This is a genomic window from Lautropia dentalis (assembly GCF_003892345.1).
Classification (GTDB): Bacteria; Pseudomonadota; Gammaproteobacteria; order Burkholderiales; family Burkholderiaceae_E; genus Lautropia; species Lautropia dentalis.
Window position 1 is genome coordinate 332351 of the sequence record NZ_RRUE01000001.1, and the last position, 57671, is coordinate 390021.

Below are 57671 nucleotides of genomic sequence, written 5' to 3' on the forward strand. Positions count from 1 at the left end.
CGGGTGGGCTATGGTGGCAAGCCGATGTTCACGACGCACGGTGCACGCCCGATCACGGCAGCACCCAACACCGTCACGCATCCGCTGGGCGGCATGATGGTGCTGTTCGGCACCGGCAAGCTGTTCGAGAAGGGCGACAACATTCTGCCCACGGATGGCAGCACGCTGCCGGTGGATGCCATCTATGGTGTGTGGGACCGCACCCGCGTCATTCAGGAACGGGTTGCCGGCACTACCGAACGGCTGGTCTGGGTGGACGAGAACGAGCGGGCCGCCAACGGCAGCTGGTCGGTGTACAAGGCCGGCAGGCCGGTGACCGCAGCCCAGGTCCGGAAGCGCAAGGTGAATGTGCTGGTCGTGCAGGGGCGCCGTCTGGCCGTGATTCCCACCACGGACAAGGCCAACAGTGCGCTGGACTGGCAGACCGAGCGGGGCTGGCGCATCGACCTGCAGGGGATGATTCCCATCGAGGGGCAGCGCAGCATTCTGGCCCCGCAGCTGCTGTCGGGGATGGCGCTGTTCGAGACGATGAGCCCGCTGGTGAACGAGTCGATTGCTGCCTGCCAGGCCACCATCAACACGCCGGGCTTCTCGCTGCTGGTGGATCCGCTGTCGGGCCGCATGAGCACGAAGTCGGTCATCGACACCAATAAAAACCGGGTGATCGATGGCGACGACGAAAAGGTGGGCGGCTGGGCCGTGGAGAACTGGACGGGCCGCTCGGTGATCCTCTCGGAAAAACCGCAGGCGCCGTGCACCACGAAGGACTGCAAGCCGGTACAGCCCAAGCTGGTCTGCCCGAAGAATTCCCTGGGCAGCAGCCTGCAGAACGTGGGTGAGGCGGAGAATGTCTGTGTGGGCATTCCGGCACCGACCCGCTGGTGGTGGCGCGAGCTGTCCATCCCCGACAACAGCTACAGTGCGGGGGCGGCCGTGACCAGCCCGCTGGAGGGCGGGGGGAACTGACCGGACAGGAAGCCGTTTGGCAACGCACCGCCTGCCGTTCGTCGAATCAGGGCGTGCAGCGGTCCGGTGTCGCTTGTGCGCCACGGCGGCCGGCGTGATAGTGCGGGCAGCAGCGAGGAGGCATGGGCCCGGGCGTGGGTTCGGGCATGTCTCCCTTCGGGAAGACGTTCATGGCAGCCAATGTGATGAAGAACAGCAATCCGGTCGTACAGCAGGGTAGCAATGGGCAGGTGTGCCCGGGCATTCGTCCTGCCGCTGGCCGTGCCGTGCAGCTGGCCCTGGTGGTGATGGCCTGCATGGGCAGCCTGCCGGCCCAGGCGAAGATGGCCCAGAACTCGCTGGTGGTGACCACACCGCCCATCATCGAACCGAACGTGATCTTCACGCTGGATGATTCGGGGTCGATGCTGTACAACTTCCTGCCGGACAATGACGGGCAGCGCAGGCTGCAGGCCTTCCATCCCAGCGAACCGAAGGTGATGGAGAAGGAAGGCTTCGCCTACGGCTACACACTGGATGGTGCCCTGGCCGACCGGACCGACAGTCTGCTGACGGCGCGCCGGCGCTCGCCGGATGTGAACACGCTCTACTACAACCCGGAGGTGCTGTATCTGCCGTGGATGAAGTCGAACGGTACGCGTGAGCCCAATGCAGACCCAAAGGCGGCGTATTACTTTTTCAATCACAATTCGCTGCGGGTGAACCTGGTGGGGCAGGTGGCCATCACGGGCGAGCATGCAAATCACGTCTGCAAGGAATTGCGCAGGGATAACAGCGGCTGCGAATACTATCCACGCAACGACATGCCGGGTACGGTTTATCCGGCTACGTATTTCCGCCTGAAGAGTGCGAACGATCCGAACGGTTCGAAAAAGAAACTGGACCCCACCAGTCCGGCAAACTTCGAGCGTTTCATCATTGCCGAGCGAACCAATGGTGTCGATGTTCGTTCGGATCTGCGAACCGATTGCGCGGAGGTGTCGAAGGGGCTTCGCCACTGCACGCAGGAGCAGGAATACCAGAACTTTGCCAACTGGTACCAGTACCACCGGATGCGCTACCTGCTGGCAGCCGGCGCGGTGAGTGAGGCCTTCTACCGCCAGGTGGGCGGGGATGTGCGCCTGGGCTTTGGCCGGATCAACAAGGGCGAGTCCAATGTCGATGGCCAGCGCACGAGTGTGATCGAGAAGGGCGTACGCCGCTTCGAGGGGATCGACAAGGAGGCCTTCTTCAAGTGGATCCAGAAGGATGTGCGGCCGCACTATGGCACACCGCTGCTCAACGCCACCATGTCGGTGGGCAAGTATTTCGAGCGTACCGATGCGCAGGGGCCATGGGCCGATACGTCGCAGAAGCACGGAACGCGATATCTGAGCTGCCGCCGCTCCTATCACATCCTGATGACGGACGGTGCCTACAACGACGGCAACAAGGACGAGCTGTTCCGGCAAAGACCTGGCGCGGCGAATGCCGACTGGGTGGATGGCCCGCTGATTCCCGCCTCCGGCAGGAACAAGGCCTACCAGTACAAACCGCACGAGGAATCCGATCCGATTCGCAAGCGGTTTGCCAGTGAAACGTCGCAGACACTGGGCGACCTGGCCATGTATTTCTGGAACCGCGACCTGCAGCCCGGCATTCCCAACAATGTGCCCACGGGCACGGGTGATCCGTCGTACTGGCAGAACGTGACCATGTACACGATGAGCTTCGGTGTGGGAGGCACGTTGCCGGCAGGTTCCCCGGAACAGCAGCGGGCAACACTGGAAAAGATCCGCAACGGCCAGCTGAACTGGCCGGCAAGGATTGGGGGGGAGTCTCCCGAGACACTGGACGACCTCTGGCACGCCGCCGTCAACGGCCACGGCCGCTACGTGAACGTCAACAACAGCACGGAGTTTCTGGCCTCGATGCGCCAGATTCTGGCGGAAATCGTCGATCGTACGGGTACCACGGCCGGTGTGGCGGTGAGCAGCCGGGCGCTGCAGACCAGCAACCAGAAGTTCGTGCCGTCGTTCACCACCCGCAGCCGGACCGGCAATCTGGAGGCCTATGCGATCAGTGCCGTGGGCAAGGAGGGGGTACGTCAATGGGGCGCGGCCGAGAAGATGCCGCACTGGAGCTGGCGCAATGTCATCGTGGGGGAATCCGCCGGGCTGACGGCCCAGAAGCTGGAATGGACGCAGCAAAAACCCAACTACCTGACGCAGGATATGAAGGATATGCTGCTGGCGCAGGCAGGGGTGACCTCGGGTACCGAGGCCGAGAAGGCCGCCGAAGGCTGGAAGCTGGTGGCCTATCTGCTGGGTGACAGCAACTACGAGACGGTCAAGTACAACGCGCGTCGTGGTGCGCTGGGGCAGATCATCAATTCGAACCCGGTGTTCATCGGGGCGGCCACCAACCATGGCTACGGGGCGCTGCCCACCAACCTGACGGCTCCGTCCGGTGAAAAGACCGTGCCGCTGGGCACGCTGTACCGTCAGTACATCAGGGACACGAAGGGCCGCAAGGACCGCAAGCGGCTGGTGATGGTGGGCAGCAACGAGGGCATGGTGCATGCCTTCGATGCCCAGACCGGGGCCGAGCGCTTTGCCTATGTGCCCCATGAGGTGGCAAAGGAAATGGCCCGTCTGGCCAACCGGAACGTTTCTGACGAGCGGCTGCTGATGGATGGGCCGCTGGTGGAGACGGATGCGTATTTCGAGGGCAGCTGGAAGAACGTGGTGCTGGGTACCACCGGGGCCGGGCCGGCGGCGGTGTTCGCCCTGAACATGTCGGACACGACCGATGCAGGCCTGGGTACGAAAACGCTGATGTGGGAGCATGACAGGGACAGCCTGAAAGAGCTGGGTCATGTGCTGTCGGCGCCCGAGGTGGGGGTGCTGCGTGACGGCACCTGGGTGGCGGTGTTCGGCAATGGCTACGAGAGCAAGAGCGGGACGGCACGGCTCTTCGTGGTGGATCTGAAGACCGGGCGGCTGCTGCGCGATATGGACACAGGGGTGGGTTCGAAGGAATCTCCCAACGGTCTGGGCGGCGTGAAGCTGCTGCGCGACGGCAACGGGGTGATCACGGCGGCCTATGCGGGTGATTTGCTGGGCAACCTGTGGAAGTTCGACCTGGCATCGCACCGTTCCCCGGAGTGGAAGGTGTCGTTCCGTGGCAAGCCGATGTTCAAATCGGAGAATGGCCGGCCGTTCACGGCGGCACCGGCCACGGTCACGCATCCGCGGGGCGGGGTGATGGTGCTGGCCGCCACGGGCAAGCTGTTCGAGGAGGGCGATGAAAAGCTGCGCGAGCTGCAGTCGGCCTATGGCCTGTGGGACGCCTCGGTGCTGGTGCAGAAGCCGGGCGGTTCGACCAATGCGGGCCCGGGCGCCCTGTCGGGCAGGCAGCTGCAGGAGTGGGTCTGGCAGGAGGGCCAGCCCTTCGATGCCACGAAACTGCTCAAGCGTGAGCAGTCGCTGTCGCAGGGCGGAAGCTTCTCGCAGCAGACCGACCCGACGAAGGTGCTGGACTGGACGCAGCATCGGGGCTGGCAGGTGCCGCTGACGATGATGAAGGACAAGGGCCTGCGCAACATCGTGCAGCCGCAGTTGGTGTCGGGGCAGGTGATGTTCGAGACCATGACGCCGGTGCTGGACGTGGACTATGCGAAGGATCCGTGTGCCGATCTGGTCGATGTGCCGGGCTTTACGCTGTTCCTCGATCCGCTCTCGGGCGGGATGTCGAAGAAGGCGGTGATCGACACCAATCGCGACGGGAAGATCAACGACAAGGACCTGGCGGTGTCGGGCTGGAAGGTGGAGAACTGGACGGGCCGTTCGGTGGTGCTGACCGAGGAGCCGGCCAAGCCCTGCACGACCAACCCGTGCCGGGCGCAGGGTCAGTCCGTGCCCCTGTGCCCGGCACAGACGCTGACCAACATTGCACTGACGGCCAAGGAGGCCACGGTGGTGTGTGTGAATCTGCCCACACCCAACCGCTGGTGGTGGCGCGAGCTGGCCATTCCGGACAACTCGTACAGCGCCGGCAAGGCGGTGGACCCGGATACGCTCAACGGCAGTTCCGGCCAGTGAGGGTTACTTACGGCCGCTGATTGGCAAAGGTGTCGCACTTCTGCACCGAGCCGCTTTCGTAGCCGATGCGGAACCAGGCCAGGCGCTGCTGCGAGCTGCCGTGGGTGAAGCTCTCCTGATTGACGGAGCCGCCGGCCTTGCGCTGGATGGCGTCGTCGCCCACGGCGCTGGCGGCATTCATGGCTTCGGCGATGTCGTTGGCGTCGAACCAGTTGAGGGCCTTCTGTGAATGGTTGGCCCAGATGCCGGCGTAGCAGTCGGCCTGCAGCTCAAGGCGCACGGAGAGGGCGTTGTAGCTGCGTGCGTCCAGCCGCCGGCGGGCCTCTTCCATTTTCTGGAGGGTGCCGGTGAGGTTCTGGATGTGGTGGCCCACCTCGTGGGCGATGACGTAGGCCTGGGCGGTGTCGCCGTCGGCGCCCAACTGGTTCTTCAGGATGCTGTTGAAGGCCAGGTCGATGTAGATCTTGCGGTCACCGGGGCAGTAGAAGGGGCCGGCGCCGGTGACGCCGGTGCCGCAGGCGGTGGCGGTGCGCCCCGTGAACAGCACGAGACCCGGCGGGGTATAGCGCGCGCCACTGGCCTGGAAGATCCGTGACCAGACGTCTTCTGTGCTGCCCAGCACCACGGAGACGAAGCGTTTGGCGGGGTCGCTGCTGCCCTGGGTCTGGCCCTGCTGGCGGCTCTGCTGCTGTGGCGCGTACGACTGCTGCTGTGTGGGGGTGCCCATGTCGGTGCCGCTGAGCAGGCCCAGCAGCGTGAGGGGGTTGATGCCCAGCAGCCAGCCCCCGACGAGGATGACGGCAATGGTGCCCAGGCCCAGCCGGCCGCCCCCCAGAAAGGGCAGGCCACCGCCGCCGCCCAGGCCGCCACCGTTGCCGCGGCGGTCTTCGATGTTGGTGCTCTCGCGTTCGTTTTCCCAGCGCATGAGAAGGTCCGTGAATGGGGTACTGTGTTGGATGGCGGCGACAGGCCGCGGGCAGGCGTCGTTCGTGGGGGACGCACAGGTCAGGGTGCGTCATGGATGGATGCGCCCATGACACGCTTCAGGGTACGATCTGCCCGTGATGATAACTGCGCCGTGCTGTAGCAATTGGTTGCGTAAGTTGCCAAAAATCACGAATTGGTCTGTAATGATGGGCAACATGGGTAGGGAAGTTCTTTCGGCATGACGATTCGCTGTGACCGGATCTGTCTGCGGGACGGGGGCAGGGATGTACTGCGCGCGCTGTCGCTCGACATCCCCTTTGGCGGTCCGCTGACCATCGTGGGGCCGGCCGGGGCGGGCAAGTCTGCGCTGTTCCGGGTGCTGGCCGGGCAGCTCCGTCCCTACGCGGGGCGGCTGCACGTGCATGGCCGCGAGGTGGCGCTGGATGGCGGGCGCAACAGCCAGGTGGCGCTGGTGGACTGTCGCAGCACCAATTACCCGGACTTCTCCGTGTGGGACAACATTGCGGTGCCGCTGCGGCTGGCCCGCAGCAAGCTGCTGGAAGAGCAGGTGATCACGCTGGCGCATGCGGTAGGGTTGGGCGACTGTCTGTCGCTGCGGCCGGACGAGCTGTCGCTGGTGGGCCAGCGGCGGCTGGCGCTGGCGCGGGCCCTGGCGGCACGGCCGGCGCTGCTGCTGCTGGACGATCCCCTGGCGCGGCTGCCCGATGCCGAGGCCGGCCATCTGCTGGAAGACCTGCCGGCCATCTGCCGCACGGCCTGGCAGCAGGGCATGGCGGTGGCGGTGGCCACGCGCAGTTCGCAGGTGGCGCTGGCGCTGGGGGGGGATACGGCGGTGGTGGCGCAGGGGCGGCTGCAGCAGCAGGAGGCCCGGGCCATCGATGTGCTGCTGCGTCCGGTGTCGCTGAATGTGGCGCGGGTTTTCGGCGATCCGCCCATCAACCTGCTGCGGGCCACGCTGGTCAATCATGTGGTGCACATCGAACAGGGGCCCAGCCTGATGCTGATGGCGCCGCTGAACGTGGAAGACCCGGCACTGCTGGCCGGCATCCGGCCCGAAGACCTGCGGCTGCAGGGCAGTGTGGGGGATCTGGCGTTCCCGGCGCGGGTGGAACGGGTGGAATGCAGTGTGCATGGCAGTCGCATCGAGTGCCGCGCGCGGGCGGGCAGCCTGACGGTGATGGCGCCGTCGCTGCTGCGGCCGGCGCTGGGCGAGTCGGTGGTGCTGTATGCGGATCCGGGGGCGGTGTATCTGTTCGATGGGGCCGGGGCGCTGGTGCAGCAGATCGAGCGCGCCACCGAGCGGGTCCGACGGGTGCCCGAGGTGGTGCCGGTAACGGACGACATGCCGGACACGGTGGAAGGCCCCACCATTTTTGCGTTGCGCTGAGGGCGGACTGACGATGGCGTTCTTGCGGGTTTCGTCGCTGGATGTGTCGGGCAGCCGCTGGCCGCGCTGGCTGGGCGGGCGTCGTGGGGACGGGCTGACGGACATCGAGCTGATGCTGGACGAGGGCAGTCTCTGCACGGTGTTCGGCGATGCCGGGTCGGGCAAGTCACTGCTGGTGCAGACGCTGGCCGGGCTGCACCGGCCGGCGCGCGGGCAGGTGGTGCTGGATGGGGTGGATGTGACGCGCCTGCCCCCCGGGCGGCGGCGCACGGCGCTGGTGCCGGCCATGCCGGTGGTGTATCCGGCACTGACGGTGGAAGAGAATCTGGCCTGGCCGCTGCGTCGCCAGCGGCTGGGGGACGAGCAGCTCTCGCGGCAGGTGCAGGAGATGGCCTCGCTGCTGGGCGTGCTGGATGTGCTGCACGTGGCGGCAGGCCAGCTGCCGCCGGCCACGGCGCAGCGGGTGGCCATTGGCCGGGCGCTGATGCGCGACGATCTGGCGCTTTTGCTGCTGGACGATGCGCTGCGCATTCTGGACGCGGAGGGCCGGCGCCGCATGGTGGGCTGCCTGCGGCAGGTGCAGCGCAGCCGCCGGATGTGCATCCTGATCACCACCCGCGGCCAGCCGGACGTGATGGGGCTGGGTGACGAATGGGCCATGCTGGACCACGGGCGCATCCTGCAGCAGGGGCGGCCGGCCGAGTTTCTGCAGTATCCGCGGACGATGGCGGTGGCCAGCCGGCTGGGGGGCAGCTGCCTGAACGTGCTGCCGGCCCGTTCCGAACAGGGCGTGGCGCGCTTTGCCGGCATCGGCCTGCAGCCGCCCTCGCCACCGCAGCTCGATCTCTGGCTGGCCGAACTGCAGGCCCAGTTTCCGCAGGCCAGCATCGAGATGGCGATTCGCGCCGAGAACGTGGTGCTGGGGCGCCCCGGGCAGGAGGGCTGCATCGAGGTGGTGCTGACCGCCATCGAGGACGACGGCACCTGGATGCACATGCACGGTGTGCTGCCGGGCACCGAGGTGACGGTGTGTGCCAAGGTTCTGGTGGATTCTCCGGTCGCCTACGATCTGGCGGCCCTGGCGGGTGGGGCGGTGCAGGGGCGGCGCCAGGCGCTGCAGTTCATCAACCGCCATACCCTTTTCTTCGTGGACGGACGGCTGGTGCAATGAGAGGACGGGCGACATGAGTGCATTGCATCGCGAGCGCTGGTTTCCGGTCTGGCTGGTGCTGCCCGGCTCGGCCACGCTGATGCTGCTGTGGCTGCTGCCGCTGGTGGTGCTGGTCCAGCTGCTGGGGGGCCAGGCGGCGGGGTCGCTGGGGCGTGCCTGGCAGATGATGGTCATGCTGGTGCAGAACCCGGGCGTGCAGCAGGAGCTGCTGTTCAACGCGCTGCGCCTGACGGGCACCATTGCGCTGGAGGCCCTGCTGGGCCTGTTGCTGGCCCGGCTGCTGCCGTTGCGTGGCTGGGCGGCCGGGGCATGGCACACGCTGCTGGGCGTGATGCTGTTCTCGCCGCTGGTGATCTCGGTGATGGGCTGGGGCGGGCTGTTCCAGCCGGGGCTGGGGCTGGATTTTCCGCCGTCCTGTCAGGTCGATCTGCTGTGCGAGAACGCGGCGCGGCTCACCGACGCCGTCCAGGTGCTGGTGCGCGGCCTGTGGCAGTGGGTACCGCTGTTTGCGCTGCTGTGCGTGGCGCGGCTGCGCCGCATTCCCCGGGTCTGCTACCAGACGGTGGCCTTCGATGGCGGCGGACGGTGGACGGCCTTCCGCCTGATGGAGTGGCCGTGGCTGCGGGGGGCACTGGGGCTGGGGGTGCTGTTTCGCCTGATGGCCGGACCGGTGCTGGACGTGAACTTCTTCCGCTTTCTGGCCCGGGCCGATGGCGGGCCGCTGGCGCTGCTGGCCGGTTCGCCGGAGTGGCTGGCCGGGGTGGCGGGCAGCGTGCCCGGGGTGGCGCCGCTGTCGTGGCTGCTGCCGGGGCTGCTCAATGCGGGCGGGCAGACGGGCAATGTGCCGGTCTATGAGCTGACGGCCAGCTTGACCCTGCTGCAGGCACTGCTGATGCTGCCGGCCCTGCTGATGATTCCCTGGCTGCTGCTGCACAGGCCCAGCAACCGCCAGCTGCCCGGCTGTCTGGTGGAGGTTCCGGCCGAAGAACCACTGGGCCGCCGGCGCGGCCTGCTGGGCGGGCTGCTGCGCTGGCTGGTGCTGGCGGCCTGTGCCGTGGCGGGGGTGGCGCCGCTGGTGTGGCTGGCCGTCATGGCCCTGCAGGTGATGACGCCCGAAGGAACCGGCTACGGGCTGGCGCACTTCATGGCGGTGCTGGACGATTCGGTCTGGCGTTCCAGCCTGCTGCGTACCGGTGTGCGGGCACTGCTGACGGCGGCCGTGGCCGTGCTGCTGGCCGTGCCGATGGCCTATGCGTGGTCGCGCCGCCTGCTGGCGGGCGACCGGCTGATGACGGTGCTGCTGCTGTTCAGCCTGTTCATGCCCACCGTGGTGCTGGCGCTGCCGCTGATCCACGTCAACGAGCTGCTGGGCTGGCTGGGTATGCCCTATGCGGTGGGGGTGGCGCACCTGGCCTTTGCCGTGCCGCTGTCGGTGTGGCTGCTGGCGGCGGGCATGGTGCGGGTGCCGGTGGCGCTGGACGAGATGGCCATGCAGGACGGCTTCGGCTTCCTGCGCTTTCTGTGGCAGGTGCTGCTGCCGGCGGTGCGCCCGCATCTGCGCGGGGCACTGCTGGTCTGCTTCATGCTGGGCTGGATGGAATTCCTGTATGCGCGCGTGCTGGGGTCGGTGGTCTGGCCGCCGTCGGTGGTGCTGCTGTCGGAATCGGTGATGGCGCTGCCGCTGGCCGAAGGGGCGGTGCACCGAGCGGAATGGCAGGTGCTGGCCGCGGCAGCCTGGCTGGTGATGCTGCCGGTGATGCTGGCCGTCTGCGCCCTGCGCGAACAGCTGCCCGACATGCTGTCGCTGTTCCGGCTGGTGGGCCCGCGGCCGCGCGGGCGCGCGAAGCAGGGGGCCTGAAAGCGCCGCGCCAGTGAAGGGGCGTTGCCGGGTGAAAGGCCCGCAGCGCCGGAAATGATCCAGCCCTGCGGGCCTTCGGGTGCTGGGTGGGCGGCGCCACCCGGCATGGTCTGGCGGCGTGACGGTCAGGGCTGGACATGCTGCTGCTTGACCGTCAGGCCTGTACCGTTCTGGCGCAGTGCCTGCGCCCCGGTATTTCAGCGTCCCTTGCTGCGGGCCGAGGCGAAGGCCATGGCCAGCGCGCTCTGCGGCTGTTCGGCTGGCCGGCCACCCGGGCGGCCGCCATCGCGGCGCGGGGCACCCCGGTCGCTGCCACGGCCGGCGCCGCCGCTGCGGGGGCGCTCGCCCTCGGAGCGACTGCCGCCGCCGGCACCCCGGCCGGCACCGGGCTCGTCCGACATGCGCATGGTCAGGGCCACGCGCTGGCGGCGCACGTCCACCTCCAGCACCTTGACCTTCACCACGTCACCGGTCTTGACCACTTCGTGCGGATCCTTCACGAAGCGGTCCGACAGGGCCGAGATGTGCACGAGGCCGTCCTGGTGCACGCCGATGTCGACGAAGGCGCCGAAGTTGGCCACGTTGGTCACCACGCCTTCCAGCGTCATGCCGGGACGCAGGTCCTCCAGCCTGTCCACGCCTTCGAGGAAGCTGGCCGTTTTGAACTCGGGGCGCGGATCGCGGCCGGGCTTTTCCAGCTCCTTCAGGATGTCCTGGATGGTGGGCAGGCCGAAGGTCTCGCTGGTGTAGCGGGCCGGATCCAGCTTCTGGATGACGCTGCGCTGGCCCACCACGTCCTTGATGCCGAGCTTGAGGTCATCCAGCATCTTCTGCACCACCGGATAGGCCTCCGGGTGCACGGCCGAGGCATCCAGCGGGTTGTCGCCGCCCTGGACACGCAGAAAGCCCGCGGACTGCTGGAAGGCCTTCGCGCCCAGACGCGTCACGTCCAGCAGTGCCTTGCGGTTGGGGAAGGGGCCGTTCTGGTCGCGGTGACGGACGATGTTCTCGGCCAGCGACGGTCCCAGTCCGGCAATGCGGGTGAGCAGCGGCACACTGGCCGTGTTCAGGTCCACGCCCACGCCGTTGACGCAGTCTTCCACCACGCCGTCCAGCGCCTTTGCCAGCCGGGTCTGGCTGACATCGTGCTGGTACTGGCCCACGCCGATGGCCTTGGGCTCGATCTTGACCAGTTCGGCCAGTGGATCCTGCAGGCGGCGGGCAATCGACACCGCACCGCGCAGGCTCACGTCCAGATCCGGGAACTCCTGGGCGGCCAGTTCCGAGGCCGAATATACCGATGCGCCCGCTTCCGACACGACGGCACGGGTCAGGTGCAGCTGCGGCTGGGCACGCATCAGGTCGCCCACCAGCTTGTCGGTCTCGCGCGAGGCCGTACCGTTGCCGATGGCCACCAGCGCCACCTTGTGCGTGGCGCACAGACGCGCCAGCGTGGCCAGCGAGCCGGTCCAGTCGTTGCGCGGCTGGTGCGGGTAGATGGTGGCCGTTTCCAGCAGCTTGCCGGTGTCATCCACCACGGCCACCTTCACGCCGGTGCGCACGCCGGGGTCCAGCCCCATCGTCACCCGGCGGCCGGCCGGGGCGGCCAGCAGCAGATCCTTCACGTTCAGGCCGAACACGCGGATGGCCTCTTCCTCGGCCTTCTCGCGCAGGATGTTGATCAGCTCGCCCTCGATCTGCCAGCCCAGCTTGATCTGCCAGGTCCAGCGCACCGTCTGCAGCAGCCATGGATCGGCCGGGCGCCCCTGGTCGGCAATGCCCGCGCGGCCGGCAATGGTGCGCTCGCACCAGCCCGGGCCTTCCACGCCCTCGATCTCGTCGGGCAGCTTCAGCGACAGCTGCAGCACTTCCTCGCGGCGGCCGCGCAGCAGCGCCAGCGCGCGGTGCGAGGGGATCTCGGCCAGCGGCTCCTGATAATCGAAGTAATCGGCAAACTTGGCGCCGGCTTCGGTTTTTTCGGGGGCCACCTTCGAGATCAGCACCCCTTTCTCCTGCAGGTGTTCGCGCAGCCGGCCCACCAGGTCGGCATCTTCGGCAAAGCGCTCCATCAGGATCTGGCGGGCGCCGTCCAGGGCGGCCTTCGCATCGGCCACGCCGGGGTTGTCGCCATCGGGGGTGGTGAAGGCCGGCTTCAGGTAGGCGGCTGCCTCGGTTTCGGGCACCAGTGCGGGGTTGGCCAGCAGCGCATCGGCCAGCGGCTCCAGTCCGGCCTCGCGGGCGATCTGGGCCTTGGTGCGGCGCTTGGGCTTGTAGGGGGCGTAGAGATCTTCCAGCCGCTGCTTGCTGTCGGCCTCGTCGATGCGCTTGGCCAGGTCCGGCGTGAGCTTGCCCTGTTCGTCGATCGAATCCAGGATGGCCTGGCGGCGGGCATCCAGCTCGCGCAGGTAGGTGAGGCGTTCGTCCAGGTGACGCAGCTGGGTGTCATCCAGATTGCCGGTGACTTCCTTGCGGTAGCGGGCAATGAAGGGGACGGTGGCGCCTTCGTCCAGCAGGGCGATGGTCGCCAGCACCTGTTGCGGCCTGACCGACAGCTCGGTGGCCAGACGTTGTTCCAGCGGTAATGGCATGGGCAGTGTGATGTGACAGACAGTGACAGGGGGAGGGCGCGCGCCGCGCGCGGGTCCGGACGGCCGCCGGCGGCATCGGCATGTTTCCGGTGGCGGCCTTTCCGAAGGGACGGCAGCATAGCAGGGATGGCCGGCGTTGGCAGAATGCCAACAGGCACGATACTGGTTTGGTGCCCTGTCAGTTCATGGATTCGGAACCATCGAGGGGACGAATGGGATGAAAGGGACGAATGCGCCCATGACACGCCAGAAAGGGTGTGGGCCCGATGCACGCACCCCCATTGACACGCCAGAGAGGCGGTGAGTCCGATGCATGCGCCCTGCACAAAGGGAGGGGGCAGGCCCTGCCGGTGGATATGCCATAATCCCAGCCTGCAGCGCGTCGTGGACCTTCATCCGTCTCCGCGCTCTGGACGGGCAGGGCGACAGCACCTGCCGTCACGGGGGCCGTTAGCTCAGTTGGTCAGAGCAGGGGACTCATAATCCCTTGGTCGCTGGTTCGAGCCCAGCACGGCCTACCATTTTCCTTGTGTTTCAATGGTTTGTCTGGCTCTGGCAGGGTTTGCCGGAATTCCTGCAGATTGGACAATCCAGCCCGAATGGCCAATCCGGCCCGAACCGGGGGCCAGGTCATCCTGGGCGATCCGGTGCGTTGCCATTCGCCGCCATACGCCACCATAACCCTGCTGTTGGCTCCGTTGTCGCCGGAACCTGCCGCGTAGACGCCGCTCCGCCCGTCCTGTCCGCTTTGCCTTGTGCCGCCGCCCGTTCCGTCCGCGCTGCCTTGTGCCGCTTCGTCCGTTCTGCCCGCTCTGCCCTGTGTCGCGCTGCCCGGTGTCGTTCGCTTCGTGGCGGCAGTAAATCCTTTCATCATCGAAACCACAGGGTGCACGCCGTTTTTGCTGCCGGCAGGGCCTTGAGGCCATGGCGGATTCTGCGGCCCTGCCGCTTCGTCCTGCATACCCAAAGGGGGATGCGGGGGCGAATGAGCACATAACCTGTTTCAGGAAGCCTCTGCAAAAGCTGGACAGGCTTTCGTACTTGCGTTGACTCCGGTCGCGTGCTGGCCGAGGGCCGCGCAAAAGCAGGGAAACGCGTCCGCAGTGTGCAGGCATGGGCCAGTTTGGCCCACTTCATTTGGAAGAAGCAACGTCTGCAGTGTGTGGGCATGAGGTGAAAAGCCTTTGTGGAACACACCGATTCATAACACAGAGCGCGGTATTTTCATTTCTTCATCAGGGTATGCACTTGGCTTTTATGCCAAAAGGTTCGCAAATCGGCAAAAATAGCGTATTCTCTGTTGCACCGCACGGTCTGGAGAATCGCGCATCCTGCCGGTTCTCCTGCTCTGGACGGGAGCCATCCGGCTGTTTCCGGGCGCAGGCGGACGCCTGGGCGGATCCGGCTTCTGTCGGGGCAACACTACATTTTCAGGGATATTTACACGATGGCCTCTTTGATCGATCTCAACCGGCAAATCGCCAAACTCCAGAAACAGGCTGACGCCATCAAGAACCGGGAAAGAAAAAGCGTCATTGCCCAGATCCGGCAGGCCATTGCCGATTATGAGCTGACGGCCGAAGACCTCTTCTCTCCCAACGGCACGCCGCGTCGCGGCCGCAAGCCGGCAGCCGACAGCCAGGGCAGCGAGGACGCCGCGCCGCGTCGCCGTGGCCGTCCGGTCGGCTCGGTGTCGCGCAAGCCCGTGCCCATCCGCTACCGCGACGACGAAGGCAACACCTGGACCGGCCGTGGCAAGCAGCCCAACTGGCTGCGCGCCTATCTGGAAGCCGGCCACAGCATCGACGAGTTCCGCGTCGACGAAGAAGGCTGATCACGCGTTGTGATGCGCATGAACGATCGCATTTTTCCATCTGGCTCCGCGGCCCGGGGTCTCCCGGCTGCGGACGCACCTTCGGCCGTTGGGGGTTCCGCGACTGCCGGGGCTTTCCACACTGCCGTGGCTCCCCTGGCCGTTGGGACGGCCCGGGCAATCGGGGCTCACCGGGCTGCCGGCCGTCGCCTGCTGGGGGCGGCCGTGCTCGGGCTGGCCGTTCTGGCGACGGGATGTGCCTCCACCACGCCGGCACAGATCACCACCTTCAACCGGCAGGATGCCAGCGCAGCCGGCTGGGCTGGCCAGCGCTTCGTCATCCAGCCGCTGGCAGGGCAGGGCGACAGCCTCGAATACGCCGACTACGCCCGGCGCGTTCAGTCTGCCCTCGAAAAACACGGGCTGGTACCGGTGCAGGACATCGGCTCGGCCCAGCTGGTGGTGAATTTCGAATACCGCAGCGGCGGTGCGGTCACGTCGTCGCGCAGCTCGTCCAGCAGCTTCTCGGTGGGCGTGGGCGGCGGTTACCACACGGGCTGGGGGCTTGGCCTGGGCATCCCCATCGGTGGGTCTTCCGAAGACACCACCCGCTACCGCCACCAGCTGCAGGTGCAGATGGCGCAGGTCATGCGGGGCGCACAGGGGGGCATACCCGGTCAGCGTGTCTATGAATCCACGCTGGTCACGCAGGGTTCCTCGGCTGCCGTGGCGCCGCTGATGCCCGCCATGATCGATGCGCTGTTCGCTGATTTTCCGGGACAGAACGGCAAGACGGTCAACGTCAGCCTGAAACCCTGATGTGCGACAGCCCCCGCGAGGGGCTGAGCCCGCCACCAGCGAAGCCGGGTGCGTGGCAGGTTGACGCCGGCGCAGGCCGCCAGTCAGGCGCGGTGGACCGGCAGCGGGGATGGTCTTGGGCAGGGCAGGGCAGGACGGTAGCCTTGGCGCCGTTCTCAACTGCTGCCAGGTGCGAGCCTGCCCGAACCGATCATGTCCGAGGTTACGCAAAAGCCCGTCCTGACCGACGAACCGTCCGCCATCGTCGGTTCGCAGTTCACCTTCGAACAGATCTGTGCCTTCGGACTGGCCATGGGCTGGGGCGACCGCCCGCTGTCCTTCGTGGTGAAGAACTGGATGGATTCCCGCCCGCCGTTTGCGCTCGAAGACTACATCACGCTGCCGCGCTGAGGGGCGGCCCGGCCGGCCGTTTCGCTGGTATCGGCCGGCCAGGCAATTTCCTGTCCAGCCGGGCTGGCCGTACCCGTCATCAAGCCATTGCTTCTGTCTGCCTGGTCGGGCCCAGACATGCAGATCCGGGAGCGCAGGGCCTTTTGCAACGTGCTTTGGCACGAAGCGTCCTGACGGATGTCAGGGTAAACACTGATACGTGTTCAGCCCACTCTGCCGTGTCATCCAGCCGACCCGGGGGAAATAACCGCGCTATAGTACGGGTGTTTCGATTTTCAATACACCCGAGGAGATTTCCCATGACGACCGGATCCGTGCGCATGGAGCGCGACACCTTCGGCGAGATCGCCGTTCCCGCCGACCGCCTGTGGGGCGCGCAGACACAGCGTTCGCTGCAGAACTTCAAGATTTCCACCGAAAAGCAGTCGCCCGAATTGATCCGGGCGCTGGCCACCGTCAAGCGTGCGGCCGCCACGGTCAACGCCGGACTGGGGCAACTGGCAGCCGACAAGGCCAAGGCCATCGAGACGGCCGCCGACGAGGTGCTGGCCGGCAAGCATGATGGTGAATTCCCGCTGGCCGTCTGGCAGACCGGTTCGGGGACTCAGACCAACATGAACCTCAACGAGGTTCTGGCCAACCGCGGCAGCGAGCTGATGGGCGGCGAGCGCGGCGAATCGCGCAAGATTCACCCCAATGACGACGTGAACCGGGGCCAGTCCTCCAACGACGTGTTCCCCACGGCCATGAACGTGGCTGCGGCCGTGGCCATCCACAAGAACCTCATCCCGTCGCTGAAACAGCTGCGCGACACCCTTAAGGCCAAGTCCGAGGCCTTCAAGGACATCGTCAAGATCGGCCGTACCCACCTGCAGGACGCCACGCCGCTCACGCTAGGGCAGGAGTTCTCGGGCTACGTGGCCCAGCTGGACCACGGCCTGAAGCACCTGGAAGACGTGCTGCCGCACCTGCAGGAGCTGGCCCAGGGCGGTACGGCCGTGGGTACGGGCCTCAACGCTCACCCCGAGTTCGCCGTGAAGGTGGCGGCCGAGATTGCCCGCCTGACGGGCGTGCCTTTCAAGACCGCGCCCAGCAAGTTCGAGGCGCTGGCTGCCGCCGATGCACAGGTGGCGACCCACGGCGTGCTCAAGACCATCGCCGCCTCACTCTTCAAGCTGGCCAACGACGTGCGCTGGCTGGCCAGCGGCCCGCGTTCGGGTCTGGGCGAGATCTCCATCCCCGAGAATGAGCCGGGCAGCTCGATCATGCCGGGCAAGGTCAACCCCACGCAGTGTGAAGCGTTGACCATGGCTTGTGCGCAGGTCTTCGGCAACGACGTGGCCGTCAACATTGGCGGTGCCAGCGGCAACTTCGAGCTGAACGTCTACCGGCCGATGATCGTGCACAACCTGCTGCAATCGGTCAGGCTGCTGGCTGACGGTGCCCGTAGCTTCAACGACAACTGCGCCGTCGGCATCGAGCCCAACCGTGCGCGCATCAACCAGCTGATGGAGCAGTCGCTGATGCTGGTGACGGCGTTGAACCCGCACATCGGCTATGACAAGGCGGCCCAGATTGCCAAGAAGGCGCACAAGGAAGGCACCACGCTGAAGGCGTCTGCCCTGGCGCTGGGCTTTGTCACCGAGGCACAGTTCGACGAATGGGTCCGGCCCGAGAAGATGGTGGGCTGATTCTTTACCATTCCCTGGAGGAAATCCATGAAGAGCAACCTGCAACGCAAGGTCATGCGCCTGAGTGCCGCCCTGCTGGTGCTGGGCACCCTGGGGGCCTGCTGCGGCCCGTGGGGTCCCGGACCTGGCCCTGGTGGCGGTGGACACGGCGGCCCGGGCGGTCCGGGCCACCTGCAGCAGCCCTGATCGGCTGAAGCGCCCGTTGGTCCCTCCATCCCATCGGCCCTGATGCCGATGGGCGACCGGAACGTTTCCCGTTGGGGGCGTTCCGGTTTTTTTGTTGAAGGGCGGTGTACCGGGGCTGCCGGGCGTCGAAACAAAACGAAAAGAAACGCCACCGCAACGAGATGATCGGTTTGGCGGGTTGCCCGAACATGTCTCCCATGTTCAGCGTGCCCGGGCACTTCCGCCCGCACGTGTTGAATGCCGGTTCTTCCGGGCATGACGGGATCCGGACAGACATGAGTGCCGACGAGATGGCGCCATGGTCCGGCAGATCCTGAAGAGGTGACATCATGGGAATCAAACGAGTTCTGGTTGGTCTGACGGCCGTGGTGCTGGTGACTTCCGCCGTGGCGGCATGTGGTTGCCGGGGGACAGACCCCTGGGGTGGCCCTGGTCCTTGGGGTGGGCCTGGTCCTTGCGGATCGCACTGGCGTGGAGAGGACTCTGCCCAGCGGCGTGCCTACATGGTGGAGCGGGTCAGTCAGGCGCTGTCCTTGAATGTGGGGCAGCGGGCCAAGCTGGAAGTTCTGGCTGACCAGCTGGATGAGCAGCGTCAGGCGCTCTGGGGTGAGAGACAGGGCATGGCCGCAGACCTGCAGCAGGTGATTGCCGGCGAGCGCTTCGACCGGGTCAAGGCCCAGAGCATGGTCGACCAGAAACTGCAGACCGTGCAGCAGCATAGCCCGAAAGTGGTGGATGCCATGGCGAGCTTCTATGACAGCCTGGATGCCGGGCAGCAGCGGGTCGTGCGCGAGAAGCTGAGGGATCGTTTCGGCGACCGGAAATAAACAACCATTGACAGGGGTGCGCGGCATCGATCAATCCGTGTCAACGCATGACGGTGCTGCGCTGCCTTCCCGAGGTTTTTCGTCCCCAAGGGAGATTTCCATCATGCGTCGTTTCATCTACTCTTCTCTGAAGGTATTGCACCTGATGGGTCTTGTCCTGTTTCTGGGATCCATCTTCGGGCACATCGTGGCCGGGAGCCTTGGCGGCGGTCCCGTGAGTGGCGACCGGTTTCTGGCAGCCCGTGAGCATATCGCGGCTGCCACGCAGTTTCTTACGGTGCCGGGTCTTGTGCTGGTCCTGGCCAGTGGCGTCGGCCTGTGGCTGATGGGCTGGTCGGTGAAGAACAGCCGTTGGCTTGGCGTGCATATGGGGCTTGCCGTGATGGTCACGTTGATTGCCTTTGTCGTGGTGCTGCCTGCCGGCGCCGAGATGATGGCGCTCGCCTCGACAGACATGGTGGCCAACGTGGAGAAAATCGTGGCGGCAAATCGCTTTGAGGACATTGGTGGGGCAGTTAACGTCCTGCTGATCCTGATCATCACCGGCCTGGGGGTCGCCAAACCCAAGTGGGCGCGAAAGCGCAGCTGACCCTGTGTCGGAGCCGCTTCCGCGCCTTTTGTGGTCTTGCCGGGGCGGGGCCGATGATGCGGGGCCGTCCAGACGTTCTCTGTCATCCAGGAATAAATCCATGAATCGCGTGCTGCTGATCGACGATGACGAACAGCTGGGGCCTCCGCTGGCCATGTACTTCAAGCGTTTCGATCTGGTACTTGAGCAGGCGTTCACGCCCTCAAAGGGGCTGGCGCGGCTTCAGGAGGGCAATTTCGATGCGGCGATTCTCGACATCATGCTGCCGGGGATGGACGGTTTCGAGGTCTGCCGCCAGATCCGGAAGGGCAGCCAGGTGCCGATCATCATGTTGACGGCGCGTGGAGAGCTGACCGACCGCGTGGTAGGCCTGGAAATGGGGGCCGACGACTACCTGCCCAAGCCCTTCGAGCCCCGCGAGCTGGTGGCACGGGTGCAGACGGTGCTGCGGCGGTTCCGCGCAGCCTCTTCGGGGGGCGGCGCGGATTCTGCTGGCGTGCACCCTGAGGATGCCTCGGTGCTGCGTTTCGAGGGGCTGGTGATCGATCCCGTCCGGCGCAGTGTGCTGCGTCACGACGAGGAAGTGGCGCTGACTGGCACCGAATATGAACTGCTGCTGATGCTGGCCCGCGAGCCGGGCCGCGTCTTCAGCCGTGACGACATCCTGGGCCGGCTGCGAGGCCATGAGGTGGATCTCTACAGTCGGGCCGTGGATATCGTTGTCAGCCGTCTGCGTCGAAAGCTGGAGCCATTGGTGGCCATCAAGACGTTGCGCAATGTCGGCTATGCACTGGCACTGCGGCGGCAGGAGGCATGATGCAGGCCGCCAGGAGTTGGCTTGCCCGGGGGCGCGCCTTCACGAGAAGCTTCCTTGCCGGCGTGCGCGGTCTTCCGGCACGCCTGGCGTTCTCGATCAAGCTGCGCATGGTGCTGGTGTTTCTGGTGTTGGCAGCGGCGCTGATGGTCGTGTTCATCGGCGCCATGCGGCAGGTGGTGGCCACGCGCTGGCAGCTGGCAGCCCAGCCGCTGCTGGTCGATTATGTCGACCGTCTGGCCGAGGAGATCACGGTTGATGGCCATCCCAGTGTTGAACGCGCCCGTGCACTGGTGCAGCGCCTGCCGGTGACGGTGCGCATCGAGGGACCGGTCATCCGATGGGCATCGCACCCCCAGGAGCCTCGACATGACTGGGGGCATGAGGGTGACGGTGTGCGGGAGGGTTGGCCATCGTGGGATGGACCCATGTCCGGAACAGAACGTCATGATGAGCGCGGGACGGGGCATCATAGTGCCCGTGTCGGGGATGGGAGGGGATGGGCCGACGAGCCCCCCGGCTGGCAGCAGATCAGGCAGATCACCGAGCGCTCGACGCCCGATGGGCATCAGCTCGTGTTCGGCATCGACCGCCATGCCATGTTGGCACGGCATGATGGCTCGGACCCGCTGGCCCGGGGGTTGACCGCGCTGCTGCTGCTGACGTTGCTGGCCTGGTGGTACGTGCGCCGCACGCTCAGGCCGCTGGATGCCATCAGCGCCGGTGCCCGCCGCTTCGGCCAGGGCAACTTCGACGACCCCATTCCGGCTTCCTGGACCCGGCGGCACGGGGAGCTGGGCGAGCTGGCCACGACGCTCAACACCATGGGCGAGGACATCCGGCAGATGCTGGATGCCAAGCGCAGCCTGCTGCTGGCTATCAGCCACGAGATGCGCAGCCCGCTGACCCGCGCGCGTCTGCACACCGAGCTGCTGTCCGAGGACGACCCCGACGTGCAGCCGCAACGCGAGGCCCTGCTGCGTGACCTGCGGGAGATGTCTGCCCTGGTGGAGGATCTGCTGGAAAGCGAGCGCCTGTCCGACCGCCATGTCGCTCTGCAGCGGGAAAGTCTGGACTTGGCCGTCGTGGCCCGCGGTGTTATCGCCGAGCTGCAGAAGCGCCACCCTGGCGTACAGGTCGCGCTTCATGTACTGCCGGAGCTGCCGCCACAGTGGCTGGATGCCACCCGTCTTCGCCTGCTGCTGCGCAACCTGCTGGAAAATGCCGTGCGACATGGTGGAGGAGGGCATGATTCCGACAAGAAGGGTGCGTTTGGAAGCACCATGCCTGATGAAGGCGGAATCGCTACGACCAATACGGCAGCCGGCCCCGGCCATACGGTGGCACCGGACATGGATGCCATTGCCATGGTGCGGATCGACAGGATTCCCACGGGCGGCTGTGTCATCGAAGTTCGGGACTGGGGGCCGGGTGTGCCCGAGGAACAGCTCTCGAAGCTGGCCGAACCCTTCCATCGTCCCGATGCAGCGCGTTCACGCCACGCCGGTGGTGTGGGGCTGGGGCTCTATCTGTGCCGCCTGGTGGCCCAGGCCCACGGTGGCCGGCTTACCTTGGAAAATGCGCATCCCGGGTTGCGGGTGCGCGCCTGGCTGCCTCCCGATCCCGATGCACGAGAGTCACAATGAAGGGACGTGTATTGGGCGCTGCCGCGCATGTCTCCGGCACGGGTTGGCAAGGCCCCCGACATAGGAGGCTGGTGCAACGCCCGCGCAACGGCCTGGAGGGCTTCGGGACGGCCTGTCATGCGGGTTTCAGGCGGCATTCGGCTACAATCGGGACATGACTTTGTCAACTGCCCCCGCGCCCGAAGGCGCCCCGGAACCGGTCACCATCACCTTCAGTGATTTCGACCTGCATCCCGACGTGCTCAAGGCCGTCACCGCTGCCGGCTACACCAAGCCTACCCCCATCCAGGCTCAGGCCATTCCGGTGGTCATGGCGGGCCATGACGTGATGGCCGCTGCCCAGACCGGTACTGGAAAGACGGCCGGCTTTGCACTGCCTATCATCAATGCGCTCATGCCGCTGGCCAGCCACAGTGCCTCGCCGGCGCGCCACCCGGTCCGGGCGCTCATCATCGCCCCCACGCGAGAGCTGGCCGACCAGATTCACGACAACGTCAAAACCTACATCCAGTTCACGCCACTGCGCTCGACCGCCGTGTTCGGCGGCGTGGACATGAATCCGCAGACGCAGGCGCTGCGGGGCGGGGTGGAAATTCTCATCGCCACGCCCGGCCGGCTGCTCGACCACGTGCAGCAGAAGTCCGTCAACCTGTCGCAGGTGCAGCTGCTGGTGCTGGACGAGGCCGACCGGATGCTGGACATGGGCTTTCTGCCCGACATCCAGCGCATCATCAACCTGCTCAGCCCGCGCCGCCAGAACCTGATGTTCTCGGCCACCTTCTCGGACGAGATCCGCAAGCTGGCCAAGCGTTTCCTGAACGAGCCGAAGCTCATCGAGGTGGCACGCCCCAATACGCTGGCCGAGAACGTCGAGCAGACCGTCTACCACGTGGCCTCCGAGGACATGAAGCGCGACGCCGTGGCGGCACTGATCCGCGACCGGGGCATCGAGCAGGTCATCGTCTTCTCCAACACCAAGATCGGCGCCGGGCGGCTGGCACGGCACCTGCAGAAGGAAGGGTTCCTGGCCGAGGCCATCCATGGCGACAAATCCCAGCAGGAACGCCTGAAAACACTCGACGGCTTCAAGAGCGGCGAAATCCGGGTGCTGGTGGCCACCGACGTGGCGGCCCGCGGCCTCGACATTGCCGAGCTGCCGGCCGTGATCAACTACGACCTGCCGCATTCGCCCGAAGACTACGTGCATCGCATCGGCCGCACTGGTCGTGCCGGCGCCTCGGGCATGGCGCTGTCGCTGATGTCCGACCGCGACGGCAAGGCCCTTGCCGACATCGAGAAGCTCACCAAGCGCAAGCTGAAGGTGGAAACCCTGGAAGTGCCGGAGGCAGCCCGTGGCCGGGGCGAGCGGCGCTCGCGCACCGGAGGTGATGACCGGGGTGAGGGCGGGTACCGTGGCGAAGGTGGCTATCGCAGCGAAGGCAGCTATCGTGGCGAAGGTGGCCGCGAAGGTCGTCGCGATGGGGCGCGCAGCGACGGTGAGGGCCGCCATGGCCGCAGCCGGGGTGACAGGGATGACAGGAACCACGACCGCCGTGAGCGTCGGGACCGGCGTACGTGGGACGATGCTGATCGTCGTGATGGCAACGACGGGCAGGACGGCCGCCTGCGTGGCCATGCAGCCTCGGCGCGTGACCGTTTGGCGCGTTATCAGGCCGTGAAACCGGTGGCGGACGATCCGCTCTTCAATTCGCCCTATGTGCCGGAGGCCGCACCGGGTATAGCGGATGCCGGTGGTGCAGGCGCAGATGCCGGTGGTGCAGGTGGCGCAGCGGCGCAGGTTGCCATGTCAGCCGCTGGCGCGGCATCGGCCGCTGGGGCCGTGGCTTCGGGGGCTGCCGCGGGGCGCACCGCCGCTGGTGCGAACAGCGCCATCCGCCGGCCAGCGCGTAAACTGGCCGTTCTGCTGGGGGGTACGCCGGGCAAGTAGGTTCGGGCGGGCAGGCGGAAGCTTCGGCATGGCGCTGCCGGCGTTGCCCTGCCTGGCGGCGATCAGTTCAGGAAGGCAGGCAGAATGTCGCGTTCATGATGCGCTCCAGGCAGCCAGAGGGGGTTATTGCCTGTTGATGGTGGAGCCGCAGAACCGCGCCCGCCACTGCGCCGTCGCTTCGTGCAGCCAGCGCTGCACATCCCGCGTGCCCGGCTGCCTCAGACCCAGCGCCCGCGCCGCTTCATTCAGAATATCCACCGCATCCACGCGCCCCGACGTATCCACCCCGGGGGCGCCATTCTGCTTGGACAGCTTCTGTCCGTTGCCGCCCATCACCAGCGGCAGATGCAGATAGCGCGGAACAGGCGCGCCCAGCGCCCGCAGCAGCAGGATCTGCCGGCCCGTCGAAGAGAGCAGGTCGGCCCCGCGCACCACATCCGTCACGCCACTTTCGGCGTCATCCACCACCACCCCCAGCTGATAGGCCCAGACGCCATCGGCGCGCTTCAGGATGAAGTCGCCGCATTGCAGGCTCGGGTTCTGCCGTTGCGGGCCCAGCCAGCGGTCGTGGAAGGTGATATTCGACAAATCCGCAGCTTTGCCAACATTTGAAATCCTTTCTTGCGCAGCCGGGAAATTCCCGTCGGTTGGCTGAACGAAGTCGGCAGATGCGAGCGGGTTGGTTGCTTCTGGAAGCGTTTGAGGCGGGGGTGTGCCGGTAGTATCGATCCGGAAGCGCCAGGCCCGTGCCTGACGGCCCGCCGGCAGACCGTGACGGCAGGTGCCGGGGTAGGGCGTTTCGTCGGCTGGTGTGTTCAGGGCTTGCGAAGGGCGCTGTGATGCCTGGTGTGCAGGTTCCGTTTGACGTGTGGGGCCTGCCTGCCGTGCACCAGTGGTCTGCAGTGCCTGTGTGGTTTGCAGTGCTTCTGTGGTCTGTAGTGCCTGTGCGGTTTGCAGTGTGTGTGCGGTTTGCAGCATGTGTGCCGCCTGAATGATTTCCCGCCGCGTGCAGCCGCAGCCGTAGATGCGTCCCTGCGCCCGCAGCCAGTCGAACACCGCCTGATAGCGGTCCACCCGTGCCGACTGGTAGAGCGGTGGCGCATCCCAGTGCAGTCCCAGAAACCGCAGCTGCTGGCGGATGGTGAGATCCGAGCCGGGCTCCACCCGGGGCGGGTCTATGTCCTCGATGCGCAGCAGCCACAGCCCGTCGTGTGCCCGCGCATCCAGATAGCTGGCCAGTGCGGCAACCACCGAACCGGCGTGCAGCGGACCACTGGGCGAGGGGGCGAACCGGCCGATGTAGGCCGGCGGGGCTGCCGGTACGGCACGGTGCGGTCGCGCCATGGAATGGGCTTCCCGGAAGGGGCCTTCCGGGAGGTCTGGCCGGCCGGAAAACAGCACGGGAGAGGAAACACGGAGCGGTGAACGCATGGTGCCGATTCTAGAGCGTGTCATGGATGCATTCGTCCCTGCGGCTTCCCTGCCGGGCGCACAGAACGTGGCGGCCGTGTGCAAAAGTTCCGGCAATGGGCGAACTGGATCCGGCATCAGGGCATGGATGTGCATTGGTGCACGGCGCGAACTGTCGGTTGTCTCTACGATGCAACACATCGTGAGTGCGGCAGTTCTCCTTCGAACGCATGTGGCCTGCCAGACGACAGATTGACGAGGAGCTGTTCATGCTGGAGCCCACCCAAGCCTTTGCCGCCCCCGCCGGGGATGACCTGGAAACCGTACTGGTGCCTGCCGCTGCCGCACGCAGAAAGGTGCGGACCCGGGTGGCCATTGCCTGCGTCACGTTGACGGCAGCGCTGGCCGTCTGTGGTGTCTCTTCGGCGCGGACGGGGCACGGTGCAAGCCTGCTGGATGGTGTGGTGGGGGTGCGTGTGGCAGCCAGCGATATCTGCCGCCTGTACCCGGCGCGGTCGGGCCAGGTGCTGGCGCAGTTCAGCCCGGAGGGCAGGCAGACGTTCGATCCGCGCTGCCACAATCTGCTGCGGCGCCAGTCCTGAGCGTCCTGAGTGATCATCCAGAGTGTCTGGAAGCATCTCCCGGGCGAACCGGATAAACCGCGTCGATTGTTTCGGTCGGCGCATTCGGCCGGCGCATCGATATGCCTGATGCTCCCGGGGTTGAACGAGTCCATGACATGCACGCCGCCATACCAGCGAATGCGCATTAGTTCGCTGCGCGACGAACGGCAGTTCCCTACGATGAACGGCGCACGGCATGGGGGCGTTTCGGCTCGCCGGCCGGCTGACTGGCCCGCAGGTCCGGTTGCCGGAGGGTGAGTCTCCCCCGTGACATGTCGTGCTGTCACGCATTCTGGGGAGACGTTCATGTCCAATGCCAAACCCACGCCGCCAGTTTTCGAGTCCGATGCTGCGCAGGCCAGTCTCATCTGCCCGCCGGATGTTCCCGGTGGTTTTCTGACCCGCGGTGCCCTGATTGCCGGCATCGTGCTGATCAGTGCGCTGTTCATCCTGCCACGTGCCTTTCCGGCGGCCGATCACTGGATCGGCGTGCAGATTGCGCTGGGTACCGGTTTCCTGCTGGTGCTGCTGTATGGGGTGTGGTGCGTGCATTCCGGCGGCCGGCTGCATCGTCGTCACGGGGTGGCAAACCCACTGGCAGCGGATGCCGGTGGCGATGGTGGTTACGGTGCAGGCGTTGGCGCTGCGGCGAGTGCAGATGAAAGTGCTGGTTTGAGTGAGGGTGTGAGTGCTGGTGCCGGTGCGGGTATCGGCGTGGCCGCACGGTCGCTGGCACCTGTCCTGCGGTGTACACGGCCGCGCCGTCGGGTGGCTGGCCGCTATGCGCTGGGTGCCACGCTGGCCGTGGTGGCACTGGCCATGCTGATACCGGTCTTCATGGGGGCGCCGCTGGGGCGGGTTCTGGCCTTCGTGCCCCTGGTGCTGCAGGCCGCCGTGTTCTCGGCTGCGCTGAACTGGCCCGCCCTGCTGGTATTTGCCGGAATCTGGCTGCTGGTACGGGGGCTCTGGTCCAATGACGGGTTCGATGTCGCCAGTGAAGGCCTGCCTGCCATCGATGGCAGCCTGTCTGCGGGCGATGGAAGCCGGGCTGTTGCCGATGGAAATCAGGCTGTTGTTGACGGAAACCAGGCGGTTGCCGAGGCGCCGGCCATTCCCTATCGTGACCGTCTGGTGCTGTGGGTGAGCGTGGCCGTCCTGGCGGGGCTGGGGATTCTGCCCGTGCTGACGGCAGGTTCCGGCGTGAACTGGCTGCTCAATGTGGGGCTGTTTATTCTGCAGTACTGGTGGGCGATGGTGTTCCTGGGCTGGTTCGGTGTGGCCATGTCGCGTCGGCTTCGGGCTGCCCATGCCGTGGTTCCGCAGCGTGGCTGGCGGCGCCGTGCGTTGGCGGCGGGGACCGTCGTGCTGGTTTGCCTGCTGGTGGCTGCCACGGTGCAGATGCTGATGTACGCCTCGGCCTGCACCACGCCATCCATCAAAGGTTACGACACGGCCGCGGAGTGGTGCCGCACGGGCTGGTGGTGGTTCCGGTTCTGGCTGTGAATGTTCAGCCCAGCTGCGCAATTCGCCAGATGGAAGTGGCCTGGTCGGCCATCCAGCTCTGCCTGATGGCGATGACCCTCACGGCGTCATCAGCGCAAACACGAATATCCCGATCATCAGGAAGGTGATGGCGATCTTGATCAGCATGCCGATCACCATGCCCAGCCAGGTGGCGATGCCGACGTTGCGGGCACGGATCAGGTCGCGGTCGTACATGTACTGGCCAATGGCGGCGCCCACCAGCGGCATGAACAGCAGCCCCCACAGGCCGGAGAACACGCCGGCAATGGTGCCGATGAACGAGCCGACGATGGCCTCGCGGCTGGCGCCGACCTTTTTCGCACCCAGCATGCCCGCCACGTAGTCGAGGCCGATGGCCAGTAGCGTGAAGGCCAGGCAGATGCCCACGGTGAGGCCGCTGACGGTGGTGAAGTCATCGATCCAGGCGGCCAGGAAGATGCCCAGAAAGACGAACACGACGCCGGGCAGGGCGGGCAGCACGGTGCCGGCCACACCGACGACGATCAGGATGACGGCAAGCGTCCAGAGGGAGATGATGAGCGTGGTGGCCATGGGGCAGGCAAGGGTGGGTGAAAGGGCGTTTCAGGGGAGGAAGGGCTGCCGGGGCAGATCGGGGCCGGGGAGCCCCATTTTCCACGCAGGGGGCGGCACTGCAAGCGGGGCAGCCGGCCGCGGCCCCTCAGCTGGCAGCTGGCGTGGTCGTCGCGGCTGCCGTGCGCTGCCGTACCGTCCGCGATCCGAAGTCCTGCTCCCAGCTGCCCGGCTGCAGGTCGGTGGTGACGGACACGCGCCGGTCGAACACGAACAGTTCGCCATCCCAGTGTTTGCCGCCGGTGTGCTCGAAGTAGTCCAGCACGCCGCCGTCGAGCTGCACGACGTTCTCGTAGCCGTGGGCGTCCATCCAGAGGGCGGCCTTTTCGCAGCGGATGCCGCCGGTGCAGTAGGTGACGATGCGCTTGCCGGCCAGCTGCGGGCGATGGGCTTCCAGCGCGGCGGGCAGTTCGGTGAACTTGCTGATGTGCGGGTTGATGGCGTTGTGGAAGTGGCCGACCTGCACCTCGAAGTCGTTGCGGGTGTCGATGATGACCACGTCACGGCCATCGTCGTCGCGGCCGTCGTCCAGCCAGCGGGCGAGCGTCTCGGGCGAGACGGTGGCGGCGCGTCCATCGGCTGGGCGGATGCCGGGCTGGCGGAAGGTGATGGTCTCATTCTTGATCTTGACCAGGAAGCGGTTGAAGCCGTGTTCGGCGGAGCGGCTTTCCTTGATGTGCATGGCTTCCAGCCCGGGGACGGCGCGCAGCACGGCCGCAAAGGCGCGGGCGTTGGCTTCCAGCCCGCTGAGCATGACGTTCACGCCCTCGGTGGTGAGCAGAATGGTGCCGCGCATGTCGAGGCGGCGGCCTTCGGCTAGCAGGTGGGCGCGCAGCGCGGGCAGGTCATCAAGGTCGGCGAACTGGTAGCAGGCCAGGTTCAGGTAGGTGTCTTTCATGATGGGGACGATTCTACTGGGAGTGGCGTGGCAGGGGCAGGTCTTCCGCGGACTTGCGAAGCGGAGGGGGCATGGATGACTGGCGTGGTGGCCGGGAGATGAAGCAGGGGGCCTGTGGAGAGAAACAGTGGGCGGCAGCGGCTGCCAGGTGATGGAAAAGGCTGGCGCGTTCCTGCGTACCGGTCGGCCGGCTTGACGCCCCGGGGACTCCGCTGTGACGGAATGCACGGATCCTTCCCCGGGCACGTACAATCAGTGGATGAGCCAAGCCGAATCCTCCTCGCCTGTCATTGCCGATGTGGCCGTTCCCGATCATGTTGCCGCCGGGGCTGCGGCACAGGCGGCGGCTGTTGTTGCTGCGGTGCAGCAGGCTGCTGCAGCATCTGCAGAAGGGAATGTTGCGGTTGCTGCACCAGCTGCCGGGGTGCCGTCGGCTGAAGGTTCTGCTGCGGCAGGGAGTGCCGGGGCGGCAGCCGTCGATGCACAGGTCGCCGCTGCGGCTTCGGCCGAACAGCCGGCCAGCGGCCCCATCGACCCCGGCTTCGTCCACCTGCGCCTGCGCTCCGAGTATTCGGTGCTCGATTCCATCGTGCGGCTGGACGAGGTGGTGCAGGCCGCGCTCGACGACGGGCAGCCGGCGCTGGCGCTGTCCGATGCCTCCAATCTGTTCGGCTGGGTCAAGTTCTACAAGCAGGCGTCCACGAAGGGTCTGCAACCGATCTGCGCGGCCGATGTCTGGATCACCAACACCGAAAACCGTGACCGTCCGTACCGGCTGCTGCTGATCGCCTCGAACAACGCCGGCTACCGGCGGCTGTGCGAGCTGCTGTCGCAGGGCTGGCTGGAAAACGAATACAAGGGGCGGGCCGAGCTGAAACCCGAGTGGCTCACCGCCGACACCACCGGCGGGCTGATCGCGCTGTCGGGGGCTGGTCCCGGCGAGGTGGGGCAGTTCCTGCTGGCCGGCAACCATGCGCGGGCGGTGGCGGCGGCGCAGCATTGGGCCGCAGCCTTTCCGGATGCCTTCTATCTGGAGGTGCAGCGCGACGGTACGCCCGAGGCCGAAAGCTGCACGCGGGCCATGGCGCGGCTGGCGGTGGAGCTGGACCTGCCGCTGGTGGCCACGCACCCCATCCAGTTCCTGCGCGAGGAAGACTTCCGGGCGCACGAGGCGCGGGTGTGCATTGCCGAGGGCGAGGTGCTGGCTGATCCCAGGCGGGTGCGGCGCTTCCAGCCCACGCAGTATTTCCACACGCGCGCGCAGATGATGGCGCTGTTCGCCGATCTGCCCGAGGCGCTGGCCAATTCGGTGGAGATCGCGCGGCGCTGTGCGGTGACCATCCGGCTGGGCAATCCGCAGCTGCCCATCTACCCCACCGATGGGGTGCCGATCGACGATTTTCTGCGCCAGAAGGCCGAGGAAGGGCTGGAGCAGCGGCTGGCAAAACTCTATCCGGATGCCGCCGTGCGCGAGCAGAAGCGCCCCGATTACGATGCCCGCCTCAAGCGCGAGATCGACACCATCATCTCGATGGGCTTTCCGGGTTACTTCCTGATCGTGGCGGACTTCATCGTCTGGGCCAAGAACAACGGCGTGCCGGTGGGGCCGGGCCGGGGGTCGGGGGCCGGCTCGCTGGTGGCCTTTTCGCTGGGCATCACGGACCTCGATCCCTTGCCCTATGCACTGCTGTTCGAGCGCTTCCTGAACCCCGAGCGGGTGTCGATGCCCGACTTCGATATCGATTTCTGCCAGGACAACCGCGGCAAGGTGATCGATTACGTGCGCCGCAAGTACGGGTTCGACGCGGTGTCGCAGATCGCCACCTTCGGCACGATGGCCAGCAAGGCGGTGATCCGCGACGTGGGCCGCGTGCTGGACATGCCCTACAACTTCTGCGACCAGCTCTCGAAGCTCATCCCCATCGAGCAGGCCAAGCCGCTGTCGCTGGACAAGGCGCTGCAGGCCGAGCCGGTGCTGGCCGAGCGGCTGGCCAACGAGGAAGAGGTGGCCGAGCTGTTCGCACTGGCCCGTCCGCTGGAGGACATGACCCGCAACATCGGCATGCACGCGGGGGGTGTGCTGATCGCGCCGGGCAAGCTGACCGATTTCTGTCCGCTCTATCAGGCACCGGGCACCGATTCGGTGGTCAGCCAGTACGACAAGGATGATGTGGAAGGTGTGGGTCTGGTGAAGTTCGACTTCCTGGGCCTGCGCAACCTCACCATCATCGACCTGGCGGTGCGCTACGTGAACGAGCGCCGCGCCCGCGAGGGGCAGGAACCGCTGGACCTCGACCAGCTGGGCTTCGAGGACCAGGATGCCTACCAGATCCTGCGCGATGGCAACACGGTGGCCATCTTCCAGGTGGAAAGCGACGGGATGAAGAAGCTGCTCAGAAAGCTGCAGCCCGACCGTTTCGAGGACATCATCGCCGTGCTGGCGCTCTACCGGCCGGGGCCGCTGGGCTCGGGCATGGTGGACGACTTCATTTTGCGCAAGCGCGGCGAGCAGGCCATCGACTACTTCCACCCCGACCTGAAGGACTGTCTGGAGCCGACCTACGGCGTCATCGTCTATCAGGAACAGGTGATGCAGATCTCGCAGATCATCGCCGGCTACACGCTGGGCGGTGCCGACCTGCTGCGCCGCGCGATGGGCAAGAAAAAGGCCTCCGAGATGGCCAAGCAGCGCCAGATCTTCATGGAGGGCGCGAAGGCCAAGGGGCAGGATCCGGACCTGGCCAGCCAGCTGTTCGACCTGATGGAGAAGTTTGCCGAGTACGGCTTCAACAAGTCGCACACGGCGGCCTATGCGGTGGTCACCTACCAGACGGCCTGGCTGAAGGCGCACTATCCGGCCGAGTTCATGGCTGCCACGCTGTCGTCCGACATGGACGATACCGACAAGGTGCAGATCTTCGTCTGTGACGCGCAGTTCAACAAGGTGGAGGTGCAGCCGCCCGACATCAACGCGTCGGCCTACCGCTTCGAGCCGGCGGCGCCGCGCGTCATCCGCTACGGGCTGGGCGGGGTGAAGGGGGTGGGGCAGAATGCCATCGAGAACGTGGTGGCGGCCCGCCAGGCCGGTGGTCCCTTCATCGATCTCTTCGATTTCTGCGAACGTATCGACCGCAAGCTGATCAACCGCCGCACCATCGAGGCGCTGGTGCGCGCCGGTGCCTTCGACAGTCTGGAACCGGACCGCGCCCGGCTGCTGGCCAACGTGCCGCAGGCCATGGAAGCGGCCGAGCAGAAGGCGCGCGAACAGGCGGCTGGCCAGGGCGGTCTGTTCGGCGATGATTTCTTCGGCGGCTCCGACGGCGCGCCGGCCCGTGAATGGCTGCCCTCCGAACCGTGGGATCCCCGCCAGCGGCTGCTGGAAGAGAAGGGGGCGCTGGGGTACTTCCTCACCGGCCATCTGTTCGATGCCTGCCGCGACGAGGTGCGCCGCTTCGTCAAGACCCGCATCGGCGACCTGGAAAAGATCGTCGGCAAACATTTCGGCTCGACACCGGTGACGGTGGCCGGTATCGTGTCGGGGCTGTCCACCGCCATGACCCGCCGGGGCAAGATGGTGCGTGTGATGCTCGACGACGGCAGCGGTGCCGAGGAAATCGCGGTATTCACCGAGGCCTGGGAGCAGTACCGTCACCTGCTGAAGGAAGACGAGCTGATCATCGTGCACGGCAAGCTGTCGAAGGACGACTACAGCGGCGGCCACCGGCTGTCGGTGGAGCGCATCGTCGACCTGGGCACGGCGCGCGGCGAGGCCGCCCGGGCGCTGCGGCTCACCATCGCCGGCAGGCCGGATGTGGACCGGTTGCGCGAGCTGCTCACGCCGTACCGGGTGGATGGCAGTCAGGGCGAAGGTTGTCCGGTGGAAATTCATTATTGCAGCGACAGCGCAGCCGCGGTGCTGCGACTGGGGCACCAGTGGGCCGTCCGTCCCGATGACATGCTGCTGGCCGGCATGAAGGGCTGGCTGGGCGAGTCACGGGTGGAGATGCGCTATCGATGAGCGGAGAGAATTTGGGCAAGGACAACGATACGGCCGATCGCAGGGAAGACGCTGCCGTGATGAATGAGGCAGGCGTCGGGGCTGATGCTGCCGAAGCACAGACCGATACCACCGCTTCCGCCGAGGCAGAGGCCGGCGCCGCCGCCAGCCAGGCGGCCGCGCACGCCCCAGTCAACGAGTTCATTCGCGAGCCCGCCAGCGACCGGGCGCTGCTCGGTCGCCTGTTCACCTATGTGAAGCCGCACTGGCGCATTTTTGCGCTGGGCGTGGTCGCCATGGTGCTGACAGCCTCCACCGAACCGGCGCTGCCGGCCATCATGCAGTTCCTGCTGGACGATGGCTTCGGGGAAAAGGGCAATCCGCACCTGATGTGGACGGCGCCGCTGCTGATCATCGGCCTGTTCCTGGCCAGGGGCGTGTTCACCTTCACGATGAACTACGCCATGAACGAGGTCTCCAACGCCGTGCTGTTCGACCTGCGCCGGGTGATGTTCGACCGGCTGGTGCAGATGCCGGTCAGCTACTTTTCGTCCAACCCGGCCGGCACCATCATTGCGCGGCTGGTCAACGACGTGCAGAACGTCACCCAGTCGCTGGCCAGTGTGCTGATCATCATGGTGCGCGATTCATGCGTGATCATGGGGCTGCTGGGCTGGCTGCTGTACCTGAACTGGCAGCTGACCATGATCGCCTTCGTGCTCATCCCGATGGTGGCGCTGGCCGTGGGGGCGTTCTCGCGTCGCATGCGCCGGCTCTCGGGCGAGCAGCTGCGCTACACCGGCGAGCTGACCAGCGTGGTGGGCGAGGCCATCCATGGCAATCCGGTCATCAAGGTCTATGCCGGCCAGGAGCACGAGCGCAACCGCTTTGCCTCGGCCAGTAGCCAGCTGCAGGCCTTTGCCCGCCGCATGACGGTGGCTTCGGCGCTGATCGTGCCCATCACGCAGGTGATGGCGGCCGTGGCCGTGTCGGTGGTCATTGCGCTGGCGCTCTATCAGTCGCAGCAGGACCGCACCACGGTGGGGGGCTTCGTGTCCTTCCTCACCGCCATGCTGATGATCTTCAATCCGCTCAAGCACCTGGCCGAGGTCAACGGGCAGCTGCAGCGGGCCTTTGCCGCGGCCGATGCGGTGTTCCACTTCATCGACGAGCCCATCGAGCATGACCACGGCACGCAGGTGATCGAACGGGCGAAGGGTGGACTGCGCTTCGAGGACGTGCGCTTTGGCTACGCGGGCAGCAATGCGCTGGCGCTCAAGGGTATCGACCTCGACATCGAGCCCGGCGAGACCGTGGCGCTGGTGGGTGGCTCGGGCGGCGGCAAGACCACGCTGGCCAATCTCATTCCGCGCTTCTATCCAGTCACGGAGGGACGGATCCTGCTCGATGGCGTGCCCATCGAATCGCTGAAGCTGGAGAGCCTGCGCCAGCAGATCGCCTGGGTGAGCCAGCAGGTGATGCTGTTCAACGACACCATCGCCAACAACGTGGCCTACGGCAGCCGCCGGGGCGCCTCCGAGGAGGAGGTGCGGGCCGCGCTGGAGGCCGCCTACCTCACCGACTTCGTCGCCTCGCTGCCGCAGGGCATCAACACGATGATCGGCGACAACGGCATTCGCCTGTCCGGTGGTCAGCGCCAGCGCCTGTCCATTGCCCGGGCGCTGCTCAAGAATGCGCCCATCCTGGTGCTCGACGAAGCCACCTCGGCACTGGACAACGAGTCCGAACGCTTCGTGCAGGCGGCGCTGGACGAGCTGCTGCATGGCCAGACCACCCTCATCATCGCGCACCGGCTGTCCACCATCGAGAAGGCCGACCGCATTCTGGTGCTGGATGACGGCCGCATCGTCGAATCGGGTACCCATGCCGAGCTGGTGGCACTGGGTGGCCTGTATGCCCGCCTGCATGCCGGCGGGACGCTGACCGCATGAGGCCCGCCATGGCGCCCACGGTTTCGCTGGTCATCTCCACCTACAACCGGCCGCAGGCGCTGGACCGGGTGCTGGCCAGCGTTGCCCGGCAGCGGGTGCTGCCCGATCAGGTACTGGTGGCCGACGACGGCTCCGGGCTGGAAACGGCCCGCGTGGTGGCGCGCTGGCAGCAGGGGGCGGGGCTGGCCGCGGGCATGCCGTCCGGAACGGGTTCTGTGTCCGCCGGGGGGGCAGCGTCCGGTGTGGGCGCTGTGGCTGGTACGGGTTCTGCGCCCGCCACGGGAGCGCGTGTCCCGGCGGCCGCCCCGGCAACGGCATCCCCGCTGGCCGGCCGGCTGCTGCACGTCTGGCAGCCGGACGAGGGCTTTCGTCTCAGTGCGGCGCGCAACCGTGCCATTCGCGAGGCCACGGGCGAACTGATCGTCTTTGTCGACGGCGACTGCCTGCTGCGCCCCGATTTCGTCGAGGCTCACCAGCAGGTGGCCGAGCGGGGCTTTGCCACGGCCGGCAACCGGGTGCTGCTGGGTCAGGCCGTCACGGCGGACATCGAGGCAGGCCGCCAGAATCCGCTGGACTGGTCGTGCCTGCGCTGGCTGATGGCCTGGCGGCGGGGGGATGTCAATCACGCGCTGGGGCTGCTGCGCCTGCCGGGACAGGGGTGGCGCCGGATGTCCGGACGGCCCTGGCGGCATTTCAAGGGCTGCAACATGGCGCTCTGGCGCGACGATCTGGTGCGCCTCAATGGTTTCGAGGAGGAGATCGCCGGCTGGGGCTTCGAAGATACCGACCTGATCCTGCGCTGGTTCAACCTGGGGGGGCGTCTCAAGAGCGGCCGCTTTGCCACCACGGTGCTGCACCTGTGGCACCGCGAGGCGGCGCGTGATGCCGCCGAACAGAACGAACGTCGTGCCCGCCTGGCTGGCAGCCGGGGGGCCACCGCTGCCGTGCGCGGACTGGCCCAGCTGTCGGATCACGACCACTACGCCCCGCCCGGAGGAATCTGATTCATGCTGCTTGTGAACATCAGCCACGGCCTGCTGGCGATGTATCTGCTCACGCTGCTGGCCGTCCCGAAAGTACAGACGCCGCTGGTGGCCATTCTGTGCCTGCTCTGCCTGTTTGCCGGGCAGTGGCGGCAGCCGCCGGCCGTTGGCCAGCGGCTGCGTGCCGGCTGGGCCATGGCCGTGCCGCTGGCCGGTTATGGTGCGCTGTTTGCCATCCAGATTCTGGCGGGCTGGCTGCGCTGGCGCGACTGGGACCAGGTGCTGATCTGTTCGCTCGGCATGGGGGTGCTGCTGTCCACGCTGCCCGGGCGTGGTACAGCCCCTCACCGCTGGCTGCTGCCGGCGGCGGCACTGGGCGCCATCGGTGCGCTGGCGCTGGCTGGCTGGCAGTACTTTTACCTTGGCGTTCCGCGGCCGCCCGGCCACCTCGGTGCCGGGCCGGTGGGCAATGGTGCGCTCAAGTATGGTGATCTGTCGGCCGTGCTGGCGCTGTTCTCGCTGCAGATGATGCTGTGTGGCCCGGTGCGCTGGCGCCGGGTGCTGGGCGGACTGGGCTTTGCCGCCGGGCTGGGGGCCGTGGCGCTGACCCAGGCACGTGGGGCACTGCTGGGCGTGCTGCTGGCGCTGGCGGTACTGGGGCTGCTGTGGATATTGCGGCGGCGGGGCAGGGCGGCCGCGTCGGTCCGGCGTCCGGCGCGGCAGGGCCGCTCCACCCGTCTGAAGCTGGCCCTGGTGGCCGTGCTGGGCGTGGCGGTGCTGGCCGGCCCGGCCCGGTACATGGGGGCGCGCTTTGCCGACATCGGGCCGCAGTTCGAGCGCTTCGAGGCGGGTGACACCTACAGTGAAGTGGGGCAGCGCCTCACGCTCTGGGGCATTGCCCTGCGGGCTGCCCGGCATGCCCCGCTCACCGGCGTGGGCTTCGATGGCTTTGGCGCCGAAACGCAACGCCAGCGCGACAGCGGTGAACTGAACCCGAAGGTCATCGTCCTGTACGAAAGCCCGCACAATGAGTATCTGGCGGGCCTGTCGTCGGCCGGCATTCCGGGGCTGCTCGTCATCGTGCTGTTCTTCTGGGCGCCGCTGGTGGTGGGGTGCCGGCGGTTCCTGCGCGGCCAGCGCCCGGAGGAATCGCTGATGCTGGTGCTGGTATCGGCCAGCTATGCCGCCTTCACGATGACCGACTCGCTGCTCGACCGGCAGATCTCGCTGCTGGCCTGGATTCTGCTGGCCAGCTGGCTGATGTCGGCCAGCCGCGATCCGCGGCCGCAGGCAGCCGGTGCGGACCGTGCCCCGGCAGGCGGGACATCTGGTCATGACCGAGCTTTGGCAGACGGAGCATCTGGCCATGACCGAGCTTTGGCAAACGGAGCTGCTGGCCACGACCGTGCCCCTGCGGGCAGGATGGCCATGCAGGGCAGGGCAGGTGCGAGGGACATGACGGGTCATGCGAGCGGCATGATGGGGGCGAGTGGCGTGACGGATCATGTGAAGGACTCGTCCGGTGCCGGCACGGCGGCTGCACGCATGGCTGATGGCATGGACGATGCGCCCCGGGAGGCTGCACACCCGGCGATAGGGGCGTCCGGCGGGAGAACCGACGGCCTGTCCGTCCCGGGCGGCCTGTCGGTGGCCATCATCACCCGGGACGAGGCGCATCGTATTGCCCGCTGTCTGGAGAGCGTGGCCTTTGCCGACCAGATCGTCGTGCTCGATTCGGGCAGCACCGACGACACCGTGGCCATCGCCCGGCGGCTGGGTGCCGAGGTGGAGGTCACCCCTGACTGGCCCGGCTTCGGCGTGCAGAAGAACCGCGCGCTGGACCGCTGCCGTCACCGCTGGGTGCTGTCCCTCGATGCCGACGAGCAGGTCTCCGACGGCCTGGCCGCCGAAATCCTGCAGGCGCTGCGCGAGGCAGCACCGGAATGGGGGGCGCGGGGGGCGAGCGAGTCGACCGTGGCCGGTGTCGCGAACACGACGGGCACGCCGGGTGCATCGGGTGCCCGGGGTGCAACGGGTACAACGGGTACAACGGGTACAACGGGCGTATCGGGCGGCACATCCGTGGCAGGTGAGGAGGGGGCCGCAGGTGCAGCCGGAGCGCCAGACGTGCCGGAGATCGCCGGCTGGTGGCTGCGTCGCAGCAGCCGTTACTGTGGCCAGGTCATTCGTCACGGTCTCTGGGGCAACGACCGTGTTCTGCGCCTGTTTGCCCGCGAACGGGGGCGCTTCACCAACGACCGGGTGCACGAGCACCTGGTCTGCGAAGGCCCCACCCGGGTTCTGGGGGGCTCGCTGGTGCACGACAGCGTCGATTCCCCCGAAGACGCCCGCAGCAAGGCCCGGCACTACGCCTTTCTGGGGGCCGAGTCCCTGCGCAACCGCGGGCGGGGCGGGACGCTGCGGGGTGTCCGTCATGCAGCTTGGTCCTTCCTGCGTGGTTACCTGTTGCGCGCCGGATTTCTTGACGGTCGTTACGGTTTAACGCTTGCCTGCCTGAATGCCAGCGGTACCTTCTGGAAATATCACTGGGCCTCCCTGCCGGATGAGCGCTGGCAGAACCTGCAGAAAAGCTTCTCGTGAGGGCCTGTTCAGGTTCTCAAAAACTGGTGTTTTATTAATGATGTAGCCCGGTTCGATGCAGATCGGGTGTTGTTCACAGAAAAAGTCCGAACGAGACGGGCAGGGTGCAAACCCGCCGGCCGCACCTCCGGCCGTGACGGGAAATGCCTCCGCCACCTGTGTCCTGGTTTCTTCTCAACGAAACGTTCGATAAAATCGCGAGACATATCAGTTACAGGTCATGACATACATGGCCGTCCACGCCCTGCCAGGAGGGCTGACTCGTGTCTCTTGTGAACGCCACCCACGGCCTGCTGGCGGTGTACCTGCTCACACTGCTTGCCATCCCCCGGGCGCAGACGCCTCTGGCCGCTGCGGTCTGTCTGCTGTGTCTGCTGGCTGGTTACCGGTACCGGCTGGCCCCGCTGGGCCAGCGCCTGTGCCAGCACTGGGCCATGGCGGTGCCACTGCTGGCCTATGCGTCGCTGTATGTCCTGCACATCCTGTCGGGCCGTGCCGGTGCACGCGACTGGGACCAGGTGCTCATCTGCCTGCTGAGTGCCGGGGTATTGCTGTCGTCGCTGCCGGCGCGTGGGCCGGACCCGTACCGCTGGCTGTTGCCCGCTGCGGCTCTGGGCGGGGTGGGCGCCCTGCTGGTGGCCTGCTGGCAGTATCTGTGGCTGGACATTCCGCGGCCCTATGGCCATCTGGGTGCCGGGCCGCTCGGTACCGGCGCCATCAAGTTCTCCGACCTGTCGGCCCTGCTGGCCGTTTTTGCCCTGCAGCTGATGCTGCGCGCACCGCTGCCCCGGCAGCGTCTTCTGGGCGGGGTGGGGGTTGCTGCCGGTCTGGGGGCCACGATCCTCTCGCAGGGGCGGGGCGCCCTGCTGGGGGTGGCATTTGCGGTGACGGTCTATGCGCTCCTCGTCTGGCTGAAACGCCGGACCATGCCTGCCGGCGAGCCCCAGAAACTTGTTGGTGAAACCCGGAAACCTGCCGGCGGGCGCGGCCCGGGTCATGTCCGGCTGCTCAAATGGCTGGTAGTGGTGCTCTGCGGCGCCGCCGTGCTGGCGGGTGGGACCCGCTTCGTGGGATCGCGTTTTGCCGAGATCGGCCCGCAGATGGCCCGTTTCCATGCGGGCGACTATGACAGCGAGGTCAGCCAGCGTCTGGCCCTGTGGTCCATCGCCCTGCGGGCTGGGCGCCATGCGCCACTCACCGGCGTGGGCTTTGCCGGCTTCGAGGCCGAAACCCAGCGCCAGCGTGACAGCGGTGAACTGCCCCGGCAGGCCATCGTCTATTACGCTGGTCCTCACAATGAATATCTGGCAGGGCTGGCCTCGGCCGGGATTCCGGGGCTGCTCGTCATCGTGCTGTTCTTCTGGGCGCCGCTCGTCGTGGGCTGCCGTCGCTTTCTGCGCAACCAGCGTCCGGACGAATCGCTGATGCTGGTGCTGCTCTCGGCCAGTTACGCCGTCTTCACGCTGACCGATTCGCTGCTCGACCGCCAGATCACGCTGCTGGCCTACATGCTGCTGGCCAGCTGGCTGCTGTCGGCCAGCGGGTCTGGTGCACCGGCCGCATCCGGGCCGGAACAGGTGTCATGGGCAGAAGGTGTGCCCCTTCCGGGCAGTGCGCCGTTGTCGGGAGGGCCTTCGTTGCCGGGAGGGGCGTCGCTGCCGGTGGGGGGCGCATTGCGCGGTGCCCGCGCGGCACGGGCCGGCATGGTGGGGTCATGAACGTCGTGTACGCTACATGAATGCCGGGGACACCACATGAATGCTGGGGACACTACATGAACGCCGGGTATGCCGAACGAACGCAAGTGATCCACTGTCAACGCCGATTGAAAACTGACCCAGGGTGCCGAAGTAAAACTGACCCACCTGGGCACGCGATAGAATGGGTTACCAGCCCTCAGTCAGGCGGCCTTTCCCTCCTTGCTGGCCACCTGTCCGGCACGCACCTTGTCGCGTAGCCGGTAGCTTTGGCCGGAGATCTGCACGATGTGAGCATGATGCAGCATGCGGTCGAGCATTGCGGCCGTCAGGGTCTGATCACCTGCGAAGGTTTCTGGCCATTGCGTAAATGGCAGGTTGCTGGTCAACACGATGGAGGCATGTTCATAACGCTTGGCTACAACGTTGAAGAACAGGTTGGCCTCATCCCTGCCAAACGGCAGGTAACCTATCTCATCGATGACCAGCAGCCTGGGCCCGAGCACTGCCCGGTTGAAGTACTGCTTGAGGCGCCCCTGCTGGCGTGCCGTTGCCAGCTGCAGCATCAAGTCTGCGGCAGTGATGAAGCGTGTCTTGATACCTGCCATGGTCGCCCTGTAGGCCAGCGCGCAGGCCAGGTGCGTCTTGCCTACCCCACTGGGGCCAAGCAGGATGACGTTCTCCGCACGTTCAATGAAGGTCAGTGCTGCAAGATCCTGCAGCTGACTGCGCGGAGCCCCTGTAGCGAAGTTGAAATCGAACTGCTCGAAGGTCTTCACCGAAGGCAGCGTTGCCATCTTCAGCAGCGTTTGCCTCTGGCGTTCCGTGCGTGCGTCGCGTTCTGTACTGAGCACCCTTTTGAGGAACTCGGCATAGCCAGCCTCTTCGGCTGCGGCTCGCTGGGCAATACCAGGCCAGTCTGCAGCCAGACGCTGCAGTTTGAGTCCATGGCACAGCTCGGCAATCTGATCATGCAGAAGGTTCATGCTGCCACCTCCAGCAGGGCCTGATACACCGACAGCGGGTGCTGCAGGCTCTCGAACGGTACGGGCGCCGACGTGCGCGGCGCTGCAACGATGATCTCCTGCCTGGAGGGTAGCTGCAGCAGATGATCGCGCTCGATGACCAGGCGCCGCTCGGGACGCTCTCCAGTCGTGCCATGGATACGGGCATTGGCCACCGTGTCAAGCCAGGGACCGACGTATCCGTTGGCCGCTGCCACATCCAGAACCAGCCCGGCTGTGCGCAAGCTTGCCGCCAGGGGAACGATGAAGCTGCGCTTGAGGTATCCGTTGAAGCGCTCGACTTTACCCTTGGTGCGGGCCCGGTATGGACGGCATACCCTGGGAACAAACCCATAGCGGTCTGCCAGCCCCAGTAGCTGCGGGTTCCAGCGGTGCTGGCCGGGACCGAAGACATCACGCTCGATGATGATGGTTCTGGCGTTGTCGAACAGGACGGTTCGGGGGACTCCACCAAAGTAGGCGAACGCATTCTCCAGACCTGCGCACCACGCCGGCGAATCCTCCCGTGCCGAGAAGCGCACGAAGCTGGCCCGGCTGAAGCCCAGTGTAGCCACAAAGGCCAGCAGCGGGTCGCGACCACGGCGGATGATGGTGAAGTCAGCCTGCATCTGCTGCCCGGGTTCGGTCTCGAAACGCACCACGGGATCATCTGCAGGGCGCGGGCGCTGTTGGGCCACAAAGGCCTTGAGCTGGCTGTAGCCACCGTCATAGCCTCGCTCCTGAATCTCGCGCAGCAGGACGGTGGCTGGAATCCAGTCCGGGCGCGCAGCTGCGATGCGTTCGAGCAGGTACTCCTGGAACGGTTCCAGCTTGGTAGGACGGGCTGCTCTGGGCGGATAGCCCACCGCTTCGGGCTCACGCAGATAGCGTCGGACAGTGTTGCGAGAACACGACATGCGTCGTGCAATCTCTCGGATGGGAAGACCCTGACGGGCCATGACTCTGATCTCCACTGCTTGTTCCTGGGTCAACATGTTCGGCGGTCACAAAGCCGCCATCTTCACCCAGGTGGGTCAGTTTTACTTCGGCAGGTGGGTCAGTTTCTCATCGGCGGTGACACCACAAACCCTTTTTCAGGCCCGGATCGTACAGGGACGTTGCGTGATCGCAGGCAAAACGCCGGACAGGCGACGCATGAAAGCGGCATGAACGTCTTGAACGCCGCGTGAAGGCATGGTGAACCCCGCGTGAATCATGCGCCGGAATCCATCCGGACGGGGCGGCGGGCGCCCCGGATGACGGAGCAATCGCCTATCATCGGGGCTCGCTGCTTGTGTTCCTCCACAACACCTCCATGAATCTGCTTCTGCTTACCTTTGGCGACAGGGCCGAAAACCACCATCAGGCGGCTTTCAGCGTTCTCAGTTTTCTGAAGGATCCACGCATCGGGCGCGTGCTGGTCATGACTGACCGGCCCGGTTTCTATCGCTGGCTGCAGGCAGGTGTGGCGGCATCGCAGGATGGGGAGAAGAGGGCGGCGGACGAGGGCCGTGAGCGGAGCACGGCCAGTACACGCGGCACGACCCGTACACAAGGCGTGGCCAGTACACAAGCCATGATCAGTACACAGGGCGTGGTCAGAACACTGGACTCGGCCAGTGCACGGGAAGAGGCCCGTGCGCAGGTAGATGCCCGGCCAGCAGGTGCCCGCCCGGTCATCGAGATTCTTCCCATCTCTGCCGACACCCTGCAGGACTGGCAGGGACCGCAGCAGTTCTTCTGGCGCATCAAGATCAAGGCCGTCGAACACGCCCTGCAGCGCCATCCGGACCAGCATCTGGTCTATGTCGATTCCGATACTTTCCTCGCCACGGACCTGTCCGCCCTGAAAGCCGGACTGGATGCCGGGCAGGCCTTCATGCACTGTCGGGAGAATGCGCTGGCCGACCGCAACAGCCGCACGCTCACCCGCATGCGCCGTATGCTGACGGGGCAGACACTGGCCGGTGTGTCATTCGATGGCCAGACCGAGATGTGGAATGCCGGCGTCATTGCCTTGCCGGCCTCGCGGGGACGGACGCTGGTGGATCATGCCCTGCAGCTCTGCGACGCCATGTGTGCCACCGGGTGCCCGCGCCGCCTGGTCGAGCAGCTGGCCTTTTCGGCTGCACTGAAAGGTGCCCCGTCACTGCAGCCCTGCGACCGCTGGATCGTGCATTACTGGGGCAACAAGCCGGGCTGGAATGTCTTCATCGGCCATTTTCTGGCCGAAAGCCGCCTGCGCAACGAAACCGTGGCACAGGCCGTGGCCCGTGCCGCAAATACCGACTGGCAGCACCTGCCCACCGAGGACCGGCACCGCAGCACCGCCGAGCGTCTCAAGCGGCTGGTCGACCGCCTCTGGCCGCGCTACCGCGTCCGGTATTTCACGCCGGACTGACACCATCACATGTCTGAAACGATCCTCTGTTCGCCCTGAGTCACCCCGCGTCCGGTATTCCGGGCCGTGCTGACGCCACCGCACGTCCGGGGACGATATCCTTCCCGTCCCATGCCATGTCGCCCCCGGTATTTCACGCCAGAATGATGTCGTAATCTTCCTGCACGTAGGCCGGCTCCACGTGCAGCGTGATCGGCTTGCCGATGTTCTCTCCCAGAATGGCCAGGTGCGGGCTTTCCTCGTCCAGCAGCAGGTCGATCACCTGCTGCGAGGCCAGAATGCGAAATTCCTTCGGATCGAACTGCCGCGCCTCGCGCGCAATCTCGCGCATGATTTCATAGCACACCGTGCGCGCCGTCTTGATCGTGCCCTTGCCATGACAGGCATTGCACGGTTCGCACAGCATCCGCTCCAGCGAATCGCGCGTGCGCTTGCGCGTCATTTCCACCAGCCCCAGTGAGGTGAAACCATTGACGGTGGTCTTGGTGCGATCCTGCTGCAGGGCACTGCGCAGCGAATGCAGTACCGCCTCCCGGTGTTCCGCACTGCTCATGTCGATGAAATCGACGATGATGATCCCGCCCAGATTGCGCAGCTGCAGCTGGCGCGCCAGCGTCTGCGTGGCTTCCAGGTTGGTGCGGAAAACCGTGTCGTCGAAATTGCGGCCGCTGATGTAGCCGCCGGTATTCACGTCGATGGTGGTCAGTGCTTCCGTCTGGTCGAAAATCAGATAGCCGCCGGACTTCAGCGGCACACGCCGCGCCAGTGCCCGCTCGATTTCCTCGTCCACCTGATACAGGTCGAACAGCGAGCGCGCGCCCTCGTGCAGCCGCAGCCTTTCTTCCAGATTGGGCATGTAGGTGCGGCAGAAGGTGCGCATCGTGGCCAGCGTTTCCACATCGTCCACGATGATCGATTGCGTGCCCGCCCACGCCATGTCGCGCAGCACCCGCTGCGACAGCGGCAGCTCGTGATAGAGCTGCTCCGGCTTGCGGCTGCCCGCCGGCTTGCCGGCAGCATTGGCCTGCGCCGCTTCCAGAATCTGCGCCCAGCGCCGGCGCAGGTACTGGATGTCGGCCAGCAGCGCCTCGTCGCTGGCCCCCTCGGCCACGGTGCGGATGATGAATCCGCCGCCCTGCAGCGCCGCCTTTGCGTCAGCCGGTGCTGTTTTCGTTTCTCCGGAGCCGGCTTTCCGGGTGACCTGTGGCGTTCCGGGTGCCCTGGGTACTTTTTGTCTGTCTGGCTCACCTGCACCATCGGCGGTGGCAGTACCGGCGCTACCTTCAACACCGTCCCCCGCGCTGCCGATAGCAGCACCATCGCCACTGCCAGCATCAGAATCGGTACCAGCACCAGCACCAGCACCAGCACCAGCACCAGCACCAACATCAGCAGCAGTATCAGCAGCAGTATCAGCCTTCGCCACAGGCGCCAGCACCGCATCGGGCGGCAGCGCCGTCAGCGCCCGCACCCGCTCAAGCAGCCGCGTGCGCTCGGCCTCGTCGGTGATGCGCTGGGCAATGCCCAGATGCTGGTCGTGCGGCAGAAACACCAGCATCCGCCCGGCAATGCTGATCTGTGTGGTCAGTCGGGCGCCCTTGCTGCCGATGGGATCCTTGATCACCTGCACCAGCAGCGGCTGCCCCGGATAGAGCAGTTTTTCGATGGGGCGGGTGGAACCTCCTTCCTGTACCCGGCTTTGCCACAGGTCGGTCACGTGCAGAAAGGCCGAGCGTTCCAGCCCGATGTCGATGAACGCCGACTGCATGCCCGGCAGCACCCGGTTGACGATGCCGGCGTAGATGTTGCCCACCTGGCCACGGCTGGCCTGACGGTCGATATTGAATTCCTTCAGCACCCCCTGCTGGATCAGGGCAACCCGGGTCTCGGGCGAGGTGGTGCTGACCAGTATTTCTTCTTTTACGGGGTCGGACATGGGACGCTCCGGCTGTTGTCACCTCATGGTATACACCATGCGGCGGCCGTCGCCAAATGGACTCCCGGCGTCAGGCCCTGGATCCATCCACCCGTACCGGCGGCACGCCCACCTTGCCCAGCAGCTGTGCCGTCTCGAAGAGCGGCAGCCCCATGATGCCGCTGTACGATCCCTCGATGCGCCTGACGAAACACGCCGCCAGCCCCTGGATGCCGTACGCACCGGCCTTGCCGAAGGGCTCGCCCGAGGCGATGTAGCCGGCAATGTCGTCATCGGTCAGTCGCCGGAAGCGCACGCGCGACACCTGCGTGCACTGGCGCAGTTTGCCGCTGGGGCCGATCACCACCACGCTGCTCAGCACCCGGTGCGAGCGCCCCGACAGCAGGCCCAGTATGCGGGCAGCGTCGTCGGCATCTTCCGGCTTGCCCAGAATTTTCCCGCCCACGGCCACCGTCGTGTCGGCCGCCAGCAGCGGCGCAAGCGGCCAGGCATCGGTCATACCGGCCTGTCCCGCGGTGCCCCGCAGCGCCATCAGTCGCGCCCAGGCTGCCTCGCCCTTGGCCCTCGCCACCCGTTCCACATACTGCGTGGGTGATTCCTTCGGACGTACGGCTTCGAGTGCCTCGGCCCGGGCCTCGTCCTCGTCCAGCAGCAGCCGGACATCGGTGATGCCGATCTGTTCCAGCAGCGCCAGCCGGCGCGGACTGCGTGAGGCAAGATAGATCATGTGTGAGACTCCATGGATTGTCGTCGCCCCGTCTCGACGCCCGGCGGGAGAATGAATGCGTCCATGACACGTGCCGGGGGACGGAAGGTGAACCGGTTGATGAGGTGCGCCCGGGGCTTTTGCAGAGGCTCCCGGGCGGCCCGCCGGTCACTCCCGGTGATAGGGATGCCCCGCATTGATCGACCACGCCCGATACAGCTGCTCGGCCAGCAGCACCCGCACCAGTGCGTGTGGCAGCGTCAGGCTGGAGAGGCGGATGCGCTCGTGCGCGGAAGCCTTCAGCGAAGCGTCCAGTCCGTCCGGCCCGCCGATCAGGATGGCCACCGGTTCGGCGGCCTGCTGCCAGCGCTGCAGGCGCTGGGCCAGTGCCGTGGTGCGCAGGTCGTCGCCGCGTTCGTCCAGCACCACCACGCGCGCCCGGGGCGGGATTTTCGCGCGCAGACGCTCGGCCTCGCGGGCCATCAGTGTGGCCGTGGCAGCGTCGGTGCGGCGGGTGGGATCGCCGGTGCGGTTCTCGGTCTTCACCGCCACCAGTTCCACCTGCCAGCCGGCCGGAAAGCGCTTCAGGTAGTCACCCACCGCCTCGTCCACCCAGCGCGGGCTGCGCTGGCCCACGGCCAGAATGCGGATCAGCATGTCAAATCCTGGCAGGGCAAACCGTGGCCAGGCACGCGCGTCGCGACGGGGCAGGCCCGCTCGTGACGGGACCGGCAGGGGTCGGAACAGCTGCCGCGATCGGACACGCGTTCACCGTCCGCCATGTCAGACGGCAGACTGCCCGGCCCCCGATCCCTCGGCGGCCCCGGCAGCCTTGCTCCGTGCACGCCGGGCGGCCGGTCTGGGCAGTGGCAGTTCCACCGGATGGGAGCCCCACAGTTCCTCGAGGTTGTAATAGGCACGGATGGTGGGCTGCATGATGTGCACGATCAGGTCGCCCAGATCGACCAGCACCCATTCACCGGTTTCTTCGCCTTCCACCGACACCACCGGATAGCCCTCGTCACGGGCACGCTCCTGCACGTGGGCGGCCAGCGCGCGGGTCTGGCGGTTGGAGGTGGCGGTGGCCACCACCACGCGGTCGAACAGGTCCGACAGCGCCGGTGACTTCGCATCGCGCTGCGGGCCGGTGTCGAACACGCGGATGTCCTGCGCCTTCACGTCTTCCAGCGCGTCCACCACCAGGTACTGCAGTTCGGAAATGCTCATGAAAATGCCTTCGAAATGCCTGAAAAAAGGGTTCATTCACCCCGAAAAGGGCGGTCCGTCACCAAAAGGAACTTATGGCCCCGAAAAGGGCGGCCCATCACCAAAAGGAACCCATGGTCCCGAAAAGGGCAGCCCGTTTCCGCAAGGGGTACGTTACCTCCGGGCGGCAGGATCGTTCCGGTGCAAAAAGGTGCTGGCCACCCCGATCACGACATGCGCTCAGCGCGACGGCCCCCAGCCCATCGGCCGGTCCGAGTCATCATCATGGCCCGAACCCGAACCCGAACCCGAACCCGAACCCGAACCCGAACCCGAACCCGAACCCGTGCCTGTGCCCGTGCCGTACAGCCCGTGCCGGCGGATGTACGCTTCCACCCCCATCGGCAGCAGCCCGTTGACCGGTTGGCCGGCGGCCAGCTGTCTGCGCAGCTGGGTGGATGACAGCGGCACCGGCGGCATCCGGAAGAACATGATGCTGCCGCAGGGGGCATCGGGCAGGGCACCGGTACCGTGGGCCATCAGCAGCTTCTCGATGTCCGGCGGCAGGTCCGCAAGTGGCACCTGCTCGCGCTGTGTCACCGCCAGGTGGGCATAGTCCAGCAGATGGCGCCATTCGCGCCAGGTCTCGAGATTGCGGAACTGGTCGCTGCCCAGGACCAGGATCAGCGCCGCATCCTGTCCGTATTGCCGGCGCAGCGTGCGCAGTGTGTCGATGGTGTAGCTGGGGCCCTGGCGGTTCAGCTCCTGCTCGTCGATCAGCCAGTGACCGGCCTCGGTGTTGGCGGGCAGGGCGGCAATGGCCAGCCGCAGCATGGCCAGCCGGTGGCGCGCCTCGGTCTGGTGGCCGCCTTTCTGCCAGGCATGGCCAGTGGGGATCAGCACCATCTGGTTGAGTTTCAGGGCCGCCATGGCGGCCTGCCCCAGGGCCAGATGGGCCACGTGAACCGGGTCGAAACTGCCACCCAGCAATCCAATGCGACGTCGCCGGCCGAAATTCATGTGGGTACCGTTCCCAGCCAGTCACGCGCCGGCAGAAAGTCGGTGTAGAGCCTGGCCTCCGGCGTGCCGGCCTCGGGTGCATACTGGTAGCGCCAGCCGGCCGTGGGGGGCATCGAAGCCAGAATGGACTCGGTACGTCCGCCGGAATGCAGCCCGAACAGCGTGCCCCGGTCGATCACCAGGTTGAATTCCACATACCGGCCGCGTCGCAGCGCCTGGAAGGTGCGCTCGCGCTCGCCATACGGGGTGTTCATCCGCCGTCTGACGATGGGCAGGTACGCATCCAGAAAATGGTCGCCCACACTGCGCGTCAGCGCAAAGGCGGTGGCAAATTCCGGCGTGTTCAGGTCGTCGAAGAAAATCCCGCCAATGCCGCGTGCCTCGTTGCGATGCTTCAGGAAGAAGTATTCATCGCACCAGGCCTTCATGGCCGGATAATGTTCGGCGTCGAATGGTTGCAGCGCATCGAAACAGGTCTGGTGAAAATGCCGGGCATCTTCTTCCTCGCCGTAATAGGGCGTGAGGTCCATGCCGCCGCCGAACCACCACACGTCCTGTTCGTCGGGCGTGGGGGCCATGGCACGGAAGAAGCGCACGTTCATGTGCACCGTGGGCACGTAGGGGTTGCGCGGGTGCAGCACCAGCGACACCCCGGTGGCGCGGGCCTTGCGGCCGGCCAGTTCCTTGCGGTGGGCGGTGGCCGTGGGCGGCATCTGGGCCACTTCCACGTCGGAGAACATCACGCCGCCGCGCTCCAGCACGTGGCTGTCGTCGATCACGCAGCTGATGCCGCGCCCCTGGGTGGGCGAATCCGGTTCGCGCTGCCAGGCATCACGCAGGAAGGTGCCGCCGTCCACGTCTTCCAGCCCGGCCACGATGCGGGCCTGCAGCCCGGCAAACCAGGCGGCAATGGCGTCGTGCTGGGCGGGGGAGGTGGCATGCGCCGGTGTGCCGGACGCGGTGGGTGTCGTGCTGCTGTTCATGGCGTGTCCTGTCAGATCCGGCCGCCGGGAAGTCCCCGGTGGCCGATGTCGCTGCGATACTGCATGCCGTTGAAATGAATGGCCCGCACCCCTTCGTAGGCGCGGGCATGCGCCATCTTGAGCGAATCGCCCAGCCCGGTCACGCCCAGCACCCGGCCGCCGCTGGTGACGATGTCATCGCCCTGGCGCTTCGTGCCGGCGTGATAGACGAACAGGTCATCCCCGGCATTGCCGTCGGCCGGATAGCCGGTGATCACATCGCCCAGATCCGGCTTGCCCGGATAGCCGGCCGATGCCAGCACCACGCACAGGGCGCTGCGCCGGTCCCATTCGGCCTCCACCTGGTCCAGCCGGCCCTCGATGCCGGCCTGGATGAGCGTGCCCAGCGGCGTTCTGAGACGGCTCAGGATGGCCTGTGTTTCGGGGTCGCCCAGCCGGCAGTTGAATTCCAGCGTGTTCAGGCTGCCGTCACGGCCGATCATCAGGCCCGCATACAGAAAGCCCGTGAACGGCGTGCCCTCGGCCGCCATGCCGCGGATGGTCGGCAGGATGATCTCGCGCAGCGCGCGGGCATGGATGTCGGGGGTGATGACCGGAGCCGGCGAATAGGCGCCCATGCCGCCCGTGTTCGGGCCCTGGTCGCCATTGAGCAGCCGCTTGTGGTCCTGGCTGGTGGCCAGCGCCAGCACGTTCTGGCCGTCGGCCATCACGATGAAGCTGGCTTCCTCGCCCGTCAGGAAGGCTTCCACCACCACCCGGGCCGAATCGGCATCGCCGGACGTCTTGCCGGCCAGCCTGCCGGATACGCCCTTGCGGCCCGTGGATGCCTTTTTGCTGCCGCCGGTGAAGGCGTCGGACAGGAACTGGTCGACGGCGGCATGGGCCTCCTCGACCGTCTGCGCCACCACCACGCCCTTGCCGGCCGCCAGCCCGTCGGCCTTCACCACGATGGGCGCGCCCTGCTGGCTGATGTAGGCTTTGGCGGCCGCCGGATCGGTGAAGGTCTCGTAGGCGGCGGTGGGTATCCCGTGCCGCTTCATGAAGGCCTTGGCAAAATCCTTCGAGGCTTCCAGCCGGGCCGCCGCCCGGGTGGGGCCGAACACCGGCAGCCCGCGCCTGCGGAAGTGGTCCACCAGCCCCTCGGCCAGTGGGGCCTCGGGGCCCACCACGGTGAAGGCCAGCTGCTCGCGCTCGGCAAACAGCGCCAGCGCACCGATATTGCCCACCGGCAGGTTGCGCATGCCGGGCTCGAGCGCCGTACCGGCATTGCCGGGCGCCACGAACACCGTTTCGAACGCATGCGAGCGTGCCAGGGCCAGCGCGATGGCGTGTTCACGTCCACCGCCACCCACCACCAGGCACCGTTTCTGGGCTGTCATCAGTATTGCTCCGGATTGAGTTGAGGGCTGCACGCTGGAGGGCTGCAGCGCCGCTGGACGCACGGGGCCGTGTGGAATCAGTCTTCGTTGAAGACTGCGTTGGTATAGACCTGCTGCACGTCGTCCACGTTGTCGAGTGCATCGAGGATCTTCTGCATCTTCGTGGCGTCGTCGCCGGTCAGCTCCAGCTCGTTCTGCGCCTTCATGGTGATCTCGGCCACCTCGGCCTTCAGGCCAGCCGCTTCCAGCGCCGTCTTGACGGCCATGAAATCACCCGGCTCGGTGATTACCTCGATGGAACCGTCGTCGTTGGTGACGATGTCCTGGGCACCGGCTTCCAGCCCCACTTCCATCAGCCTGTCTTCGTCGGTGCCCGGGGCGAACACCAGCTGGCCGCAGTGCGTGAACTGGAAGGCCACCGAACCGTCGGTGCCCAGGTTGCCGCCATGCTTGGTGAGTGCGTGGCGCACATCGGCCACTGTACGGGTGCGGTTGTCGGTCAGGCAGTCGATGATCACTGCGGCGCCGGCAATGCCGTAACCCTCGTAACGAATTTCTTCGTAGTTCACGCCTTCCAGGCCGCCGGTACCACGCTGGATGGCCCGCTGCACCGTGTCCTTCGGCATGTTGCCGTCAGCCGCCTTTTCCATGGCCAGCCGCAGCCGCGGGTTCATCGTCGGGTCGCCGCCGCCCATCTTGGCGGCCACGGTGATCTCCTTGATCAGCCGGGTGAAGAGCGCACCGCGCTTGGCATCCTGACGGCCCTTGCGGTGTTGAATGTTGGCCCACTTGGAATGGCCTGCCATACCTGAATCCTCTGGGGGAGGGCAGCTGCCAGCATCCGGGCGGGACTCCACCCCGGGCGGCCTGCCGGGTTCACAAAGATCTACAACCGTAAGCGCGGGCCAGGCCAGCGGCCGCCCGCTTGCATGCACTCTGGTCTAAGATTGCCAGAGTAAACGGCCATTTTACCATTCGGCGGGTCATGCATCCCGTTCGGCGCCCGTGGCTGGCCGTGCCGCCAGTGGCCGTACCATGCGCTTTTCATTTTCCGGAGTTTTCCTGATGTCCGACGCGCTTCCTCCCCTGCTGATCGGCAAGAACGACACCATCGAAGCCGGCCTGCTGCCGGCCCTGGGCAACCGCCACGGCCTCATCACCGGCGCCACCGGCACCGGCAAGACCGTCACCCTGCAGCGCCTGGCCGAACAGTTCTCCACCATCGGCGTGCCGGTCTTCATGGCCGACGTGAAGGGTGATCTCACCGGCATCAGCCAGCCCGGCCAGATGAGTCCCAAACTGCAGGCCCGGCTGGAAGAACACAAGCTGCCCACGCCGCAGTTCACCGGCTTTCCCGTCATGCTGTGGGATGTCTTCGGCAAACAGGGGCATCCCGTGCGTGCCACCGTCTCCGACATGGGGCCACTGCTGCTGGCCCGCATGATGGGCCTGAACGAAACCCAGGAAGGCGTGCTCAACCTCACCTTCAAGGTGGCCGACGACAATGGCCTGCTGCTGCTCGACAGCAAGGACCTGCGCGCCATGCTGCAGTTCATCGGTGAAAATGCCAAACAGTTCACCAACCAGTACGGCAACGTCTCCAGCGCCTCCGTCGGTGCCATCCAGCGCAACCTGCTCACGCTGGAACAGCAGGGCGCCGAGCGCTTCTTCGGCGAGCCCATGCTGAAGCTCTCCGACATGATGTGCACCGCACCGGACGGCCGTGGTTACATCAACGTGCTGATGGCCGACCAGCTGATGAATGCCCCGCGCCTCTATGGCACCTTCCTGCTCTGGCTGCTGGCCGAACTCTTCGAACAGCTGCCCGAAGTGGGCGACCTGCCCAAACCCAAAATGGTGTTCTTCTTCGACGAGGCCCACCTGCTGTTCGACGGCGCCCCGAAGGCACTGCTCGACAAGATCGAACAGGTCGTGCGCCTGATCCGTTCCAAGGGCGTGGGCGTCTATTTCATCACCCAGAATCCGCTGGACGTGCCCGACAGCGTACTGGGCCAGCTGGGCAACCGCGTCCAGCATGCCCTGCGCGCCTTCACCCCGCGCGACCAGAAGGCCGTGCGCACCGCCGCCGAAACCATGCGCGCCAACCCGGCCCTCAACACCGAGCAGGCTATCGGCGAGCTGGGCGTGGGCGAGGCCCTGGTCTCCTTCCTCGACGCCAAGGGTACCCCGGCCATGGTCCAGCGTGTCTGGATCGCCACCCCGGCCTCCCGCATCGGCCCGGCCACGGCCGAAGAGCGCGCCGCCCTGCTGAAGGATTCCCCGGTGGCCGGCGTCTACGAAGAGGCCATCGACCGGGAGTCCGCCTTCGAGGTGCTGCGTGACCGGGCGGCCGGTGGGGCAGGGGCCGGTGCCTCCAGCACAAGGACTGGCACGTCCGGCGGCAGCTGGTACGGCGAAGGCCAGAACGGGGGCGCTTCCGGAACGGGCGCAGCAGCCGGGGCCAGTGGTGCAGCAGGGCGTGACGCAGGCGGTTCCATGGGTGGTGCCGCTGGTTCTGCGGCCAGTGCCGGTGGTTCTGCGGGTGCTGGCGACATGGACGGCTGGGGCAATCATGGTGGTACGACAGGCCGTGCCGGTGCGGCCCAGGCCGGCGGTCAGGGGCAGGGTGCTTCGGGAGGCGGTGCGGACTACGGTCACGCCGGTGCCCAGACCGGCGCCGGATCCGCCGCCAGCCGACGTCCCGGCGCCAGCAGCGCCGGCCGCGCCGCGCCCGCTCCGGCCCAGCAACCGGAGGAATCCGGCGGCTTCTTCTCCGACGTGCTCGGCAGCCTGCTGGGCGGCGCCACCGGCAGTCGTGCCCGCAGCAGCCGCAACGACTCCGTGCTCGAATCGGCCGCCAAGAGCATGGCCCGCTCCGTCGGCTCGCAGGTCGGCCGCCAGCTGGTACGCGGCATCCTCGGTTCGCTCACCGGCAAGAAGCGCTGATGCAGACCGGCGCCGGACAGAGGGCCAGTGCTCCGGATGAACAGCTGGTCCCGTCGAAACCCGCACGTTTCGACTGGATCGCCCTGCTGTACGGCGTACTGGGGGCCATGCTGTTTGCCGGCAAGGCCATCGTCGTCAAGCTGGGCTACCGCTACCCCATCGACACCGAAACCTTCCTCGGCCTGCGCATGCTCTGGGCCGGGCCGCTGTTTGCGCTGATCGCCTGGTGCACCGACGGCCCGGCCGCACGCCGGCGGGCCGCAGCAGAAGGCCAGCCCTCACCGTGGCGCGCCGGCGATGCCCGCAAGGTGCTCTTTCTGGGTTTTTCCGGCTACTACCTGGCCAGCTATCTGGACTTCTGGGGGCTCAAATACGTGTCGGTGGGGCTGGAGCGGGTCATCCTGTACCTCGGCCCCACCTTCGTGCTGCTCATCTCGGTGTTCTGGCTGGGCCGGCGCGTGGCCGCCCTGCAGTGGGCCGCCCTGGCGGTCAGCTACCTCGGTGTGTTTCTCGTCTTCCTGCATGACATCGACATGGATGTCGGTGCCCGCAAGGATCTGCTGCTGGGCGCCATTCTCGTGCTCTGCAGTGGCCTCAGCTATTCGCTCTACCTCATCACCAGCGGTGAGGTCGTACGCCGCCTCGGTGCCATCCGCCTCACCGCCTGGGCCAGCCTGGTGGCCAGCGTGTTTTGCATCGGCCAGGCCCTGCTCAGCGGCGGCCTCACCATGTTCCACCAGCCCTGGCAGGTACAGGCCCTGTCGGCCATCAACGCCGTCTTCTGCACCGTCATGCCCATCACCCTCACCATGATGGCCGTCGGCCGCCTCGGTGCCGGCACTACTGCCCAGATCGGCATGATCGGCCCCGTCTGGACCATCGCACTGGGCGCCTGGTTCCTCGGCGAACCGGTGGGAACGCTGCAGCTCGTCGGTACCGCCATCGTCATCGCGGGGATTCTGATGCTCAGCCGGACCCGTACGCCATGAATCACTTGACCCCAGAACAGGAACAGGCGGCATCATCTCCAGCCTGTGGCGTTGTTGACCCTGCCGACCGCCGCTTCTCCTCCGTCAGCCGTGTCTACGGCAGTGAGGGAAGGGAGCGCCTGTGGCAGTCGCACGCCGTGGTCATCGGCATCGGCGGTGTCGGTTCCTGGGCCGCAGAGGCGCTGGCCCGCAGCGGCGTTGGCACCCTCACGCTGATCGATCTCGACCACGTGGCCGAATCCAACATCAACCGCCAGGTTCACGCACTGACCAGCACGCTGGGTGCTGCCAAGGTCGAGGCCATGGCTGCCCGCATCCGCGACATCTCGCCGGACATCACCCTGCACCTGGTGGACGATTTCGTCGAACCCGGCACCGAAGACGCGCTGATTCCGGCCGGTGCCGACATCGTCATCGACGCCATCGACGCCGTAGCTGCCAAGGCTTCGCTGATAGCCTGGTGCGTAGCCAGCAAAAAGCCCGTCGTCGTCTGCGGCGCCGCGGGTGGCCGTACCGACCCCCTGCAGCTGCGTGCCGATGACCTGGCCCGCACCACCGGCGACGCACTGCTCTCGGCCGTGCGTGCCCGCCTGCGGCAGCGGCACGGCTTCGTACGGGCCGACGGGACGGTGAAGGCAGCCGTGCCCGATCTGCAGGGCGCTGCCGCCGGGGAAGCGCGAGCTGCCGCTGCACCCGGTGTGCCCGGCAAAGCTGATGCAGCTGGTGCAGCCGGTGTGGCTGACGCAGCTGGCGTGGCTGATGCAGCTGGTGCGGCCGGTGCGGCTGGTACGGCACCAGCGGGCTTGGCAGGTTCTGCACGAGCGGCATCCGTGGCAGTGCCTGCTCCCCGTGTCCCGTCGGCATCTCACAGGAAGAAGCGCGTCTCTGACGGGCCGCCCCGCTTTGGTGTCACCGCCATCTACTCGCCCGAACAGGTAGCGGGCACCCGCCCGCAGGGCGAAGGCGGTGGCATGCCGCTGGCCTGTGCGGGCTACGGCTCGCTGGTCACCGTGACGGCCAGCATGGGGCTGGCGGCGGCGGGCAGGGCGATTGGCGTGCTGCTGCGCTGAAGTACGCTCTGAGCAGCTGGGCATCATGGAACTCTATCTGACACTGAACACCGAGGAACGGCAACTGCTCGGGCAGCAATACCCACAGGAGAAACAACGCATGAACCAACTGACAGCGCGCTGGTACGAAGAGGGCCGCATCGATGGCCAGCTGAAAACACTGATCCGGTTGCTGACCCGCCGCTTCGGCACACTCGACAAAGCCACCGAAGCCCGGCTGCAGGGTGCCACGCAGGGCGAACTGGATCGCTGGACCGACAGCATCCTGACGGCACGGACGCTGGAAGAGGTGTTCCGGCTGCAGTGACCAAGAAAAAGTCTCCCCGCCTCCAGAAAGACCTGATCCGTACTACTGCTTCATATCCCCCCATCTTCCGGGGTCTCCTCATCGCCCTCACCGGCGCAGTCATTGCCAACCTGCTGCACACGCCACTGCCCTGGCTGATGGGGCCGCTCTTTGCCACGGCCGTCACCCGTGTGGTGGGCATCGATACCCGCTGCCCGCCTGCGCTCAACAAGTTCGGCCGCTGGGTTATTGGCCTGTCGCTGGGGGTCTACTTCACGCCGGAAGTGGTCGACAATCTGGCGGGGCACTGGGCGCTCATTCTGTTCGGCATGTTCCATGCCCAGATTCTGGCTGTCGCCGGCTGGTGGATATATCGCCGTTACGGCGGGGTTGACAGCGGTACCGCCTGGTTTGCCTCGGCTGTGGGCACGGCCAGCGAAATCGTCAACATGGCGCAGCGCGCCGGTGCCCGGGTCGATCACGTGGCCACGGCTCACAGCATGCGGGTACTGATCGTGGTCGTCATCGTTCCCTTCGGCGTGCAATGGCTCTGGGGTGGCGATGCCGAGGCCGCCCGGGCGGCCGCCGCGGCCAGCCGTGTGGTGCACTGGCCCACGCTGCTGCTGCTCATGGCCGGCAGCCTGCTGTCCGTTCAGGTCTTCAGGCGGGTGCGCCTGCCCAATGTCTGGATGCTGGGCGCCTTCCTGTTCGTGGCAGGCTGCAATCTTGTCGTGGCTCACTTCAGCCTGCCGGACGTGCTGTCCCATACCGACCTGCCGTCCTGGCTCGTCCGGGCGGGCCAGTTCGGTGTTGGCTGGTCCTTCGGCGACAAGTACCGCCCCGATTTTCTGCGTTCGGCGCCGCGCCTGCTGGCGGCCGTGGCATTGTCCACCGTCTGCTTCATCGCGCTGTCGGTGGCCATCGGCAGCGGTCTCGCGCACGCCAGCGGCGAGCCGGCACCAGCCCTGATCCTGGGCTTCATGCCCGGCGGCATTGCCGAAATGACCCTGCTGGCCCGCTCCCTCGAACTGGGCGTGGCCATGGTCACCGCGCTGCAGATCTCCCGCATGATCGCCGTGCTGTTCACCACGCCGCTGGTGCACCGGCGCTGGATCGGTGGGGGGCGATAGTGCGTGTCATGGATTCACAGGTTTCCGCGTTGGCCCCGAATCCGCGTGATGACGAGGTGCTGCGTTCTGGCGTCGCCGGGGGTGAAACAACCTGCCAGGCAGTCAACAGCGAGAGGACGTTGGCAGATCACGCGGATTTGTCTATCCTTGGCACAGGTTTTCCCGGAGTTTGCTTATGCCACCCTCACACGTTGAACTGACCGAGCAGGAGGATCTGCTCGTGAACAGCCTTGTGCAATCAGGTCGTTTTCAGAGCGCCAGGGATGTCGTTGGCGCCAGCTTGCGTCTCCTGGAGGATGCACAACGCAGGGAAGAGGAGCGAATTCAGGTGCTCAAGGCTGCTGCAGACAAAGGCTGGGCTGATATTGCGGCTGGCCGGTATTACGACATAGAAGACAAAGATCTGGACTCATTCATGGAACAGATCGAAGCTGAGGTCGATGAGGCCATACGGTCACAGGGATAAGGAAATGCGTTACCGCTTGTCTGCCGAAGCGCGTATCGACATTTCGGGTGCGCTCCAATGGTCTCAGGCATTTTTTGGAATTTCGGCCCGGACCCGTTACAGAAAACTGATCACGATTGCAGTTCAGGATGTGTCAGCTCAGCCATTCCG

45 protein-coding genes, 1 tRNA gene and 2 pseudogenes (2 of these 48 running past the window's edge) are annotated in these 57671 nt (G+C 66.4%); 33 read left to right on the forward strand and 15 right to left on the reverse strand.

All coding sequences use genetic code 11. The features are described 5' to 3' along the window. Both EHV23_RS01265 and EHV23_RS01270 read left to right on the forward strand, forming a co-directional pair. Positions 1 to 966, forward strand: the 3' end of a protein-coding gene (locus tag EHV23_RS01265) for a pilus assembly protein (RefSeq protein WP_125094367.1). 3192 nt of this gene lie to the left of the window's left edge; 966 of the gene's 4158 nt are visible here — the last part of the coding sequence; its start codon lies off the left edge, out of view; the stop codon is at positions 964 to 966. 170 nt (positions 967 to 1136) lie between these two features. After that, positions 1137 to 5048 (forward strand): pilus assembly protein, encoded by a 3912-nt coding sequence (locus tag EHV23_RS01270; RefSeq protein ID WP_158615773.1) that lies wholly within the window; start codon positions 1137 to 1139, stop codon positions 5046 to 5048. Between the two features lie 7 nt (positions 5049 to 5055). On the opposite strand, the gene ypfJ is transcribed toward EHV23_RS01270, so the two are convergent. Then, positions 5056 to 5973: a KPN_02809 family neutral zinc metallopeptidase gene (gene ypfJ, locus EHV23_RS01275; protein ID WP_125094369.1), complete on the reverse strand. Its 918-nt coding sequence runs from the start codon at positions 5971 to 5973 to the stop codon at positions 5056 to 5058. Positions 5974 to 6213: 240 nt separating this feature from the next. On the opposite strand from ypfJ, the gene EHV23_RS16335 reads away from it, so the two are divergent. Genes EHV23_RS16335 through EHV23_RS16340 form a run of 3 tightly spaced genes read left to right on the forward strand, consistent with a single transcriptional unit; the run spans position 6214 to position 10412 of the window. Continuing rightward, entirely contained in the window at positions 6214 to 7383 is a 1170-nt protein-coding gene (locus EHV23_RS16335; RefSeq protein WP_125094370.1) for an ATP-binding cassette domain-containing protein, read from the forward strand. Positions 7384 to 7396: 13 nt separating this feature from the next. Continuing rightward, positions 7397 to 8554, forward strand: a complete 1158-nt coding sequence (locus EHV23_RS01285) for an ATP-binding cassette domain-containing protein (RefSeq protein ID WP_125094371.1) — start codon at positions 7397 to 7399, stop codon at positions 8552 to 8554. Between the two features lie 13 nt (positions 8555 to 8567). Beyond that, the gene (locus EHV23_RS16340) at positions 8568 to 10412 is read left to right on the forward strand and encodes a carbohydrate ABC transporter permease (RefSeq protein WP_125094372.1); all 1845 of its coding nucleotides are present in this window, start codon (positions 8568 to 8570) and stop codon (positions 10410 to 10412) included. A 197-nt stretch (positions 10413 to 10609) separates the two neighbouring features. Here the strand turns inward: EHV23_RS16340 and EHV23_RS01295 are convergent, their stop codons facing one another. Then, a complete protein-coding gene (locus tag EHV23_RS01295) occupies positions 10610 to 13000 on the reverse strand; it encodes a Tex family protein (protein WP_125094373.1) in 2391 nt (796 codons plus the stop codon). Between the two features lie 444 nt (positions 13001 to 13444). On the opposite strand from EHV23_RS01295, the gene EHV23_RS01300 reads away from it, so the two are divergent. The 11 genes from EHV23_RS01300 to EHV23_RS01350 all read left to right on the forward strand — a co-directional run bounded on the left by EHV23_RS01300 (position 13445) and on the right by EHV23_RS01350 (position 23723). Further along, positions 13445 to 13521, forward strand: a tRNA-Ile gene (locus tag EHV23_RS01300). A gap of 926 nt (positions 13522 to 14447) precedes the next feature. Continuing rightward, entirely contained in the window at positions 14448 to 14834 is a 387-nt protein-coding gene (locus tag EHV23_RS01305; RefSeq protein ID WP_125094374.1) for an H-NS histone family protein, read from the forward strand. Between the two features lie 126 nt (positions 14835 to 14960). Then, on the forward strand, positions 14961 to 15632 hold the full coding sequence (locus tag EHV23_RS01310) for a DUF4136 domain-containing protein (protein WP_158615774.1): 672 nt from the start codon (positions 14961 to 14963) through the stop codon (positions 15630 to 15632). Positions 15633 to 15824: 192 nt separating this feature from the next. Continuing rightward, complete coding sequence (locus tag EHV23_RS01315) at positions 15825 to 16022, forward strand: hypothetical protein (protein WP_125094376.1); 198 nt, start codon at positions 15825 to 15827, stop codon at positions 16020 to 16022. Between the two features lie 299 nt (positions 16023 to 16321). Continuing rightward, positions 16322 to 17713: a class II fumarate hydratase gene (gene fumC, locus EHV23_RS01320; protein WP_125094377.1), complete on the forward strand. Its 1392-nt coding sequence runs from the start codon at positions 16322 to 16324 to the stop codon at positions 17711 to 17713. Positions 17714 to 17740: 27 nt separating this feature from the next. Continuing rightward, positions 17741 to 17899 (forward strand): hypothetical protein, encoded by a 159-nt coding sequence (locus tag EHV23_RS15455; protein ID WP_203228844.1) that lies wholly within the window; start codon positions 17741 to 17743, stop codon positions 17897 to 17899. Between the two features lie 503 nt (positions 17900 to 18402). Continuing rightward, positions 18403 to 18726, forward strand: coding sequence for a Spy/CpxP family protein refolding chaperone (locus EHV23_RS01325; protein ID WP_158615775.1), 324 nt, complete (start codon positions 18403 to 18405; stop codon positions 18724 to 18726). A gap of 103 nt (positions 18727 to 18829) precedes the next feature. Further along, positions 18830 to 19315 (forward strand): DUF2269 family protein, encoded by a 486-nt coding sequence (locus EHV23_RS01330; RefSeq protein WP_125094379.1) that lies wholly within the window; start codon positions 18830 to 18832, stop codon positions 19313 to 19315. Positions 19316 to 19415: 100 nt separating this feature from the next. Continuing rightward, a complete protein-coding gene (locus tag EHV23_RS01335) occupies positions 19416 to 20132 on the forward strand; it encodes a response regulator transcription factor (protein ID WP_125094380.1) in 717 nt (238 codons plus the stop codon). A 62-nt stretch (positions 20133 to 20194) separates the two neighbouring features. Beyond that, positions 20195 to 21775 carry a sensor histidine kinase gene (locus EHV23_RS01340; RefSeq protein WP_203228845.1) on the forward strand — a complete coding sequence of 527 codons (1581 nt, stop codon included), beginning with the start codon at positions 20195 to 20197 and terminating at the stop codon, positions 21773 to 21775. Between the two features lie 154 nt (positions 21776 to 21929). Beyond that, positions 21930 to 23723 (forward strand): DEAD/DEAH box helicase, encoded by a 1794-nt coding sequence (locus EHV23_RS01350; protein ID WP_125094381.1) that lies wholly within the window; start codon positions 21930 to 21932, stop codon positions 23721 to 23723. A gap of 123 nt (positions 23724 to 23846) precedes the next feature. Here the strand turns inward: EHV23_RS01350 and EHV23_RS16450 are convergent, their stop codons facing one another. Further along, positions 23847 to 25067, reverse strand: coding sequence for a glutamyl-Q tRNA(Asp) synthetase (locus tag EHV23_RS16450; protein WP_338034477.1), 1221 nt, complete (start codon positions 25065 to 25067; stop codon positions 23847 to 23849). A gap of 335 nt (positions 25068 to 25402) precedes the next feature. On the opposite strand from EHV23_RS16450, the gene EHV23_RS01365 reads away from it, so the two are divergent. Then, complete coding sequence (locus EHV23_RS01365) at positions 25403 to 25735, forward strand: hypothetical protein (protein WP_125094382.1); 333 nt, start codon at positions 25403 to 25405, stop codon at positions 25733 to 25735. 327 nt (positions 25736 to 26062) lie between these two features. Beyond that, complete coding sequence (locus tag EHV23_RS01370) at positions 26063 to 27259, forward strand: hypothetical protein (RefSeq protein WP_125094383.1); 1197 nt, start codon at positions 26063 to 26065, stop codon at positions 27257 to 27259. Positions 27260 to 27337: 78 nt separating this feature from the next. Here EHV23_RS01370 and EHV23_RS01375 read toward each other — a convergent pair whose 3' ends face one another. Continuing rightward, entirely contained in the window at positions 27338 to 27832 is a 495-nt protein-coding gene (locus EHV23_RS01375) for a DUF456 domain-containing protein (RefSeq protein WP_125094384.1), read from the reverse strand. Between the two features lie 127 nt (positions 27833 to 27959). After that, on the reverse strand, positions 27960 to 28769 hold the full coding sequence (trhO, locus tag EHV23_RS01380; RefSeq protein WP_125094385.1) for an oxygen-dependent tRNA uridine(34) hydroxylase TrhO: 810 nt from the start codon (positions 28767 to 28769) through the stop codon (positions 27960 to 27962). Positions 28770 to 29028: 259 nt separating this feature from the next. Between trhO and dnaE the strand changes: the two genes are divergently transcribed. From dnaE to EHV23_RS01405, 6 genes and pseudogenes are all read left to right on the forward strand, one after another. Beyond that, complete coding sequence (gene dnaE / locus EHV23_RS01385; protein ID WP_238990224.1) at positions 29029 to 32787, forward strand: DNA polymerase III subunit alpha; 3759 nt, start codon at positions 29029 to 29031, stop codon at positions 32785 to 32787. Then, on the forward strand, positions 32784 to 34718 hold the full coding sequence (gene msbA / locus EHV23_RS01390) for a lipid A export permease/ATP-binding protein MsbA (RefSeq protein ID WP_238990225.1): 1935 nt from the start codon (positions 32784 to 32786) through the stop codon (positions 34716 to 34718). Before dnaE ends, msbA begins: the two co-directional genes overlap by 4 nt. Positions 34719 to 34726: 8 nt before the next feature. Continuing rightward, positions 34727 to 35722 carry a glycosyltransferase gene (locus EHV23_RS01395; protein ID WP_203228846.1) on the forward strand — a complete coding sequence of 332 codons (996 nt, stop codon included), beginning with the start codon at positions 34727 to 34729 and terminating at the stop codon, positions 35720 to 35722. A gap of 507 nt (positions 35723 to 36229) precedes the next feature. Next, positions 36230 to 36769, forward strand: a pseudogene (locus EHV23_RS15815) (O-antigen ligase family protein); the annotation flags it as partial. 573 nt (positions 36770 to 37342) lie between these two features. Further along, positions 37343 to 37642: pseudogene (locus tag EHV23_RS15820) on the forward strand (glycosyltransferase family 2 protein); the annotation flags it as partial. A gap of 923 nt (positions 37643 to 38565) precedes the next feature. After that, positions 38566 to 40020 (forward strand): O-antigen ligase family protein, encoded by a 1455-nt coding sequence (locus tag EHV23_RS01405; protein ID WP_125094388.1) that lies wholly within the window; start codon positions 38566 to 38568, stop codon positions 40018 to 40020. A gap of 182 nt (positions 40021 to 40202) precedes the next feature. Here EHV23_RS01405 and istB read toward each other — a convergent pair whose 3' ends face one another. Both istB and istA read right to left on the reverse strand, forming a co-directional pair. Continuing rightward, positions 40203 to 40985, reverse strand: coding sequence for an IS21-like element helper ATPase IstB (istB, locus tag EHV23_RS01410; RefSeq protein ID WP_125094389.1), 783 nt, complete (start codon positions 40983 to 40985; stop codon positions 40203 to 40205). Beyond that, positions 40982 to 41998, reverse strand: coding sequence for an IS21 family transposase (istA, locus tag EHV23_RS01415; RefSeq protein ID WP_125094390.1), 1017 nt, complete (start codon positions 41996 to 41998; stop codon positions 40982 to 40984). The genes istB and istA overlap by 4 nt, the downstream gene beginning before the upstream one ends. On the opposite strand from istA, the gene EHV23_RS15400 reads away from it, so the two are divergent. Both EHV23_RS15400 and EHV23_RS01420 read left to right on the forward strand, forming a co-directional pair. Further along, the gene (locus EHV23_RS15400) at positions 41961 to 42173 is read left to right on the forward strand and encodes a hypothetical protein (RefSeq protein ID WP_162499726.1); all 213 of its coding nucleotides are present in this window, start codon (positions 41961 to 41963) and stop codon (positions 42171 to 42173) included. The two genes, istA and EHV23_RS15400, sit on opposite strands and share 38 nt — an antisense overlap. Before the next feature lie 145 nt (positions 42174 to 42318). Beyond that, positions 42319 to 43404 (forward strand): glycosyltransferase family protein, encoded by a 1086-nt coding sequence (locus EHV23_RS01420; RefSeq protein ID WP_125094391.1) that lies wholly within the window; start codon positions 42319 to 42321, stop codon positions 43402 to 43404. A 133-nt stretch (positions 43405 to 43537) separates the two neighbouring features. Here EHV23_RS01420 and EHV23_RS16455 read toward each other — a convergent pair whose 3' ends face one another. The 8 genes from EHV23_RS16455 to EHV23_RS01465 all read right to left on the reverse strand — a co-directional run bounded on the left by EHV23_RS16455 (position 43538) and on the right by EHV23_RS01465 (position 51440). Further along, positions 43538 to 44962, reverse strand: a complete 1425-nt coding sequence (locus tag EHV23_RS16455; protein ID WP_420813039.1) for a ribonuclease E/G — start codon at positions 44960 to 44962, stop codon at positions 43538 to 43540. A 448-nt stretch (positions 44963 to 45410) separates the two neighbouring features. Next, positions 45411 to 46067: a Maf family protein gene (locus EHV23_RS01435; protein ID WP_125094392.1), complete on the reverse strand. Its 657-nt coding sequence runs from the start codon at positions 46065 to 46067 to the stop codon at positions 45411 to 45413. A 147-nt stretch (positions 46068 to 46214) separates the two neighbouring features. Next, entirely contained in the window at positions 46215 to 46703 is a 489-nt protein-coding gene (gene rlmH / locus EHV23_RS01440; RefSeq protein WP_125094393.1) for a 23S rRNA (pseudouridine(1915)-N(3))-methyltransferase RlmH, read from the reverse strand. A gap of 126 nt (positions 46704 to 46829) precedes the next feature. Further along, positions 46830 to 47273 (reverse strand): ribosome silencing factor, encoded by a 444-nt coding sequence (gene rsfS / locus EHV23_RS01445; protein ID WP_238990227.1) that lies wholly within the window; start codon positions 47271 to 47273, stop codon positions 46830 to 46832. A 219-nt stretch (positions 47274 to 47492) separates the two neighbouring features. After that, positions 47493 to 48272 carry a nicotinate (nicotinamide) nucleotide adenylyltransferase gene (nadD, locus tag EHV23_RS01450; RefSeq protein WP_125094394.1) on the reverse strand — a complete coding sequence of 260 codons (780 nt, stop codon included), beginning with the start codon at positions 48270 to 48272 and terminating at the stop codon, positions 47493 to 47495. Beyond that, positions 48269 to 49255 (reverse strand): oxygen-dependent coproporphyrinogen oxidase, encoded by a 987-nt coding sequence (gene hemF / locus EHV23_RS01455; protein ID WP_125094395.1) that lies wholly within the window; start codon positions 49253 to 49255, stop codon positions 48269 to 48271. The genes nadD and hemF overlap by 4 nt, the downstream gene beginning before the upstream one ends. Before the next feature lie 11 nt (positions 49256 to 49266). Beyond that, positions 49267 to 50634 (reverse strand): phosphoribosylamine--glycine ligase, encoded by a 1368-nt coding sequence (gene purD / locus EHV23_RS01460; protein ID WP_125094396.1) that lies wholly within the window; start codon positions 50632 to 50634, stop codon positions 49267 to 49269. Between the two features lie 77 nt (positions 50635 to 50711). Next, positions 50712 to 51440, reverse strand: coding sequence for a YebC/PmpR family DNA-binding transcriptional regulator (locus EHV23_RS01465; RefSeq protein ID WP_125094397.1), 729 nt, complete (start codon positions 51438 to 51440; stop codon positions 50712 to 50714). 259 nt (positions 51441 to 51699) lie between these two features. On the opposite strand from EHV23_RS01465, the gene EHV23_RS01470 reads away from it, so the two are divergent. The 7 genes from EHV23_RS01470 to EHV23_RS01505 all read left to right on the forward strand — a co-directional run. Next, a complete protein-coding gene (locus EHV23_RS01470; protein WP_238990228.1) occupies positions 51700 to 53580 on the forward strand; it encodes a helicase HerA-like C-terminal domain-containing protein in 1881 nt (626 codons plus the stop codon). Then, positions 53580 to 54569: a DMT family transporter gene (locus EHV23_RS01480; RefSeq protein ID WP_125094398.1), complete on the forward strand. Its 990-nt coding sequence runs from the start codon at positions 53580 to 53582 to the stop codon at positions 54567 to 54569. The genes EHV23_RS01470 and EHV23_RS01480 overlap by 1 nt, the downstream gene beginning before the upstream one ends. Continuing rightward, positions 54566 to 55639, forward strand: a complete 1074-nt coding sequence (locus EHV23_RS15465) for a tRNA threonylcarbamoyladenosine dehydratase (protein ID WP_203228847.1) — start codon at positions 54566 to 54568, stop codon at positions 55637 to 55639. The genes EHV23_RS01480 and EHV23_RS15465 overlap by 4 nt, the downstream gene beginning before the upstream one ends. 100 nt (positions 55640 to 55739) lie before the next feature. Beyond that, positions 55740 to 55946: a DUF4351 domain-containing protein gene (locus EHV23_RS15130; RefSeq protein WP_158615776.1), complete on the forward strand. Its 207-nt coding sequence runs from the start codon at positions 55740 to 55742 to the stop codon at positions 55944 to 55946. Then, positions 55943 to 57055 carry an AbrB family transcriptional regulator gene (locus EHV23_RS01495; protein ID WP_158615777.1) on the forward strand — a complete coding sequence of 371 codons (1113 nt, stop codon included), beginning with the start codon at positions 55943 to 55945 and terminating at the stop codon, positions 57053 to 57055. Before EHV23_RS15130 ends, EHV23_RS01495 begins: the two co-directional genes overlap by 4 nt. A gap of 175 nt (positions 57056 to 57230) precedes the next feature. Continuing rightward, positions 57231 to 57521, forward strand: a complete 291-nt coding sequence (locus tag EHV23_RS01500) for a ribbon-helix-helix domain-containing protein (RefSeq protein ID WP_125094400.1) — start codon at positions 57231 to 57233, stop codon at positions 57519 to 57521. A 4-nt stretch (positions 57522 to 57525) separates the two neighbouring features. Then, positions 57526 to 57671: the 5' end (the start) of a type II toxin-antitoxin system RelE/ParE family toxin gene (locus EHV23_RS01505; protein ID WP_125094401.1), read on the forward strand. 217 nt of this gene lie beyond the right edge of the window; 146 of the gene's 363 nt are visible here — the first part of the coding sequence; the start codon lies at positions 57526 to 57528; its stop codon lies beyond the right edge, outside the window.

What these genes read in the sequence shown, in the direction of transcription:
- EHV23_RS01270 (WP_158615773.1), top strand. Translation starts at nt 1,137, where the DNA reads ATGGCAGCCAATGTGATGAAGAACAGCAATCCGGTCGTACAGCAGGGT.
- ypfJ (WP_125094369.1), bottom strand. Translation starts at nt 5,973, where the DNA reads ATGCGCTGGGAAAACGAACGCGAGAGCACCAACATCGAAGACCGCCGC.
- EHV23_RS16335 (WP_125094370.1), top strand. Translation starts at nt 6,214, where the DNA reads ATGACGATTCGCTGTGACCGGATCTGTCTGCGGGACGGGGGCAGGGAT.
- EHV23_RS01285 (WP_125094371.1), top strand. Translation starts at nt 7,397, where the DNA reads ATGGCGTTCTTGCGGGTTTCGTCGCTGGATGTGTCGGGCAGCCGCTGG.
- EHV23_RS16340 (WP_125094372.1), top strand. Translation starts at nt 8,568, where the DNA reads ATGAGTGCATTGCATCGCGAGCGCTGGTTTCCGGTCTGGCTGGTGCTG.
- EHV23_RS01295 (WP_125094373.1), bottom strand. Translation starts at nt 13,000, where the DNA reads ATGCCATTACCGCTGGAACAACGTCTGGCCACCGAGCTGTCGGTCAGG.
- EHV23_RS01305 (WP_125094374.1), top strand. Translation starts at nt 14,448, where the DNA reads ATGGCCTCTTTGATCGATCTCAACCGGCAAATCGCCAAACTCCAGAAA.
- EHV23_RS01315 (WP_125094376.1), top strand. Translation starts at nt 15,825, where the DNA reads ATGTCCGAGGTTACGCAAAAGCCCGTCCTGACCGACGAACCGTCCGCC.
- fumC (WP_125094377.1), top strand. Translation starts at nt 16,322, where the DNA reads ATGACGACCGGATCCGTGCGCATGGAGCGCGACACCTTCGGCGAGATC.
- EHV23_RS15455 (WP_203228844.1), top strand. Translation starts at nt 17,741, where the DNA reads ATGAAGAGCAACCTGCAACGCAAGGTCATGCGCCTGAGTGCCGCCCTG.
- EHV23_RS01325 (WP_158615775.1), top strand. Translation starts at nt 18,403, where the DNA reads ATGGTGGAGCGGGTCAGTCAGGCGCTGTCCTTGAATGTGGGGCAGCGG.
- EHV23_RS01330 (WP_125094379.1), top strand. Translation starts at nt 18,830, where the DNA reads ATGCGTCGTTTCATCTACTCTTCTCTGAAGGTATTGCACCTGATGGGT.
- EHV23_RS01335 (WP_125094380.1), top strand. Translation starts at nt 19,416, where the DNA reads ATGAATCGCGTGCTGCTGATCGACGATGACGAACAGCTGGGGCCTCCG.
- EHV23_RS01350 (WP_125094381.1), top strand. Translation starts at nt 21,930, where the DNA reads ATGACTTTGTCAACTGCCCCCGCGCCCGAAGGCGCCCCGGAACCGGTC.
- EHV23_RS16450 (WP_338034477.1), bottom strand. Translation starts at nt 25,067, where the DNA reads ATGGCGCGACCGCACCGTGCCGTACCGGCAGCCCCGCCGGCCTACATC.
- EHV23_RS01365 (WP_125094382.1), top strand. Translation starts at nt 25,403, where the DNA reads ATGCTGGAGCCCACCCAAGCCTTTGCCGCCCCCGCCGGGGATGACCTG.
- EHV23_RS01370 (WP_125094383.1), top strand. Translation starts at nt 26,063, where the DNA reads ATGTCCAATGCCAAACCCACGCCGCCAGTTTTCGAGTCCGATGCTGCG.
- EHV23_RS01375 (WP_125094384.1), bottom strand. Translation starts at nt 27,832, where the DNA reads ATGGCCACCACGCTCATCATCTCCCTCTGGACGCTTGCCGTCATCCTG.
- trhO (WP_125094385.1), bottom strand. Translation starts at nt 28,769, where the DNA reads ATGAAAGACACCTACCTGAACCTGGCCTGCTACCAGTTCGCCGACCTT.
- dnaE (WP_238990224.1), top strand. Translation starts at nt 29,029, where the DNA reads ATGAGCCAAGCCGAATCCTCCTCGCCTGTCATTGCCGATGTGGCCGTT.
- msbA (WP_238990225.1), top strand. Translation starts at nt 32,784, where the DNA reads ATGAGCGGAGAGAATTTGGGCAAGGACAACGATACGGCCGATCGCAGG.
- EHV23_RS01395 (WP_203228846.1), top strand. Translation starts at nt 34,727, where the DNA reads ATGGCGCCCACGGTTTCGCTGGTCATCTCCACCTACAACCGGCCGCAG.
- istB (WP_125094389.1), bottom strand. Translation starts at nt 40,985, where the DNA reads ATGAACCTTCTGCATGATCAGATTGCCGAGCTGTGCCATGGACTCAAA.
- EHV23_RS15400 (WP_162499726.1), top strand. Translation starts at nt 41,961, where the DNA reads ATGACTCTGATCTCCACTGCTTGTTCCTGGGTCAACATGTTCGGCGGT.
- istA (WP_125094390.1), bottom strand. Translation starts at nt 41,998, where the DNA reads ATGTTGACCCAGGAACAAGCAGTGGAGATCAGAGTCATGGCCCGTCAG.
- EHV23_RS01420 (WP_125094391.1), top strand. Translation starts at nt 42,319, where the DNA reads ATGAATCTGCTTCTGCTTACCTTTGGCGACAGGGCCGAAAACCACCAT.
- EHV23_RS16455 (WP_420813039.1), bottom strand. Translation starts at nt 44,962, where the DNA reads ATGCTGGTGTTTCTGCCGCACGACCAGCATCTGGGCATTGCCCAGCGC.
- EHV23_RS01435 (WP_125094392.1), bottom strand. Translation starts at nt 46,067, where the DNA reads ATGATCTATCTTGCCTCACGCAGTCCGCGCCGGCTGGCGCTGCTGGAA.
- rlmH (WP_125094393.1), bottom strand. Translation starts at nt 46,703, where the DNA reads ATGCTGATCCGCATTCTGGCCGTGGGCCAGCGCAGCCCGCGCTGGGTG.
- rsfS (WP_238990227.1), bottom strand. Translation starts at nt 47,273, where the DNA reads ATGAGCATTTCCGAACTGCAGTACCTGGTGGTGGACGCGCTGGAAGAC.
- nadD (WP_125094394.1), bottom strand. Translation starts at nt 48,272, where the DNA reads ATGAATTTCGGCCGGCGACGTCGCATTGGATTGCTGGGTGGCAGTTTC.
- hemF (WP_125094395.1), bottom strand. Translation starts at nt 49,255, where the DNA reads ATGAACAGCAGCACGACACCCACCGCGTCCGGCACACCGGCGCATGCC.
- purD (WP_125094396.1), bottom strand. Translation starts at nt 50,634, where the DNA reads ATGACAGCCCAGAAACGGTGCCTGGTGGTGGGTGGCGGTGGACGTGAA.
- EHV23_RS01465 (WP_125094397.1), bottom strand. Translation starts at nt 51,440, where the DNA reads ATGGCAGGCCATTCCAAGTGGGCCAACATTCAACACCGCAAGGGCCGT.
- EHV23_RS01470 (WP_238990228.1), top strand. Translation starts at nt 51,700, where the DNA reads ATGTCCGACGCGCTTCCTCCCCTGCTGATCGGCAAGAACGACACCATC.
- EHV23_RS01480 (WP_125094398.1), top strand. Translation starts at nt 53,580, where the DNA reads ATGCAGACCGGCGCCGGACAGAGGGCCAGTGCTCCGGATGAACAGCTG.
- EHV23_RS15465 (WP_203228847.1), top strand. Translation starts at nt 54,566, where the DNA reads ATGAATCACTTGACCCCAGAACAGGAACAGGCGGCATCATCTCCAGCC.
- EHV23_RS15130 (WP_158615776.1), top strand. Translation starts at nt 55,740, where the DNA reads ATGAACCAACTGACAGCGCGCTGGTACGAAGAGGGCCGCATCGATGGC.
- EHV23_RS01500 (WP_125094400.1), top strand. Translation starts at nt 57,231, where the DNA reads ATGCCACCCTCACACGTTGAACTGACCGAGCAGGAGGATCTGCTCGTG.